The following is a 55,994-nucleotide window of genomic DNA, read 5'->3' as shown; positions in this document are numbered from 1 at the left end:
GATAGCCGGTCGGCCGGTCAGCCTTGTCCAGACCAGCAATTACCCCTGGGATGGCGCGGTCGCGATCGAGATCGAGGCCGAGACGCCGATTGCGCTGACGCTCTACCTGCGCGTTCCCGCATGGTGCCGCAACGCGGCGCTCAAGGTGAACGGCAAGATGGTCGACCTCGATGCTGCGACCATCGACGGTTACGCCGCGATCCGGCGCGAATGGCGCCGGGGCGACCGGGTCGAGCTCGACCTCGAAATGTCGATGGCCCGCCTCTTCGCCAACCCGCAAGTGCGCCAGGACATCGGCCGCGTCGCGCTGGCGCGCGGGCCGCTGATTTATTGCGTCGAGGAAACCGACAATGGCGGTGGGCTGCACTGCATCGCACTACCGCGCGAGGCCAAGTTGGAGGCACATTCCGAGCCGAACCTGCTCGGTGGCATCGTCACGCTCTCGGCCATCGGCAGCCGGGCCGAGACGGAAAACTGGGGCAGCGATCTCTACCGCGCCAAGCCGCCGGCCGCCGAGGAGACGAAGCTCAAGGCCGTTCCCTATTTCGCCTGGGACAATCGCGATCCCGGCGAGATGCTGGTCTGGCTGAGGGAAGGGTGAGGGCCGCCGGCGCCGCGGCCGCATCGGGCGCGGTCCGGTGCGCCCGATAAAGCCGTGGCGGTGCACGCCTATTGATTGCCTGTTGCCGCGATGTGCGTGTCGACGTTCATGCTCACTTCCGTCACCAGCTTGCGGCGAAGGGCCGTGACGTAGTCGTGCGGTCCCTTGGGCGACATCACGAAGGCTTGTGAGCCGCCGATGACGGACTGCGCAAAGTAGGAAGCCAGCGGCTGCTTCGGGTCCTCGTCGTCCGCCGGAATGGCGATCGCGTTGATGGTGTATCCCTTGGCAATGGCGTTCTGCCGGCTCGGCTGAACGGGCAGCCCGTCATTGTTCTCGCCGTTGGAAGAGATGTCGATCACCTTCTTCATCGCATTGCCCGGAAACCGGTCGAGCAGAAGGCTTCCGACGTCGATGGCCGCCGAGACCGATGTTCCGCCGCGGCCTCGACGGAGATAGCCGGTGTCGCCGTTCGTCCTGATCACCGACGCGGCTGTCTTGGCATCTTCCAGCCCGCAGATGCGTGTCCACGGCAGCACGGTGCGCGAGTAGCCGGGGCTCGACCATTCGAAATAGGCCACGCCGATACAGCCCAGGTAGTTCTGGGAGATGGCCCTGATAATCTCGGGTGAGGTGAGCGCCGCTGCATGTCCCTCGCGCTGCAGATCGGCGATCTTGGGGTCGATCGAAGAGGAGAAATCGACCGCGAATGCGATCGCGACGTCGACGTTCAGCGTCGCGACATCGACATTGGCGGCATGCGCGGTCGGCGCCAAAAACGCCGCGACGGCGAGCGCCGCCAGTCTCGGCAAGGCCAGTTTCGGCAAGGAGCCGGCACGCTTCCCCGGCCCGGCGTCAAGCCGGGAGCCTGGTTCACTGTGAAGTCGTTCGAACATTCTACCCTCCATCTCAACGACAGCTCGGTTTCGGCTGGCAGGCGAGTGCGGCGCATCACCGGCAAGGATCATGGAACGCCTCCTCGTGAGCAGGATTGGTGGCGGCGGGCCAGCCGGCCGGTGCGCCTGCAAAGGCGCGGGCTCTCGCGTCGGAGGCGCCGGCGTCGGGTCGCGAGGTGAGGCGCACCGGCGCTCGGGTCGATATCGCGACCGACAGGATCGAAGCGAGGATGATCACCGCACCCAGCGCTCCCACCGCCGAGCACTGTTCGCCGAGGAAGATCGCCGCGCCCATGGCGCCGAAGACGCTTTCGGCGCTGACGATCACGGCGGCGAGGCTGGCTGATGTGAAGCGCAGGGCGGCGATCTGTATGCCGAAAGCGACCGCTGTGGAGAGCACCCCGAGCACCACCAGTTCGGGGCCAGCCTCGGAAGCCGCCGCGAATGACAGGTTGCCTTGCATCGCCCCGAGCGGAAGCGCGAGCGCGGCGACGGCGAGGAACTGCGCGGCCGCTGCCGTGAAGGGACGGGCATGGGTCTGCATGTGCCGCTCGAGCTCGACCGCCCAGAGCGCATAGGAGCCGGCCGACAGGAGGGCGGTGATGTCGCCGCCGCCGAGACCGGCAATCCCACCTGAAAGAAACAGGCAACCGACGACGGTCGATCCGGCGGCAAGTATGAGGCCTGTCGTCGGACGTTCGCCCATGAGCAGCCAGGCGGCCAGCGGCGTTATCACTGTTGCCGTGCTTATCAGGAAACTTGCATTGGTGACGGTGGCGCCGAGGTAGCAGAGCTGCTGCAGCATGATGGAGACGGCAAACAGCACGACCACTCGGATGAGGCTGGAAAAATGGACATCGCCGGCAGGCAGCCGCCTTTCAGTCAAGACGAACGGCAGCACAAGCAGCCCACCGATCAGGCAGCGCAGGCCAACCGCGCTCAATGCATCGAGATGATCGAGCACCGTCTTTTGCGCCACGTTGCCGAAGCCCCACAGCGCGGCGGCAAACAGGAGCAGCAAGTTGGCTGTGAGCTTCGACATCCGCCGCACCCCCGGACCGGAAACCTGTGGCAGGTTTCAGTCATCCCTAATTCAGCGAAGCCTAATTGATGTATCGTCACGGCAGCGCTTGGGGGTGGGGCTGCGGAGTTTCCGTTGCGTTAGTTTTGAGTTAGAATTTCGTCATTCTGAAAAGCTGTTCAAGCAAATGCGAAATGGGGCAGGCGTCGCCGGCAGTAAAGTCTCACTCTTCGGTGGTTTCCAGATTGAAAAGGAAGCCGGGGGTCCCGTCTGGCTGACCGGAAAGCGAGGTTCAGCGATCCTCGCCTATCTCGCCCGCTGTCCGGGCATGGCGGCACCACGGGAGCGGCTGGCTGACCTCTTGTGGAGCGATAGCGACAGCGAGCACTCGCGCAACAGTCTGCGGCAAACGCTCAGCGTCCTGCGCCGGGATCTGTCGCGAGCAGGCATGGATCTCGTCCATTCCCGCAAGGAGCTAATCGGCCTTGCGCCGGGTGCGGTGCGGGTTGACGTGGAGGATTTTGAGACGGGTCTGCTGGCCCGTTCCGCCCAGGAACTCCAAACGGCCCTAGCACTTTACACCGGTCCATTTCTCGACGGTTTTTACCTGGGCAGCAATGCTTTTGATGATTGGGCGGCATCGGAGCGCGAAAGGCTGCTCGGCCGTGCGCTTGAGTCCTTTGAGAAGCTCGCCCGCCTCGTGGACGCCGAAAGTGGACTGGTCGTGGCCGATCGAATTCTGGCCATGGAACCGACGCGAGAGGAATCCTATCGGCTGAAAATGGAACTGCTCATTGCCTGCGGCCGGCGGGACAAGGCCCTGCGAACCTTCGAGGCTTGCAGAAGCGTGCTGAAGAAGGAATTCGGTGTCGACGTCGGCCCGGAGACACGAGCGCTCTGGCAATCCATCTCTGCTGCCGATGCCTCGTCGAGTCAGCAATCGGCAAATAGCGTTGCTGCCGTTCAGCGTCTCGGCCGTCCATCCATCGGGGTCGCCGAGTTCGTGAATCTGACGGGCGAGCGCGGCGACGATTTTTTCGCCAAGGGTCTGGTCCATGACATAACCACGGCGCTTTCCGAGGTGGCCGACTACGTCGTGCTCTCAGGGCTCCCGCCGCTTAAGGAGGACGGCAAGGAATCCAAGGCGTCGGCAGCCCCGCGGGCCCGCTACATGCTAAACGGCAGCATCCAGAGGTCCGGGGACGAACTGAGGGTGAACGTTCAGTTGGTAGACGCTGCCGATGGCCACAATGTCTGGGCGCAGAAATTCGATGGCCACTCGGAGGATGCGCTCGAATTCCAGGACAGGATCGCGCAGGCAGTTGTGCTGGCGGTCAGCCTCGAGCTTCAACTGACCAACTGGAAGGTCCGCGACAAGAGCCCGGCGGGCACCCCCGAAGTGCGCAGGTTGGTGAATGAAGCTCTGATGAAGTACTTCGAGATGACCCGGGACTCGCTCCTGGTGTCGAAGGAACTCGCCGAGAAGGCCCTGTCGATTGCGCCCGAAAATGCTCGGGCAAAGCGGACACTGTCCATCGCGACGACCATGGGCCTTGCATTCGGCGCGCTGCCAGGCAAGCGGGAGCATGTCGACAACGCGATCCGGCTTGCCGAGGACGCGGTAAGGGCCGTGCCGGACGATGAAATCGCCCGCTGCATCCTGTCGTTTGCCTATTTGCGCGATGGCCGGATCGACGAGGCGATCGTCGAATGCCGTCATGCGGTCAGCCTCAACCCGAGCTATCCGAGCGGCCACGGTGATCTCGGCGAGCTCTACGGCCTGCGTGGCCAGGTGAGCGAGGCGCTGCGCGAGGCCAATGAAGCGATACGGCTCGGCGCGCTCGACGTCATCGACTTCTGGCGCCATCATGGTCTGGCCGTGGCGCTCTTCGCCGGCGGCGACGACCGCCGGGCGCTCGAAGTCGCCCGCAGGGTGGTGAGGACAAAGCCGGGTTTCGTCCGCGGCGCCCTTTATTGGGCGGCCGCGGCTTCGGCGACCGGAAACAATGAAGAAGCCTCACGCGCCATCCATCATTGCCTGTCGCAACTGCCCCATCTCAACCTCGAAAATGTCTGCCCAGGGTTCCTGCCGCGCTACGTGCGGGACGATCATCACGCCCGGTTCCTCGAAATGCTGGCGAGAGCCGGCCTTCCCAATTCCTAGGGCGCGCCAGCATCGCGCTCATCCTCGAGCGCGGCCCGCACAAGTGCGTTTGCCGCCCACAACGACAGGGCTTCGCCCTCTGCGGCGCCGAGGCCGCAGACATCACGCTGGACGATCAGTGCCTCCCAGCCGATCACCATGGCAAGCGCGCCGACGAGCCGGTTCCAGCGCTTCGGGTCCAACCGATCCCGCAACGGCGACAAAGCGGACTCGATCCATTCGACCCGGCGATAGCCGCGGCGCGGCATGCCCTCCGCCGGCGGTTCTCCATCGACCGTGAGCTTGATCAGCGAGCGGCCGAGCTTTTCGATCTCGGGACTGACGTGATGCAGCGCGCGGACCAGATGCTCCACGCGGGCCTCGCCATCGTCGCTCGCCTGCTCGATGGCGCGATCGACCGACGCTTGGGCGAGCGCGCCGACGGTCGCGTCGAGCAGCAACTGATCGAAGCTCGGGAAGTAGAGATAGACGGTTCGCCGCGAGACGTCCGCCGCGGTGGCGACGTCGTTTACGGTTGGCGTCTCGCCGCGGGCGAGCAGCGCGATCGCCGCATCGACGATCGCTTTGCGGGTGCGACGCTTCTGTGCGGCGCGGGGGTGCGGATTGACATTCATACGAGCTGAGTATACCGAAGTGCATTAATTGCACAAGAGTGCAATATGATATCAGACTCTTTGAAAGGGGGCTTTCATGACAATCTCCAACCAAACCGCCGCCGAAGCCAGTTTCCTGGGGCCGGGCGAGGGAGAAGCAATCTGGTTTCTGAGGAACCGCATGACGGTAAAGGCCACCGAGGCCAGTACCGGAGGCGGCTTCGGCCTGCTGGAATCGCTCATCGCGCCGGGTTTCTCGCCGCCGCTGCATATCCATCGCTGTGAGGACGAGTCCTTCTACGTGCTAGAGGGGGAATTGACGATGAAATGCGGCGATCGCACCTTCCGGGCGACCGCGGGCTCATTCGTGTTCCTGCCGAGAAACGTTCCCCACACATTCGTGGTCGAAGGCGACAAGCCTGTGCGGATGCTGACGCTGCTGACGCCTGGCGGTGGTGAAGGGGTTTTCATCGACGGCGGACGGCCGGCCGAGGCGGAAGGATTACCGCCGGCGACGCCGCCCGACATCGAGGCCTTGAAGCGTGTGAGCGCCCGCTATGGGGCCGAAATCGTCGGGCCGCCGATGGCACCTACGGCCAGCCATGCAGCGGCCGGCGCTTAGAGCATTTTGCAGCCAAGTCGATCACTTGGCGTCGCAGAAAATGCCGCTAAAGCAAACAGATAGAGCGGGATGCTACCTTCATTACGTATGCATCCCGCTCTAGACGTGAACTCATTGACGGGCAGAAGCGCCAGGACGTGAGATAGCGCGAGCGGGGGGTCGATTTTTCGAATAAAGTTCTCTTTCCGATCATCTGAGGGCGCTAAGATGTTAGCCTCTGACCTTGAGAAATTTATCGAGCAGGATCATCTCGCTTTAGATGCCTTTGTGAAGGGCGATCCTGAACCTCTGAAAGCTCTCTATTCGCGACGGGATGACGTCATTATCGCTAATCCGTTCGGGCCGCCGGCGAAGGGGTGGGAAAAGGCCGCCGCGACCATGGAACGGGCTGCCACCAATTACCGGGACGGCGAGGCCACCGGCTTTGAGCGCATCTCCGAGTACGCGACGGCGGACTTGGGATACACCATCGAGATCGAGCGGTTCCGATCCAAAGTCGGTGGTGGCGACAAACTGGTGCCGATTGCGCTTCGGGTCACCACCATATTCCGGCGGGAAGAAGGCGCGTGGAGGATCGTCCTTCGTCATGCCGATCCGATAACCTCAGCCCGCCCGCCGGCGTCCATAGTCGGAGAGTAGATGGGTTGCCGGACCCGTCTGGGTCTTACTCGATGAGAGCCGCAGTTTGCGCCTCTACCTTGCTACAGATGCACGAACGCGGTCAGCGGCAAATGATCGGAGGCGACCCGCGAGAGGGGCGTGTCATGCGCTTCCACGGCTGAGACCATGCCGTTCCAAAGGATCGCTACTTCGACGCTTGTTGCCCCGCCGACCTCTCAAATCACCTCCACCGCCGCCGCGAACACGTATCCGGCGCCGCGTTCGGTAATGATGAGCTTCGGCTCGCTCGGGTTGGCTTCCAGCTTGCGGCGCAGGCGCAGGATCTGCACGTCGATACTGCGGTCGAACACCTCCTCGTCGTGTATCCTGCTTGCGGCAAGAAGCTGCTCGCGGCTGAGGATCTGCTGCGGCGACTGCAGGAATGCCGCCAACAGGTTGAACTCGCCCGCGGTCAGCGGCGTCGCCTCGCTCGCAGGCGACGTCAGGCGGCGCGTGCGCATGTCGAGTTCCCACCTGGCAAAGCGGTAGCGTTTATGCTTCTTGCCGCGCGCATGCCGTTGCGTCGTCGCGCCCGACCGCCTCAACACGGCGCGAACGCGCGCTAGCAGTTCCCTGAGGCTGAAGGGCTTGGTTATGTAGTCGTCCGCCCCAAGTTCCAGGCCGACGACGCGATCCACCTCGTCACGCCTGTGGCCGGTGATGATGATGATGGGCGCTTCCGGCGGGCTGCCGAGTTTCCGCATGATGTCGAACCCATCCTCGTCGGCAAGCTTCATGTCGAGGATCATCAAGTCGACGGTCCTTTCGTGGAGGACGCGCGACATCGCCCGGCCGTCGGCGACGGCGCTGACCCTGAAGTTCTCGCCCTCGAGGTAGTTGGCGAGCATGGCGCGCATGTCGGGGTCGTCGTCGACGACAAGGATATGCCGTCCCGCCGCTCCCGACTTTATCCTGCCCTCTGCCTGTTCTTCGAGACGCGTGTTCCGTTCGGCTGGCATGTCGCACCGTCCGCAAGCATGGAACCCATGGCCTGGCCGTTGCTTTTATAGAACGTCATTAAACATCGATTTTCGGCGATTTATTGGTAAGCGCCGATGATCTACTTGGCCCGCCCGAAGGCTCATTCGATGGCGCATAAGCAGACTGGTAAGGTTCGGGCGGGGCTTTTGGTTCCGCTCTGCCTGGCAATGGCCGCCCCTTTTGCATGGATCCAGGGCGGTCGGCCCGCTCCCGAGGCAACTGAGCCGATCGCTCCGCTGGCGGACGCTCAAGCTTCCGACCCTGCCAGGGTCGCGCTTGGCGAAAGCCTCTTCAACGATCCCCGGCTCTCGCATGGCGACCGGCTCACCTGCAGTTCCTGTCACCGGCTCGATCTCGGCGGCGACGACGGCCAGGCTCGCTCCGTGGCGCAGGATGGCGGCCGGCTCGATTTCAACGCGCCGACGGTTTTCAACGCCGCACTCGATTTCCGGCTGAACTGGCGCGGCAATTTTCGCTCCTTCGAGGAGCAGAACGAGGCGGCCCTGCTCGACAGGAGGCTGATGAATACGAGCTGGGAGGAAGTATTGGCGAAACTGCGCTCGGACCCCGGCTATTCCGAGCGGTTCGCGAAGCTCTACGGCGCCGCCCCTGCACGGACTGATGTCCTCGACGCCCTGGCCGTCTTTCAGCGCTCGCTAATCACGCCCGATGCCCGTTTCGATCGCTATCTCAAGGGCGAGCGCAATGCCATCACGCGCGACGAGTCGCAGGGCTATCGGCTGTTCAAGGCCTATGGCTGCGTCGCCTGCCACCAGGGCGTCAACATCGGCGGCAACCTGTTTCAGAAGTTCGGCATCTTCCAGGATCCCTTCGCCGTCCAGAAAACCGTCACGACGGCCGATCTCGGCCGCTTCGCCATCACCGGCGTCGAAGCCGACCGCCACGTGTTCCGCGTTCCGAGCCTGCGCAATGTCGTGGTAACGGCTCCGTATTTTCGCGACGGCCGCACTGCATCCCTTGGCGAAGCGGTGAGGATCATGGCGCGCAACCAGCTCGGCCGGGAGCTCGATCCGCATGATGCCGACCTCATCGTCGAATTCCTCGGCACGTTGACCGGTCGTTATCGCGGGCGCCTATTGACCAGCGCAGCCGAGCGCCCGCAACCATGAAATCGCTCCCCATCCTGGCGCCGGTCGTCGCCTGCCTGCTCATCGTGCTCACTTATCTTCTGGTGCAGGGTGCGGCGCCCGATGCCGCGCGCCACGAGCGTACCCTCGACGCTCTCAGGACCGTCATTCTCTATAACGCCGCGCTCCAGCGCGATGTGCTGAGGGCGCGGACGGGCCTGCTGCACGACTACGACCCGCTCGTCCGCTCGATCGACAGGCTGGACGAGGCGACGCTGGCCCTGCCGGCCGCCCGCGACGTCGCAAGCGGCGATGCGCGGGCGGACATCGACCGTCGCGTGGCCGGGGTCATCGCTGCGGTGCGCGACGAGGAGACGCTTGTCGAGACGTTCAAGTCGGTCAACGCGCTACTGCAGAATTCCCTGAACTATTTCAATTACATGAGCGGTCGGCTTGCGTCCGAGGGCAACGGCCTTCGCACGGTTGAGATCGGAGCCCTGACCATCGCCATGTCGCGGTTCATCGGCGATCCCCAGCCGGAAGAGGCAAAGGCCGTGACCGCCGCGCTCGACCGCCTGGAGCGCCCCTCGATCGACACCGCGCGTGCGGGCGATGTCCAGTCGCTCGGCTCCCACGGCCAGCTCATCGTGTCGAGACTCCCCGAGGTCGATGGTCTCGTCTCGCGCCTGCAGGCCGCGCCGACGGGCGAGCGGGCCCGCGCACTCCAGGACGCCTATCTTGCGGCGCATGGGCGCGTGGCGGCGAGGGCGGCGCTGTTCCAGACGTTGCTCTACATCGCCGCGCTGGTCTTGGTGGGCTATGTGGCCTATCTGCTCGCGCGCCTGCGCCGCAACGCGCAAATCCTGCGCGAGCGGCTGGAATTCGAGCGCCTGATCGCATCGATCTCGTCCCAGTTCATCAACCTGCCGCGCGACCGCATCCGCTCCGATATCGGCGAGGGTCTTGCGCGTCTGGTGGCCCAGTCTGGGCTCGACGGAGCGCAGATCGTCGTCAGCCGCGCGGGCGACGTCGGACCGTCCGGCGGCTATTCCTATCGCCGCCGGGGCGTGGATGTGCCGGCGCGTTCGGCGAACGACATGATCGAACTCGCCTCGCGCTGGACACTCACGGACAACGAGCTGCAGGGCTGCATCTCGGTTCCTCGCGTCGGCGATCTTCCGGATGGCCTGGAGAAGGAGCGCCTTCGGGCCTGGCGGCTTCGATCCTGGCTATGCATTCCGCTGTGGCATAGCGGCGAGCGGCTGGGCTTCCTGGCTCTCGACGCCGTCACCCATGAGAAGCATTGGACCGACGACGACATCGCGCTCTTGCGCACCGCCGCGGAGATTTTCGCCAATGCCATCGCGCGCGAGCGGAGCGAACACGAACGCGAGGCGCTGCAGGCCAGGCTCAACCAGTCGCAGCGGCTGGAAGCGATCGGAACGCTGGCCGGCGGCATAGCGCACGAGTTCAACAACATCCTCGGCGCCATCCTCGGCTACGGCGAGATGGCGCTGGCGGTGCTGCTCAAGGATTCGCGCGCGCGGCGCTATGTCCAGCAGATCATGAAAGCAGGCGAGCGGGCGCAGGACGTCACCGAGCAGATTCTTGCTTTCGGTCGCCGCCGGGAACGGCGGCATCGCGCGCTGACCGCGCAGCCCGTGGTCGCGGAGGCTGTCGACCTGCTGCGCGCCTCGTTCCCCGCCACGCTTTCGGTGGAGACGCATCTTGCCGCCGCCGATGCCGTGATGATGGGCGATCCGACCGAGCTTCAGCAGGTGGTCATGAATCTCGGCGCAAACGCGGGGCAGGCGATGAACGATCGCGGCGTGCTGCGGGTCGATCTCGACACGACGGCTCCTGTGGAGGCCAGCATGCTGTCGCACGGCAATCTGCCTCCCGGCCGCTACATCCGCCTTGCCGTCAGGGACAGCGGCAGCGGCATGGATCAGGCGACGCTCGAGCGCATCTTCGAACCGTTCTTCACCACCAAGCCGGCGGGGCAGGGCACGGGGCTCGGCCTGTCGACGGCGCACGGCATCGTCGCGGCTCACGGCGGCGCGCTGGATGTGGAGAGCAAGGTCGGCGAAGGCACGACGTTCGAGATCTATTTTCCGCGGGTCGAGCGCGCCGCCGAGGATGCGCACAAGGATGAGGCCGCCGACGTTCCGATCCAGTACGGCAGCGGCGAGACGATCCTTGTCGTCGACGACGACAGGCCGCTCATGCAGCTTGCCGAGGAGATGCTGGCCGCACTCGGCTACGAGCCGGTCGGATTCGACCGGACCCCGGCTGCCCTCAACGCGTTCCGCACCGATCCGGAGCGCTTCGACCTGGTGCTGACCGACGAAGTGATGCCTGAGATGACGGGCATCGAGCTCTCCGGCCAATTGCATCGGATCCGGCCGGATCTGCCGGTCGTGCTGATGACCGGTTACGGCCGGCCGCTGAGATCGCGCCAACTGACCGCGGCCGGCATCAGCGAAGTCATCAAGAAGCCGCTGCTGTCGGCCGCGGTCGCGCAATGCCTCGCGCGCCATCTGCATTGACGCCGACAGCGGCCGGCCGGCTGCCATCCCCGTTACGATCGTAACCAAACTCCCGCCTCCTGAAATCAGCCCGTAGCGGGCTTCCCCGACAGTTCCGCCGTGACCTGGGCCGCGATCCGAAACCTCTAGATCAGAAAAAATCGTGGCCGATCAATCAGCTGGAGCCTTATCCCGATTCAATGGATCAGGCCCGGATGCAGGAGGACCGTCATGGATACACGCATCACCGGGGCGACGAAAGCGATGGCGGGAGAGAAGGACGCCGCGGAACTTTCGCCTGAAGGCATCATGCAGCTTGGTCTCGGTTTCTGGGCCTCGAAGACGTTGCTGAGCGCTGTCGAGCTCGGCCTTTTCACTGAGCTGGCCGCCGGACCCCTCGACTGCGAGACGTTGCGAAGCCGGCTCGGACTGCATGAGCGCGGCGCGCGCGACTTCTTCGACGCGCTGCTGGCGCTGCGCATGCTGGAGCGCGACGGCGGCGCCTACCGCAACACCGCCGCGACCGACCGCTACCTCGACTGCAACAAATCGACTTATGTCGGCGGCATGCTCGCCGGCGCAGGGCAACGGCTCTACGCCAACTGGGGCTCGCTCACCGAGGCGCTCAGGACCGGCAAGCCGCAAAACGGCACCGAGGACGGCGAAGACCTCTTCGAGATGCTGTTTTCGGACCCTGAGAAGGTGGCGATGTTCGCCAAGGCGATGACCGGCGGCAGCCTGCAGGCGGCGGAAGCGCTCGCCCGTCGCTTTCCCTGGGCGAACTACGACACTTTCATCGACATCGGCACGGCCGAAGGCAGGCTTCCGGTCGAGGTCGGCCGCCTCCATTCGCATCTCACCGGCGGCGGCTTCGACCTGCCGCCGATGCGGCCGGTGTTCGAGGCCTATGTCGAGCGGCACGCGCTTGGCGGCCGGCTCAGCTTCTATTCCGGCGACTTCCTCGCCGGGCCGCTGCCTTCCGCCGAGGTGTTGGTGATGGGGCATATCCTCCATGACTGGAACCTGGAGGTGAAGCGCAAATTGCTGGCAAAGGCTCATTCGGCGCTGCCGAAGGGCGGCGCGCTCATCGTCTACGATCAGATCATCGATGACGAGCGGCGGGAGAATGCGGCAGGGCTGCTGATGAGCCTCAACATGCTGGTCAATACCAATGGTGGCTTCGACTATACCCGCGCCGAGGGCATCGGCTGGGTACGGGAGGCAGGTTTTGCCGAGGTGCGCTGCGAGCATCTCGCCGGTCCCCATTCGATCATCGTGGGGATCAAATGACGGGCGTCCACCGGGCCGGTCGACGAATAGCAAGCAGAACCTCTCAGCCAAGAGGAGGCATTTCATGGAAAAGAGGCTTAACAATCCTGTCGTAAGCGCCGATGCGCGTGCAGCCGATCCGCGCCCCTACGCGCTGGGCTACTCCAGTCGCGAGATGCAGCGGCTGGAATTGCAGGGCGCATTGATCCGCGACTTTACGCAAGACCTGCTGCGCCGGGCCGGAATTCGGCCGGGCATGCGCGTGCTCGACGTCGGCTGCGGCGTGGGCGATGTGTCGCTGCTTGCCGGGAAGCTGGTCGGCCCTCGCGGCATGGTGCTTGGCGTCGACCGTTCGGCGGAGGCCGTGGACATAGCGGAGCGTCGTGCCGTCGAAACCGGGCAATGCTACTGGACCCGGTTCGCCACGGAAGATCTCGATGCTTTCGCACTCGACGAAACCTTCGATGCCGTGATCGGCCGGCTGGTCCTGATGTATCTGCCCGATCCGCCCGCGACGCTCAGGCGGCTTGCCGGCCATGTCAGGCCGGGCGGCGTCGTCGCCTTCCAGGAGCTGGCCATGCCGCTCACGCGCTGCTTTCCCGAGGGACTGTTGTTCAGCCGGTGCGTCGGCTGGATCTCCGACACTATCGAGCGCGCCGGTTTCGAGGTCGACATGGGCAGCAGGCTGCCGATGACCTTTGCTGCCGCGGGGCTCCCGGCGCCGCAGATGATCTCTGCCGGTCTCGCCGGCAGCGGACCGGCCTCGCCGCTCTACAACTATATCTCGGAAACCCTGCGCAGCCTGTTGCCGATGGCCGAGCGCCTGGGCATTGCGACCGCCGACGAGATCGGGATCGACACCCTGGCCGAACGGCTGTGCCGCGAAGCGGTCGAGCAGCGAGCCTGCGTGATGACGCCGCCTTTCGTCGGCGCATGGACGAATATGCCGGCATGGCAGGAGGCGGCGGGCGCCTGAGCGGCCATCTCCTCTCTGCGAGAAATGCCCTGCAGGTCAGAGATGCACGAATGCGGTCAGCGGCAAATGATCGGAGGCGACCCGCGAGAGGGGCGTGTCATGCGCTTCCACGGCTGAGACCATGCCGTGCCGGTTGCCCATGATACGGTCGAGCGCCAGCATCGGCAGGCCCGACGGAAAGGTGGGCACCGCCGGCGGCGAGGGGCCGAAGGTTGTGTGCAGCGTGTTGAGCGCCGAGCGGTTGCCGAGGCGCCATTCATTGAGATCGCCGAGCAGAAGCGTCGGCCTTTCGTCCACGCTGCTCATGATATCGAGCACGACGCGGGCCTGTTCGGAGCGTGAGCGGCGCAACAGGCCGAGATGGGCCGCGATCACGCGCAGCGTCCGGTGCTCGTCGAGATCGATTTCGGCGACCAGCGCCCCGCGCGGCTCCAGGCCCGGCAGCCTGATCTGGTGGACGTCGCGCACGGTGCCGCGCTTGAACAGAAGCACGTTGCCGCGCCAGCCATGTGCCTTCCCGTTTCCGGTGATCGGTACCGGCACCAGCCCGGTTTCGATTTCGAGGCGGTTGAGGTCGAGCAGCCCGGCGCGGTCGCCGAAGCGGTTGTCGGCCTCCTGCAGGGCGATCACGTCGGGGCTGATTTCGCGGATGACGCGCGCGGTCCGTTCGGGGTCGAATTTGCGGTCGACGCCGATGCATTTGTGGACGTTGTAGGAGGCGACCACCATCTCGGCGCCTTCAGTCCGCTTGCGCGGCGTCGACATCGCCTTGCGTGCTTTTCTGCCGCGGATCGACAGGAGCACGGTCTCCGGAAGGCTGCGTCCGTTTCTGCCCATATGCCTGCTGCTCGTCTTCCTCGTCTATAGATAGGGCGATCCCAACCACAGCAATCGGTCGAAGACACGAATGGCAAACGGGCGGGCCTTCAGCGTCTGCAGCGTCACCGGTTGCGCGCAAGCGATCGCTGCGCCGATACGGGCTTCGATCTCGGTGGCGAAGTCGGCATCCAGAATCTCCATGTCGATCTCGAAATTCAGCCTCAGCGAGCGGGCATCGAGGTTTGACGAGCCGACATAGGCCCAGACGCCGTCGATCGCCATCAGCTTGGAATGGTCGAACGGGCCTTCGTGGCGCCAGACGCGGCAATAGTGCTTCAGCACCTGGTCGAACTGCGCCGTCATGGCGTGGTCGACAAGGAAAAGGTTGTTCACCGCCGGCACGACGATGTCGATCTCGACGCCGCGCCGGCCGGCCGTGGTCAGCGCGCTGATCAGCTCGCGGTCCGGCAGGAAATAGGGCGACATGATGCGGATCGTTTTGCGGGCGACCGAAAACGCCCCCATCATGAGCTTGTGGTTGGTTTCGTTCGAGGCATCCGGCCCCGTCGCCACGGCTCTGACCAGCATCGGCTGGCCGGGCGGCGGCGCGGTTCGTTCGACTTGCCAGACATCGTCCTTCAGCGCTTCGTTGCCGGCGAAGCGCCAGTCCTCGGCGGCGACCGAGAACAGGTCGGCCACCACCGGTCCGGTAACCTCGAAATGCGTATCCCTGGAACTGTCGGAGCCGGCGAATTCGGCCGAGAATCCCTTGCGGATGTTCATGCCTCCCGTGAACGCCACCGTGCCGTCGACGACCAGGATCTTCCTGTGGGTTCTGAGATTGGCATAGGGAAGTCTCAACCCCATGACGATTTTGCCGTTGAAGAGATCGACGGCGACGTTGGCTTCCTTCAGCTGGTGGAGAACGCTGGGCACCGAATAGCGCACGCCGACGGCGTCGATTAGCACGCGCACGGTGACGCCGCGTTTGACCGCTCCGGAGAGCGATTGGACGAACATCTGTCCGACCGCGTCGTTGTCGAAGATATAGGTCTCGAGAAGCACGCTTTTTTGCGCGCCGTCGATCGCCCGGCACATCGCAGCATACGCTTCGTCGCCGGTTTCAAGCGCGGCGATGGTGTTTCCGGAGCTGAGCTGGCGTCGCGCCACCCTGTCGCCCAGCGTCTTCAGCCCGATGAAACGCTGGCCGTATTGGGCGCTGATCAACGCCTCCATGGCCACGTCGCGGTCGTGCCTTGCCTCGGCGGCTTCGCCGGTGACCGGCCGCATGGCGCTGATCGTCGCGCGGCGGATGCGGTTGATGCCGGCGATGGCGTAGATGATCGCGCCGAGGAAGGGCGACAAAAGCATCACGCCGACCCAGCCGGTGGCGGCGCGCACGTCTTCCTTCGTCATGATGGCATGGACGATGCCGACCGCCGCCATCGCCAGGGACAGGGCGAGAATAAGCGTAGACCAGTGACTCGCTATCGTCTGCAACATCGGCCCGACTATTGTGCGGGCGGGCGCGGAAGGCAATGCGGTAGGTCAAGGCGCGCACGATAGGCACGCAGCGGGTTCGGTCCGGAGCGAGAAAGTAGGTGCGGTATGTCCGTTCTGGGCAGTGGAGCTGACATTGTTGAACAGCTTCTGATACTCGCGGATTTCCTGGGCGCGCTGCACGCCCGCTTCGCGCCCATCTCGGTAGTCGAGATAGGCTTTGCCGCCGCCCGAAAAGCGAACATCGTCTGCGACAACACTGTAGGTCATGGTTGCGCCATCACAGGACTTTCGGCGCCGCAATCCTACCTGCCGGCATCGCGAGCAAGTTCAAAAACGGGCGGCGGCGAACGGAACTGGTTGTCGCTGGGTGTTTCATCGCTACATGCATCCGGTCCGCAGAGGGGCGTTCCGCTCCTGGTGAAGCCGCTCTAGGCCACGCCAACGATCGCCCGGCGACGCGCGCCGGCTGGCCAGAATGGATAGCCGCCGGGGTAACGTCCGGCCTGCGGATCAGTGTCTCTGGACGAAAGGAGCACGCGAACTCCCGGAACGGCGTAGAGGCACGGAGTCGACAAACCGGCGCTGGACGTAGCGAATGCCGCGATCCGCGCTATGATCAGGGACCTTGAGGGTCTCGGGCGATCGGAGTTGCAGAACCGAGCCAGAGCCGTTGACGGCGAAAACACATAAGCCGCTACTCCATGTTCGCCCTTTGTGCTTCGAAACTCGCACAAAAGGCAGTGTGGAAATGGCTGAAGGTCGACAGGCCGCGAGACGGTACCAGGGCAAAACTACGCGGTCCTTAGTTCAAACGCCGCAAGACCGAGAAGGCGGCGTCAATCAGCCTTGCCCGCAAAAGCCCAAAACTCGCGGGACCTTCAGCCCGCGCCATCTCGCGAGAGAATATCCAGCGTCGAGCCGCCCCTGCGGAAGCCAGCGCATGTGCAATCTCATGCGCTAGCCGTATATCCACACACCGCGGCCCGGCCGAGATCTGTCAGCTTGCGACGGCGCTGCGCAGCAGCATGAGCTCGCCGATGTTTTCGATGATGATGTAGCCGACCAAACGGCCCTTGGCATCCACCACGCCGACGGCAGGTGCAGCTCCCTTCTTCAGGGGTTCGAGCGCCTTGATGAGCTTCTCATAGTCGTGCACCACCGGGATATTTGCGGCCATTGCCTCGATCACAGGGGTCTGACCGCCGCGCTGCTGCAGGCCGGCGACGAGCCCGTCACGCGTCAGCACGCCGCGCAGCTTGCCGTCACCGTCGACGATCGGGAACTCGTGTTGCGTCGTGCGCAACAGGGCCTGTGCCGCCTCGTCGAGAGTCGCGGTCGCCGGCAGGCTTTCGAACCGGCTGATCATGACGTCACGGACGTTAACGGCACGCGCCGCTGCCTCGAGCCCCATCGCCTGGGTTTCCGCAGTGGCAGCGAGGTAGACGAAGATCGCAACGAATATGAGCAGCACGTTGCCGGCGACGAGACCGATGAAGCCGAAGGCGAAGGCGGCGAACTGGCCAACAGTCCCTGCAATCTCCGTCGCGCGCACGCGGTTGTAGCGCGTGGCGAGCAAGGCGCGCAGCACGCGCCCGCCATCCATCGGAAAGGCCGGAATGAGGTTGAACAGGACCAGCCAGATGTTGACGGCGGCGAGGCGAGCCACGAACGCGACATGCGGGTTATCCATCGACGTCAGCGCGTCGAGACCGACGGTGGTCCCGAGCGCGACGACGAGGAGAAAGGCAATGACGACATTGACCAGCGGGCCGGCGAGCGCCACGACGATCTCTTCCGACGGCTTCTCGGGTAGGCGTTCCAGCTCCGCGACGCCGCCGATCGGCAAGAGCGTGATCTTGGGAGTTCGGATGCCGTAGCGACTAGCGGCAGCGGCGTGGCCGAGCTCATGCAATACCACGCAGGCGAACACTGCGCCGATGAAGCCGACCCCCTTGATCGCAGCCGAGGTTCCACCCTCCTGGAAATAGGCGATGCCTATCCAGGCGAGCAGTAGCAGGAAAGTCAGGTGGATGCGGATCTCGGTGCCGCCGACACGGAGGATCGGGTAGGACCACTGCATGATGTGACTCCGTCGGGTCGGGAAGCAGGCCACGCCCGCCGAGCATGCCCCCGTTTGCAGTCGCGTCAAGTGGCTGGTCATTCGATCGAGCGCATGGCTCCGGCCGCCTGTCGTGCAGAGGATTTCGTAGGATATTCCTCGTGACCTGCTCAACCGCTTCTGATTCCGGCCCCAAGGCAGTGGGGGCGGCCATGCGCCTTCATGTCGGACGCAGGGTGAAGGTGCGCTTCGCCCGAAAGCGGACATCTGGATTGAACCGCTGCGACGTCAGTTCTTGATCCAAAGCCGAAACAGGCGATGCCGGACCGGCGATGCTCAATACCGCGGCGCTAGCCGCCTTTCGAAGAAACCGAAGCCGGTCGTCACCAATGCGGCTAGCACGAAATATCCCGGCGCGGCGGCGAACGGGGGCTCGTAGACAAATCTCACGCCCGCCTCGCCGCCAGCCGCAACCACGGCGCCAGGTGGAACGCGGCCATCAGCAGATACATCGGCACCATGCCGCTGAGCATGGAGGCTCCGGGCCCGGACATGCACATCATGTCCTGGCCGCCATAGGCAGCGGTGAGCAACGCCATGACCGCGAAGGTCGGCGCCGCCGCGAGGCAGAGCCAGTCGGCGAGGCCGAAGCCGCTCGGGCCGGAGGGGCGAGGGGAGTCCGCCGCTTCGATGGCAAGGTCCGGGTTTTCGGTGCTCATCTCATCCACCATTCCAACTGGGCGGGCTTTCAATGCTCGTGGAAAAATCGGCTCCGGCGGCGCGGTTGGCGCCGCCGGAGTCGCTTCGCGCTCAGGCGTCCTTGTTGCGGAACGCCGCTTCGCCGGCGTCCGAAACCTCGACCCATCTCTGGTCGGGGGCGGCACCCTCTTCGTAATTGTCGTGCCAGTTCCACCACTTGTAGGTCTGGGTCTGCGGATAGCCCTTGGGCGAATCCTCCCATACCTCCTGGCGGCCGAGCGGCGTGACATCGAGATAGCTCCACACGGTGCCAAACGCCTCGTCGCCGCGGTTGTTGACGAAATAGGTGCGGAAGATGCGGTCGCCGTCGTGGATGAAGACGTTGTGGCCGTGCCATTCGTCGACGCCGAAATCCTTGTCCCAGCTGTCGGTGATGGTGTACCAGGGCATCTTCCAGTCCATCCGCTGCTTCAGCCGCTGGATGTCGGCCTGCGGCGCGCGCGAGGCGTAGGCGAGTGTGGTGTCGCGGGCGTTGAGATGGGCGAGGTTGCCGACCTGGTCGGCGCCGAGCGAGCAGCCGCGGCAGGCGTGCTCCGGCCAGCCATAGACGCCGGGCTCGAAGAAGGCGCGGTAGATGATCAGCTGCCGGCGGCCTTCGAACAGGTCGAGCAGGCTCGCCTTGCCGTTCGGGCCTTCGAACACATAGTCCTTCTCGACAAGCATCCACGGCATGCGGCGGCGTTCGGCGGCTAAAGCATCGCGAGCGCGGGTGAGGGCTTTTTCCTTCACGAGCATCTCATCATACGCGCCTTCCCAGGCCTCTGGCGAAACGACCGGTGGTGTGTGCATTTGCTGGGTCATTGCTCTTGTCCCATTCTCTCGGTTGGTTGAGGGTGACGCGGACAGACATAGGGCCGGACGGCGCGATGGTGAGAGTTACAAGTGTGACGCGATTTGATCCGGCGGGCCTAGAAGCGGGCCCAGAAGCGGGCCCAGAAGCGGACATTGAGGCGGGCATTGCATGGACTCGCTGATCAATGCAGCAGGCCGCGCGTTGGCGTCGGGTGACCCGCTCGGCGCCTTGAAGCGCGTCGCGCTGCGTGATGACGCGCCGGCGCTGGCGCTGCGCGGCATCGCGATGGCGCAGCTCGGCGACTTCGCCAAGGCCAAGGCGCTGCTGAAGAGCGCCGCCCGCGCCTTCAGCCCGAAGGAAGCGGTGGCGCGCGCCCGCTGCGTCGTCGCCCAAACCGAGATCGCGCTGGTCTCGCGCGATCTCGGCTGGTCGGAGAAGGCTTTGCGAGCCGCAAGAACGACGCTTCAAGGACATGGCGACCCGGTCAACGCGGCCTATGCCGGAAGCCTCGAAGCGCGACGCCTGATCCTGATCGGCCGCCTCGACGAGGCCGAGCGCCTGCTTGCCGGCTTCGATCCGGCGCCGCTGCCGCCGGTCGCGCGCGTCGCGCATGAGCTCGCCGCCGCGGGCATTGCGGTTCGACGCCTGAGGACGAAGGCCGCGCGGGCCGCGCTCGGCCGGGCGGCGCTCGCGGCCTACGAAGCCAACATCCCGGCGCTGAGGGCGGAAGTCGAAACCGCTTCGCTGGTTTTGAACGTGCCGGTCGCGCGGCTCGTATCGAAGGGTTTGGACACGCCGCTCAAGCTCGACGAGGTCGAGGCGCTGCTCGAATCCGGCACGCTCGTCATCGATGCCTGCCGCAATGTCGTGCGGCAGGCCGATACGATCGTTTCGCTGGCGACCCGGCCGGTGCTGTTCGCGCTGGCGCGCGCGCTCGCCGAGGCCTGGCCGGCCGATGCGTCGCGCAAGGTGCTGCTGAGGCGCGCCTTCAGAGCCAGGCACGCGGATGAATCGCATCGCGCGCGGCTCAGGGTCGAGATGGGGCGGCTGCGCGCCGAATTGAGTGCGCTCGCTGAGATCAACGCGACCGCCCAGGGCTTTGCGCTTTCGCCGCTGAATGCCGCCGAGGTCGTGGCGCTGGCGCCGCCTGTCGAGGAGGAGCATGGGGCGGTGCTCGCCTTCCTGGCCGACGGCGAGTCGTGGTCGAGCTCGGCGCTGGCGATCGCGCTCGGCGCCAGCGCGCGCACCGTGCAGCGGGCGCTCGAAGAGCTTTCGACGGCAAATAAGGTGCAGGCAGTCGGCCGCGGCAGGGCGCGCCGCTGGATGACGCCGCCGGTGACCGGATTCCCGACCGTCTTGTTACTCCCGGGTCCGCTCCCGAGCGACTAGTCTCTCGGCCATTGTTCAGATGGAGATCGAAAATGAAACGAACCGCTGCCGAAATCCTGCGCGAATATGGGCCCTTTCCGGACGCCGAGCGCGTCAATGGCGTCACCTATGACGGCAAGAATGTCTGGTTCGCCACCGGCGACAAGCTGAAGGCGCTTGACCCGGAGAGCGGCGCGATCGTGCGATCGATCGACGTCGCCTCGCATGCCGGAACTGCCTTCGACGGCGAGCACCTCTACCAGATTGCCGAGGACCGCATCCACAAGGTCGACCCGAAGACCGGCAAGGTCGTCGCCACCATTCCCGCCCCGGGCAATGGCGGCGATTCAGGCATGGCCTGGGCCGAAGGTTCGCTCTGGGTCGGCGAATACAGGGCGCACAAGATCCACCAGATCGATCCTGAGACGGGCAAGGTGATCCGCACCATCGAGTCGAAACGCGTCGTCACCGGCGTCACCTGGGTCGATGGCGAGCTCTGGCATGCCACCTGGGAAGGCGAGGAGGGTGATTTGCTGCGCATTGATCCCGAGACGGGCGACGTGCTGCAGGAGGTGGCGATGCCCTCCGGTGTTTCTGGACTGGAATCCGATGGCGGCGGCTGCTTCTTCTGCGGTGGCGGCAGCAGCGGCAAGATCAAGGCCGTGCGCCGGCCGGGGTCCGACGCTGGCAAGTAACGGATAGCCTCAAGCATGCGGCCCGATCAGGCCGCCTCGCGCGCTGGCCGGACCATGGCCTTTTCGGAGGCCTTCGCAGCGCTCGGCCTGTCGATATGCGCCCAGGCCGGCCGCTCGAACAGGAAGTTTCCGAAGCCGGTGCGCTTGACGATGAAATAGAGAATGACCGGGCTGACGACCGAGACGAGCAGCACCGCGAGGCTGAGCCAGCCGGTGTCGGTCAAAAGGCCGCTTGCAAGGGCGAGACCGCGGAAGATCGACATCGGGATGGTGAAGGCGACATAGACGACCAGCGAATGCTCGCCCAGCCAGCGCAGCCATTCCATCGAGGCGAATTTCGACAGGAAGCCGCCGGCGACGCAGAGCGCCACCGCTCCGGCGACGGCAAGCGTAAGATGCAGCGGCGGCCATGCCGCCAGGCCCATTTGCATGCCGACCGGCTGAACGGCATAACCCGGCGAATAGACGAGCAGGTCGTTGACGATCGCCCACGCGGCCAGGCCCGCAACGGCGATCGTCGAACGATTTTGCGTCCATTCGACGAGACGGAACACCAGAGGCGCGAGGACGAAGCCGAGATAGAAGAACACGAAATAGGCGGCGAATTGCGTGAGGGCGTAACTCTGCGAATGCGGCGCCCACATCTGCAGCGCCGCGGCGGCCGCGATCACGATCCAGTGCGGCACGCCAAGCCCACGCAGGACGCGCGCGGCGAGGCCGAACACCGCCAGCATGTAGATGAACCACAGCACGCCATAGGGCTGAACGACGGCCATTGCGAGATCGTGCAGCATACCGGCGGGATCGCGGCTGAAGATGCCGATCTTCAGCCCGATCGAGATGATCGCCCACAGCACGTAGAAATAGAGATAGTGGACGACGCGCCGGTCGATATAGCGCCGCCACGGCCGGTCGATCACCTGCGACAGAAACAGGCCTGAGATGAGAAAGAACTCCGGCATGCGGAACGGCGTCGCGAAGCCGATGACGTAATGCAGGAAGCCGACGCCGCCGGTGTATTCACCGGTGTTGTAGGCCGAATACATCATCACCACCAGGATGATGGAAAGACCTTTCGCCGTGTCCACCCACGGCATGCGCATCGGGCTGCTCATGAACGATCTCGAGGAAATTCACCTGCGCCATAGTACCGGACAGGCCCAACCCTAGCAGCATGAAGCTTCGGATATCGTAAACGCGGCGACGACGCAGGTCCGTGCAGTAGTTGCGGAAGAGATTATCGATTCAAGGTAGCGGGATCGGCTTGTCACTGAGTGTGCGCAAGTAGGCGATCAGGTTGACCCGTTCGGTCTCGTCCGGGACACCCGGAATCTCCATGGAGACGCCCGGCCTGGTGAGCATGGGCCCGAAGAGATATCTGTTCAGGTCCTCGTACGACCATACGCCTTCCCAGCTCAGCAAGGCGTCAGAGTAACGCATATCTGCCATAGATGCCTTGTCGCGGCCGACGACGCCCCACAAGTTCGGTCCCGTTTTGTTCCCTCCCTGTGGCTCGGCATTGTGGCAACCGTGACACACACGGGTGAAGTAGGTTCGGCCTTTCTCGACATCGGCAGAAGCCAACTTCATCGAGATCGGGGCTGGTGTTGGCAAGACGACGCCGTGCGACATCAGATAGTCGGCAACTTCGCGTTGCCCCCGGCGTTTTGCCAGATGGAGCGGTGTCTTGCCGCCATTTGTCTTCGCATTCACGTCCGCGCCGGCCACGACCAGTGCCTTCACGCAGTCGAGACAACCGAGAATGACGGCGACATGAAGGGCGGATTCGCCGTCACGGTCCGAATTTGGATCTGCGCCCCGCTCCAGCAACAGATTTAACAGATCGATCTTGCCTTTCCCCATAGCCGCCATCAGCGGGCGACCCCAAGTCGTCGGGGCGTTGACGTCCGCACCACGTTCTATGAGCAGTTTTGCCGCTTCGATGTGGCCCATCATGACCGCAAAATAGAGGGGCGTTGCGTCTCCATCGCTCTCATCGACGCCGGCACCTGCGTCGAGCGCTGCCGTGATCGCCGCGACATCGCCGTTCTTCGCGGCGTCGTGAATGGCGGCGGCGCGCAATTCAATCGGGAAATATGCAAGCAGTGGCGCAATGAAAAGCAGGAGCCTGCGCATTGGGCACCTCCCCAAGGCAAGCCGGAGGACGCAGCATGCTTTTAAGGGGACAAGGATACCTCAAATGCCCCGCGAGAACGAGAGTCTTCAGGAAGACTGGCCATGGCCTTGCTGCCCTCTGTCAGCGGGTTGTAAGGCCTCATCCGGATCAACTCGTGCCGTGGCGCGAGCAAAGGCGGACTCTTCTGCGCGGATATCAAGCGTCAGGCTTTTCACCGCTAGCCGTCGCTTCGTGCCGGCGTTAACGCTGTTGTCTCCCGCATCGCCACAGCCACGATCGCGCCGGAGAGAAAGGTCAGCGCCGCAATCGCCGCGATCGCCGCGACGAAACCGAAGAAGTCGGCGATGAGACCCGCCGACAGCGCGCCCACCGCATAGCCGAGATCGCGCCAGAAACGGTAGACGCTGAGCGAGCGCGCCCGCCAGGAAGGATGCGAGGCGTCCGATACCGCCGCGATCAGGCTCGGATAGACCATCGCTGTGCCGAGGCCGAGCAGCAGGCTCGCCAGCAGCCACCAGCCGAAATCGCGCGTCATGGCGGTAGTGAGAAGCCCTGCCGCCTGCACCCACATGCCGGCGACGATCAGGCCCTTGCGGCCCCACCGGTCGCTCAATGGCCCGGTCGCAACCTGCAAGATGCCCCAGACCGCGGGGTAGACCGCCTTGAGGATGCCGATCCGCTCGACGCCGAGCCCGTTGGCGACGAAGAAGAGCGGGAAGAGGCCCCAGCTCATGCCGTCGTTCAGATTGTTCACCAGGCCGGCCTGCGAGGCGGCGAACAAATTGCGGTCACTGAGGGAGGTCAGCAAGAAGATCTCGCGGAAACTGAGCGGCGACGCCTGCTTCGCGTGGTTCGCCAGTTCCAGCCGCACATGCTCGCGCGTGTCGCGCACGAGCAGGATCGACAGCGCGGCACCCAGGACCGCATAGCCGACGCCGAGGTAGATCGGCACCGGGCGCAGCCCGTAGCGGCTCGCCAGGTAGCCGGTCAGGAACGCGGTGACGCCTACCGCGAGATAGCCGGCGAATTCGTTGAGGCCGACGGCGAGCCCGCGCGATTTCGGCCCGACCAGATCGACCTTCATGATCACCGTCATCGACCAGGCGAGCCCCTGGTTGATGCCGAGCAGCGCGTTCGCGGCGACGATCCAGCCCCAGCTCGGTGCCCAGATGATGATGAAGGGCACCGGCAGGCCGAACAGCCAGCCCAGGATCAACACGCGCTTGCGGCCCCATTTGTCGGCAAGCTGGCCGGAGACGAGGTTGGCGCAGGCCTTGACCACGCCGAAGCTGACGATGAAGGAGACGACGAGCGTGGTGGAGGCGACGCCGAATTCCTCCGCGCCGATCAGCGGCACGACTGTCCGCTCGATGCCGACCATGCCGCCGACAAAGCCGTTGATCAGCACCAAAAGCGAAAACTGCTTCCAGTTGGCCTTCAGACCGAGCGCAACGGAGGGCGCAGCCGCGCTCAAGACCGAGCCCCGGCATTCGCGGCCCGGGTGCGGGCGGCGTCCGGTGGCGGGGCAGGAATGTCGGCGGTCATGGCTGCGACGAACTGATCCTCGTCCTCGATGCGGAACGCCTTGTTGAAGCGCCGCTCGAAGCCGATCGTCGACGTCGGCTTGCCGCTCAGCGAGCGGCCGCAGACCGAACCCGAATAGGCGCCTGGCAGCACCTCGATGTGGTCGGGCAATTCCTTCAACCGGCGCGCGCTGGCATAGAGCGCGCGCGCGCCGTCCTCGGCGCTCGAGGCGAGCTCGGTGCGGCCGAGATCTCCGACCATCAGCGTATGCCCGGTGAGCACGAACCAGGGTTCGATCGACCGCGTCCGGTCGGTGACCAGAAGGCTCAAATGCTCCGGCGTGTGGCCGGGCGTGTGGATCACGGTCGCCGTGACGTTGCCGAGTTCCAGCACCTCGCCGTCTTTCACGCGGCGGAACGGGAAGCCGGTCTCGGCGCCCTCGAAGAGCACGTATTCGGCGCCCGTCGTCTCCGCGAGCGCGCGCCCGGCCGAGATATGGTCGGCGTGGATATGCGTGTCGACGACGTAGAGGATGCGCATGCCCGTGGCATCTGCAGCTTCGACATAGGGCGCGATGTCGCCAACCGGATCGACGACGGCCGCGGAAGCCTTGCCACCGCAGCCGAACAGATAGGAGGCGGCAACCGGGTCGGTATGCAGGAATTGCCTGAGGATCATCGCCTTTCCTCCGAACGGGCAACTGGGCTTGGCGAACCGCCGGCTTGACGGCAGGCCGAAACTATCATTCAATTATTACATTGAATGACGATGCGTCGCTGAAAGGCCGATGTCAATCCGCAATCCGAAGCAGGCCCTCTACGAACAGTTCGCGATCGTCGCCAAGGCGCTCGGCCATCCGCTGCGCCTGGAAATGATCGAGCATCTGGCGCAGGGCGCGCGCAGCGTCGAAGCGCTGGCGGTCAAGCTCGGCCAGCCTGTCGCCAACATCTCACAGCATCTGCAGGCGCTGCGTCGCGCCGGCATCGTCTCGGCCGAACGCGACGGCAAATTCGTCCATTACGCACTCGCGGACGAGAGCGTGCTCGCCGCCTTCGCTTCGGTGCGCGCCGTTGCCGAGCGGCAGCTCGCCGAAGTCGACCGCATCGTGCGCGGCTATTTCGACGCGCGTGACCAAATGCGGCCCGTCGGACGTGACGAACTCCAGGCACTCATGCGCGACGGGCTGGTGACGCTGATCGACGTCCGCCCGCCGGACGAGTTCGCGCTTGGACATGTGCCCGACGCGATCAATGTTCCGCTTGGCGAAATCAAGGCCTGGTCGGCCAACGCCGCTCCAGACCGGGAAGTCGTCGCTTATTGCCGCGGTCCGTGGTGCGTGATGTCCTTCGAGGCGGTGGCCGCGCTGCGCTCGCTCGGCCATTCCGCGCGCCGCCTCGAGGACGGCATGCCGGAATGGAAGGCCGCCGGCCTGCCGGTGGAAATAGCCGCCTGATGGTGCGGCTAATTAGGCGGGGCGGAATGCTCGCTGGAGCCGAAAGGGCATCGAGCGCCAATTGCCGACGCTTGGCTACAACATGGCGAATGCCTTGAGTGGGGCCGCAAGCGGTCTGTCGGCTTTGCGCTGTGGTATGCCGAAAAGCGACATTTCAGGCTGGCTGGATTGGCGTCGAAAGCGGCGCTACCTCTTGTTCCAGCGCCCACTTGACTTGGTGCAATGGTCGAGAAGTCTGGCGAGTAGCATTTTCCTCACATTTTCTAGAACCTCAGCCCATCGCTAGCGTAAGCTCCGCTTAACAACAACGGCAGTTTTTTCGGCGTTTACAATGTCCGGCCGAAGTCGGACGTTGCCCCCAACAAGACCATGTCCCCAGGGGTCGGCGGTGGTTAGATCGCCGCCGCCGCGCATGCCAACGGAGGGTTTTCTTATGAGCAAGAAGCAGATGAAGCTGGGGCTCTCCATGCGGTACATGGGATACCATGTCGGCTCATGGCGGCATCCGGATGTACCGGCGGATGGCGCCTCTCTCTTCCAGTCGTTTCTGGAAGTGGCGCAGACAGCCGAACGCGCCAAGTTCGACATGCTGTTCCTGGCGGACGGTATAGGGGTCCGGTTAGACGACAAGCCCAAGGGATCGATGTGCAGATCGCGCCACAACGTGGAACTGGAGCCGTTGACGCTCCTTTCAGCCTTGGCCCCTCTTACCCGCAACATCGGCTTGGTAGCCACGGCTTCGACAACCTACAACGAGCCCTATCACATCGCGCGCAAATACGGCTCGCTCGACCAGATCAGCGGCGGCCGCGCGGCCTGGAACGTGGTGACCTCCTGGTCGGATCAGGAGGCCTGGAACTTCTCGATGAGCAAGCAGCTCGATTACGACACCCGCTACGAGCGCGCGCACGAATTCGTTGAGGTAGTTACCGGTCTCTGGGACAGTTGGGACGAGGACGCGTTCCTTCTCGACAAGGAATCCGGGGTCTTCTACGACGAAAAAAAGATGCATGTCCTCGACCATGTGGGCAAGCATTTCTCCGTCCGCGGGCCGTTGAGCGTTCGACGCTCGCCGCAGGGTCGGCCGATCCTGGTCCAGGCTGGCGTATCGGAGCCTGGTCAGCAGATCGCGGCCGAGTACTGTGACATCGTCTTCATGGCCAAGAACGACCTCAAGTCCGCTCAGGACTACTATTCTTCGGTGAAGGACCGGTTGGAACACTTCGGCCGCAAGAAGAGCGATCTCCTGATGATGCTCGGCCTTACGCCCATCGTCGGCCGCACCCGCGAGGAAGCGCAAGAGAAATACGAACAGCTCGAGGCGCTCATCGATCCGATCGTTGGCCTTTCGATGCTCTACCGCTCGTTCGGCGATCTTTCGCATCTGCCGATGGACGGCCCGGTGCCGAAGCCAGACCTTGACAAGGTCGGACTCAAGAGCAGCGCTCAGATGTATTACGACCTCGCCCAGAAGCAGGGCCTGACAATACGCCAGCTCTACAAAAAGATCGGCATGGCCCAGGAGCACAAGACCGTCGTGGGAACCGCGGCCGACGTCGTCGACGAGATGGAGTCCTGGTTCGAGCAAGGCGCCGCCGATGGCTTCAACATAACGCCATCTCTTCTCCCACACGGCATCAACGACTTTGTCGAGCTCGTGCTGCCCAAACTGCGCAGACGCGGCCGATTCCGCGACGAGTATGAAGGGCGAACCCTTCGCGAGAATCTCGGCCTCCCCGTTCCCGCCAGCCGCTACGCGACCACGGCTTCCGCCGACAGGCGTCTCGCCAGTTAAATTTGATCGAACGAGTATCGGATATGCAAACGAACGCCGGTCGAGACACGCTCTCTGCTAGGGACACCGCTCGCCAGCCGATCGAGGCGGGCGATCCAGTGAACGATAGCCGTCTCTTTCGCAGATGCCTTGGCCTTTACGGGACGGGCATTGCGATCATCACCGCGGAGATGGAGGATCAGCGGGCCGCAGTGACCGTCAACTCCTTTGCTTCCGTGTCGCTCGATCCGCCGCTGGTGCTTTGGTCCATAAGCCGCGCTTCACGCAGCCATCCGCTATTCACGAACGGCAAGCGCTTTGCCGTAAACATCCTCGCCTCGACACAGATGAATGTCTCCAGACATTTCTCCAGCAAGGTCGAGGACAAGTTCGCGGATACCTCATGGTCGCCTGGGGAGTTCGGCTCCCCCTTGCTTCACGGTTGTCTGGCGCACTTTGAGTGCGAAACCTACGCGCAGGTCGAAGGCGGCGACCATACGATCCTGATCGGTCTCGTACGCCGCGCCAGTCGTTTCGACGGGGAGCCGCTGCTTTTCGCCCAGGGCCAGTACAGCGTCGCCTATTCCCATCCGGAGGTTTCGCCTGCGCCTGAGGTCGGCCGCTTCACGCCCGAGACAGCTACCGAGGGAACGATCATTCCTCAGATATTCGAAGCGCACCATCTCCTTTCGGCCGTTTTCGACGAGCACCGCCATGCCGAAGGTCTCGATATCTCGGTGGCCCGGGTGATCGCCTGCGTGTACGACATGCCGGGCCTGAAGACGGACCAGGTGGCGCGGGCGACATATCTCGGGCAACGGGACACGGAGGACGCCTTGGCCACGCTTGTCGAGCGCGGGATGCTCGTCAGTTCGGCGGATGGCCAGTTGGTTCTCACCGAAGCCGGGCGGCATCGGCGCGAGGCGATCCGGACGCGTTGGCAGAATTTCCAGAAAGATCAGCTTGAGGGCATACCGGAGGCGGACCTTCGCGCTACGCTGCGAACTCTCTCGAAGCTGATTGCCCAGAACAGACCGGCGAAATGATGAACTGGGACTACATCGTCATAGGCGCCGGATCGGCAGGCTGCGTGCTCGCCAACAGGCTGAGCGCTGACCCAGCCACGAAAGTGCTGTTGCTGGAGGCCGGCGGCAGCGACAAGCGATTGAACATCATCATGCCCGCGTTGGCCTTCAAGGCGATGGCCGACGAACGCACCAACTGGAAATTCATGACCGAGCCGGACCCAACGCGCAACAACCGGCGGGACATGATGCCCCGCGGCAAGGGACTCGGCGGTTCCAGCTCGATCAACGCCATGTTCTATGTCCGTGGAAACCGCGGCGATTACGACCATTGGGCGCAGATGGGGAACCGGGGCTGGTCCTATGACGAAATCCTGCCCTACTTCAGGAAGGTCGAAGGCAACCGGGACGGCGTGACCGGTATCTACGGCAAGGACGGCCCGGTCGTCGTCAGCGCCGTGCGCAAGCCTCCCAAGCTTGCCTACGTCTTCGTCGAAGCAATGAAAGAGCTCGGCTATCCACACAACCCCGCCTACAACGCCGAACCCACGGACGGCGCTGCTATCATTCATGTCACCCAGCACATGGGAACCCGCTTCAGCGCCGCCAGAGGCTACCTGGATCCGATCAAGAAGCGGCCTAACCTGAGGATCGTGACGGGCGCGGTGGTGCGCAGGATCTTATTCGACGGACGTCGCGCCTCAGGCGTCGAGTTCGATGCCGGTGGCAAGACGCAGGTTGAGCGGTGCGTCGGCGAGATCGTCCTGTCCGCGAGCGCGGTCAACTCGCCGAAACTTCTGATGCTGTCGGGCATCGGTCCGCAGGAGCAGTTGCGGGCGCACGGCATCGACGTGCTGCACGACAGCCCCGGCGTGGGCCGAAATCTCCAGGAGCACGCCAGCACGCAGGTGAAGGCCTACGTCAACATCAAGACCGCAAACCAGGAATTCAACCTGTTGGGAAAGCTGAAATACGGCGTACAGTTCCTTTTCGACCGCTCGGGTTACGCCACCTACACCTATACGGGCGTCGGCCTCATCCGGACCAGGCCAGAGCTCGAATATCCCGACATCCAGTATCATTTCGGGGCTTTTTCGGCGAACTACACCCATGATGGCATTGAGATGCAGAAGGAGGCCGCGATCAACCTCCAGCCCAACGTCAACAGTTCACGAAGCCGGGGCTTTCTCGAACTGCGCTCTTCCGATCCATACGAGCAACCCAAGATCCAGCTGAACCTCCTGAGCGATCGCTACGACATCGAGACCTTGATGGCCGGCGGCAGGATCGCCCGCGCCGCGCTGAACTCGAAGGCGTTCGCGCCATACGTCACCGGCGAGTTCAAACCGGGCAAGGACGTCCAGACTGACGACGAATGGATCGCCTATATGCGCGAGAACGCGAGCGGCAGCTACCATCCGTGCGGCACTTGCAAGATGGGCATCGACCCCATGGCCGTCGTGACACCGGATCTGAAGGTCATCGGCGTGGAGGGCCTGCGCGTCGTCGATTCCTCCATCATCCCGCAGATACCGAGCTGCAATCTCAATGCCATCAGCATGGCGATCGGCGAGAAAGGCGCCGATCTGATCCTTCAGAAACAAGCCGCCTACGCGACGGCATGATGGGTGACTGGGCGCGTAAGCATGACCGCCGCTGCAGTTTCGAGTGATCTGACAATGACCAAAGAGCCCGTGTCAAAGACCTTCGTTTTCTACATCGTGCCCGAATTCACCATGCTTGCGTTTACATCCGCCATCGAAGCGTTGCGTTTGGCGAATGCGGTCATGGGGGAAGAAGTCTATCGATGGCGGATCGTCAGCGTGGACGGTGACCCCGTGCGATCCAGTTGCGGACTGTCGGTCTCACCTGATCGCTCTGTTGCTGCGGAGCGCTCGAGCACACGAGCAGAGCGGCCGAATATGATCGTGGTCTGCACGGGATGGCACGTCGAGCGTACGGTGGACAAATCTGTCGCGGGATGGCTGCGCCAAAGCCGTAATTTCGGCATCTCCGTGGCGGGAATCTGTACAGGTGCGCATATTCTCGCGAATGCGGGAATGTTGGCTGGGAGTCGATGCACCATCCACTGGGAGAACCTTCCAATCTTCAGAGAGACGTTTCCGTCCGTCATTGTCAGCGGCGGCCTCATCGAAAGCGACGACGACATCCATACCTGCGTTGGCGGGACGGCGTCCTTCGACATGATGCTCCACTTTATTGAAAAGGACTGCGGCCGACGGGTGGCGTTGGCGATATGCGAACAGGCAATTGTCGACCGCATAAGGGAGCCGTTTGAACGGCAGCCCAGTCCGTTGAGAACATTGGGCAGCGTCAACCCGCTTGTGCTATCGGCCGTTCAGTTCATGGAAGACAGTATCGCGGATCAGACGGATATCGCGGCGGTGGCGAGGCACATCAAGCTTTCCCGTAGGCAGATGGAGCGTCTGTTCGCCAGGGAGCTCGCGACATCTCCCTCACGCTACCTTCTCGAGCTTCGACTGGATCGAGCACGGCTGATGCTCCTGCAATCAAGCATGGCCATCATCGACGTGGCCGTAGCGTGCGGCTTTGTCTCGGGGTCCCATTTCGCCAAGTGCTACAAAGCATCCCATGGGGTCTCCCCGCAGCAGATGCGGACACAGCGTCCACGAAGTGCCTACGTTCCATCTCTCGGACGGGCTGGATCGCGCGCATCCTTGGGACGCATGGTATGACTGAACACGCGTCCGCCGCTTCATTGCGGCGGAGCGCATCGGGTTACCTGGCGGCAATAGATCCGCGATGGTCGTTGTCTGCTCAGCTGACGTCGATCGCGCCGTCAACCGCGACCGATTTGTGACGCACGCGAAACACAGCTGGAAAGGAGGCTGGCTCCGTGGCAACCATAGTCGGCATCAGCGGCAATTTCAGCCGTCCCTCGAAGACCCGCAGCATGGTGGAGACGATTGTCGACACGGCCGCGAGAGAATTGAATTGGGACTCCCGGGTCTTCGATCTGGTGGACGCCGGACCTTCGCTTGGCGCCACCTTCGGAAGGAAACAGGCGCCGCCCCAAATCGACGAAATTTGGACGGCTATCGAAACATGCGATGCGCTCGTGGTCGGCTCACCGGTGTACAAGGCATCCTACACAGGCCTGCTAAAACATCTGTTCGATGTGCTGGACATGAACGCGCTTCGCGGGCGCCCGGTCCTGGTCGCCGCTACCGCCAAGGCGCCGAGCCACGAACTGATGATCGACCACCAGTTTCGACCGCTGTTTGCCTTCTTTCGGGCGAACGTGGTGGCCGGGTCCGTTTATGCCCTCGACCACGATTTCGGGCCGGAAAACGAACCGACGGAGGGACTGCGTCAGCGGATCGCGACGGCCGTGGGAACGCTTGTTGCCGCGGTGCGCTGAGTTCGAATGCGGGCGCGGCCTGGCTCAGCCTTCATGGAGTCCGCCGATCGCCTTGACCTCGAGGAATGCCTCGAAACCGAATTCCCCGCATTCGCGGCCGTTGCCCGACTGCTTGAAGCCTCCGAACGGCGCGGACGCATCCCAAGCAGGGTGATTGATCATCACCTGTCCAGCGCGAAGCTTCGACGCGACGCGTTTGGCCGCGCCCAGATCCTTCGACTGCAGATAAGCGGCTAGCCCGTAAGGAGTGTCGTTGGCGATCTCGATCGCCTCATCGATGCTGTCATACGGGATGAGGCTGACGACCGGCCCGAACATCTCCTCCCGAGCCACGGTCATCCCTTTCGTCACATGGCCGAACACCGTCGGCTTCACGAAAAATCCCCGATTCAGCGACGATGGCCTGCCAGGCCCTCCGGTGACGAGGATAGCGCCTTCTTGGACCGCGGATTCGATCAGAGAATTGACGCGCTCGAACTGCCGCTCGTTCATCACCGGCCCGAGCATTGTAGCTTCGTCGTTCACGTCACCGATAACCACGGATTCGGCCGCCTGTTTCGCGATCCCAATCGCCTCCTCGTGCAGTTGCCGAGGCACAAGCATCCGTGTCGGCGCGGTGCATGACTGGCCCGCGTTGCGGTAGGCACCGAGAACTCCCCTTGTTACGGCCAGTTCCAGGTCGACATCCGGCATCACGATGTTGGCGGAATTTCCGCCGAGTTCCTGATGGACGCGCTTGACGGTATCGGCTGCGTTCTTAGCGACTTGAACGCCTGCACGGGTGGACCCGGTGAATGACACCATGTCGACATCCGGATGGCTCGACAACGCTTCGCCGACCGTTGCCCCGTCTCCGTTGATCAGATTGAAGACGCCGGGCGGCACGCAGGCATCGTGGAGCACTTCGGCGAACAGCATGGGACTGATCGGCGCGTACTCGCTCGGTTTCAACACGATCGTGCACCCGGTCGCCAGCGCAGGCATGACTTTCGTGACGATCTGGAGCACCGGGAAGTTCCACGGCGTGATGAGGGCGCAGACGCCGACCGGTTCAAATGCCAACAGCGTCCGGCCAGCCAGCCGCTCGAATTCATAGTGTTCGAGAATGCGAATGGTGTCGGCGATGTGCGCCCTCGATCCGGCGATCTGGGCCTGCCGCGCAAATGTGATCGGCGCGCCCATCTCGAGTGTCGTCAGTTGCGCAAACTCCTCGGCACGCTCATCGAACAGCGCAAGCACGCGCCGAAGCATCTCCAGGCGCTCCTCGCGCGTCGAACAACCATAAGTGCCGAAGGCCTTCCTGGCAGCCACCACCGCGGTATCCACGTCCTTCGCGGTGCCCATTGCGATACTCCCGGCCGGTTCTTCCGTCGCCGGGTTGATGACGACCCTCTGTGGCCTGTCTCTCGCCGGAACGAAGCGACCGTCGATGTAGAAATGGTCGAGATGTTTCAAGATGTCCGTGCCTCTTTGATTGCCATTGCGGCCGCAGGCGGCACGGCATGCCGGGGGACCAGTGCCGCGAAGACGTCCTGCATTTTTATCAACCCGGCCGGAATGCCGCCCCTGACGACCACGAAGGTGCAGGTGAGATCGCCTTGCGAACGCGCCATGACTGTTTCGAGATTGTCGTCCACATCGACCTGCCCCGACGTGCCGGATTCAACGATGATACCCGGCACCATCACGGACTCGGCGCGGAGCACGCGTGCGCGATTTATGTCGTTCACGAACTTCTCGATGTAGGCGTCGGCCGGATTGAGGATGATGCTCTGCGGCTCACCCTGTTGGACGACCACGCCGTCTTTAAGGATTACCAGGTGATCCGCGATCCTGAGGGCTTCATCCAGGTCGTGGGTGATGAAGACGATCGTCTTGGAAAGCTCCTCCTGAAGTTCGAGCAAAAGGCTCTGCATGTCCGTCCGCATCAGCGGATCAAGCGCCGAAAACGCCTCGTCCATAAGCATGACGTCGGAATTGGAGGCCAGCGCTCTCGCGATGCCCACGCGTTGCTGCATGCCGCCGGAGAGCTGGTGCGGATAGTGGTTCTCAAAGCCCTTGAGACCGAGCCGCTCCAGCCATTTGATCGCGTTATTATGGGCATCCGCTGCGCTGTCGCCTCTGACGCGTTGCGCCATCTCGACGTTCTGCAGAACGCGCATATGCGGCATCAGAGCGAAGCTCTGGAACACCATCGACATCCGAAACCGGCGCAGCTCCCGGAGCGCCGCGCCGGTGAGGCCCGCCACATTGATGCCGTCGAGGAGGATTTCGCCGGCGGTAGGCTTGATGAGGCCGTTCAGATGGCGGATCAACGTCGACTTTCCCGAACCGGAAAGGCCCATGATCACGGTGATGTCGCCGCTGCGTATGTCGACGTTTATGTCCTGAAGCCCGATGACGTGGCCGTGCTTGCCAAGCAGCTCGGTCTTGTCCATCCCGCCGTGCACTTTCGCGATCATAGAACGCGGATCGGGACCGAATATCTTGTACAGGTTCCGGATGGAAATCTTCGGCTGTTCGGTCAACGGCCTTCTCCCCGCAGCTGGAGTGTACTGTTGACGCGCGACATCGAGGCCTTGCTCACCCTGTCGAAATTGATGGCCAAGAGTACGATGCCGAGGCCCGCGACCAGTCCGACGCCGAGTTCGAGGTTGTTAATGCCGCGCAGGACGAGGACGCCAAGTCCCGGAGCCGACACCAGGGATGCGATCACGACCATCGAAAGCGCCATCATGATTGTTTGATTGACGCCCGCCATTATGCTCGGAAGCGCCAGCGGCATCTCCACCTTCGCCAGCTTCTGCCAGCGGTCCATGCCAAAGGCATCCGCGGCTTCGCCGACGTTACCGTCGACCATACGGATGCCGAGGTTCGTGAGCCGGATTACCGGAACGACGGCATAAAGGATGATAGCGATTCCGTAGAGCTTCGACTCGGTGACCGAGAAGAGGAAGATCAGGGGAATGAGGTAAACGAACGAAGGAAGCGTCTGAAGCATATCGAGGATGGGAAGGCTAAAGCTCTCAAGTCGATTGCTCTTAGCCATCATGATGCCGACAGGTATGCCAACAAGGATACAGATGAACGTACACGTAAAGACGATCGCCATCGTTTGGAGCGCATAATGGAGATGGTCGGTTAAACCAAGAATGAACAGCGTTGCGGCCACCAGAGAAAGGATGGACCATGACCTTGACGCGAAATATACAAGTAACAGGAGCGCGATCACCAGCACCCACCAAGGAACGACTTCGACGACCTTGAGCGAGAAATCCAGGAGCCATGATAGCGGTTGCGTCAGAGGATCGAGCACCGTCTTCAACGCGACCCGCACGTGGAGGAAGCTGTTCTCGATGCCGGTAGTGAGTTCCCTGGTGCGCGGCACGGCGCGACAGGCGTCATGCAGCGCGTCGAGCGAAGGGAACGGGACGTTCGCCGCAGAGTGCCCGCCCGCATTGGCTTCCTTGCTCTTCTTGAGCAGTTCGGCAATGCTCATCGGCCCTGCGGAATCCGAGGCGTCGCACCACCCACGAAGTCCGAGCTGATTGAATAGTCCGTCGTAAAAAGCCATGAGTGCCTTCCATCTGGCGTCGATTGACGCGCGAAGTCATCTCGAAAACCAAAGAAGAACGACATGGGTCGCGGACATATATGCCCGCGACCCAGAACGTTACTGCACGACAGCGGTGACCTTCGCTTTGGCGTCTTCCGACAGCCAATTCGGCCAAACGTCTTTGTATTTTGTCAGGAAGTGCACGGCGGTTTCGTCGGCGGTGGCCTTATTCTCTTCCTGCCAGGCGAGAAGCTCGTTCATGGTGTCGTTGTTGAAGCTTACCTTGCTCATGAGAGCAACCAGTTCGGGGTTCTTGTCGTGGAAATCCTTCGACATCGTGGTCATGACCGTGGCCTTGGGCCACCCGGTCTTGCCCGGAGTCGCGCAATCGGCGGTAGCGTTGCATTTGGCTTTGTCCTTATCGACAGGTCCCATGTCGACTTGGACCATCTTGTACTTGCCGAGAACACTGGTCGGAGCCCAGTAATAGCCGAACCAGGGCTCCTTCGCCGCATAGGCCGATGCGATGGATGTCGCGAGCGTCTCAAGAGACCCGTGATTGAAAATCTCGATTCCGTGCTTTTCGAGTTCGAAAGCTTTGACCAGGTTGTCGTTCGAATGGCGGCAGCCCGTGCCGACAGGGCAGTTGTTGAACCGGCCGCCCACAAGCTTCGGGTTTGCCAGGATCCCGTCAAGCGTCTTCAATTCGGGATGGGCCGCCGCGAGATAGTCGGGAATCCACCATGCATCGATGCCGCCGTCGGTGAGGACATCGCCGACCTTGACGATCTTGCCCTCCTTCTCAAGCTTGTAATAGATGTCCGCGACACCGGGCCAGACTTCTGTCAGAATGTCGGGCTGCCCCGTTTCGGCAAGCGAAGTAAGCGCCGGGACCGTCGAGGTCGGCACCTTCTTCACCGTGCAGCCGTAACCCTGCTCCATCAGGAAGCTCGAAACGGCGGTCACCACGGCGGCCGAGGCCCAGTTCATTTCGGTGATCGTCACAGTGCCACAGGCGGCGCTGGCGGGCGATGCGCCTGCCAAAAAGCTCGCGCCGATCATGCCGATTGCTGCAAGAAGAGATTTCATGTCATTCCCCTTTGGCGAAGTTGTGCCTGACCATTCGCGGCGAGCGGCATTGCTGCCTCCCCGCGGCGCGCGATCAGGTGTTTTTTCGGCTTATTAAGCAGAAGCCAGATTACGTCCCGGCGGACAGTTGGCAAGTTGCTTAATTCCTACGCAATGGGTAAGCTGGGCTTTATGCAAAAACTTCGCCACCAGCTGCCGCCGCCCAATTTTCTTATAACTTTCGAAGCCGCGGGACGTCAGCTCAGCTTTACCAAAGCGGCGTCGGAACTGAATGTTTCACGCGTCGCCGTCAGCCAGCAGATTCATGCCCTGGAGAGATTTCTCGGTGTGCCGCTGTTCGAACGGCTGCAACGCTCGGTTCGGTTGACAAGGACAGGAGAGAGGTATCACCGCGCCATCTCCGAGGTCCTTGAACGAGCGCTGCGCGCGACGCTTGAAATCAGCCGGCGCTCCGACACCAACGTCGTCAATGTTGGCGCCACGCCGGGTTTCATGACCTATTGGCTATCACCGAGACTCGGTGAGTTCAGGGCGATCCACCCCGACATCGAACTGAGGTTTATCGTCTCCGACAGCAACTTGCAGTTCGAGGACAACATGGACCTCGCGATCCGATACGGCTCCCCACCGTTTGATGACGCCGAGACGACATTCCTTGTTCGGCAAGAGATAAGTCCTACCTGCGCGAACACATTTCTGCCCGCGGGCACGATGCTCGAGCCGTCCGAACTCCTGACCTATCCGCTCATTCACCTGGAGGGTCCATATGACGAACATACCAGGTGGTCGACATGGCTACGCGTTCACGGCCTCGATCTGGCACGAGCGAAGGCCGGAATAACCGTGAATTCCTATACGAACCTGGTTCAGGCCGCGCTCGAAGGTCAGGGATTTGCCTTGATCGGTCCGCCGCTGGTTCAGAGATTCCTCGCGAACGGGACGCTCATTCAACCCGTCAACGCCAGGCCAGTCGTCCGTCATGCTTTCCACCTTCTACTTCCTCGGCTTTCAATCCCATCCGCTGCCGCCCAGGCCTTCGCGGATTGGATCAAAGGTTCCTTCCCTGCGAAGAAGATCGGCATTGAGGGGACAATTGAATTGGAGTGAGGTAACGGCGGTCGAACCCGCCTTTGCGACCGGTGTCACGCAACCACACTTGAGGAACTGGAGCTCATTGTGCCCGCTTTGAGGAAGCCGCAAAGCAAATCCGGACGGCTGACGTGGGGCGCAAATCTGCCGTTAACGTCGCGGCAAAGGTAGATCCGCTTTAGGTCAAATCCACACTCAGACGGCGGACAAACCGTGCTGATGCCCACCTGGCAGGCGGGCCATGCTAATCAGGCCGGAACCCTCAGTCCTTGGCGCGCTCGACGTAGGAGCCGTCGGCGGTCATCACCACCACGCGCGTGCCGGCGCTGATATGCGGCGGCACGGCCGTGCGCACGCCGTTGGAGAGAACGGCCGGCTTGTAGGACGAGGACGCGGTCTGGCCCTTCGTGACCGGCTCTGTCTCCACCACCTCGAAAGTGGCGCGTTGTGGCAGCACCAGCGAGATGGGTACGTCGTTGAACTGCGCCAGTTGCACCGCCATGCCTTCCTGCAGGTAGGGAGCCATGTCGCCGACCACGCTTTCCGTAGCCACGACCTGGTCGTAGCTTTCCGGGTTCATGAAATGGAAGCCTTCGCCGTCGGAATAGAGGAAGGTGTGCTCGCGCTCCTCGACATAGGCGCGCTCGACCATTTCGGTGGTGCGGTAGCGCTCCGAAACCTTCACGCCGTCGCCGATGCGGCGCATGTCGAGCTGCGTTACCGGCGTGCCCTTGCCAGGGTGGATGTTTTCGGCAAAGAGGATGACATAGAGCTTGCCGTCCTTATCGACGACGTTGCCTTTGCGTAAGGAGCTGGCGATGACCTTGACCTCGATATTCAATCCCAATCGAGTTTTTCGGCCTGCAAGCGTCTATGCCCATGAAGCGGCGACGGCGGCCTTCGCGTGCGCCCTAGCGCATCTTGCGTCGAACCGCCAGTCTTCTCGGCGATTTTCCCGCTCATGACCGGCGCTTCGCCCTGGTGGACGCCGCATATTCATGCCGATCGCCGGCCAAGGCTGATGGCGCGCAACGCCATTGCGAATGCCCTGCGTAGCTGGTTCGCGACGCGCGATTTCGTCGAGGTGACGACGTCGGCGCTGCAGGTCTCGCCCGGCAATGAGGCGCATCTGGCCGCCTTCGCCACCGAGGCGATCGGGCCGGACGCATCGCGCCAGCCGCTCTATCTCCACACATCGCCGGAATTCGCCTGCAAGAAGCTGCTTGCCGCCGGCGAGAAGCGCATCTTCAGCCTGGGCGCGGTCTACCGCAACCGCGAGCGTGGGCCGCTGCACCATCCCGAATTCACCATGCTCGAATGGTACCGCGTCGGCGAGACCTACCGGAGTCTGATGGCCGACTGCGCCGAATTCCTGGCGCTCGCCGCTGAAAAGGCCGGCACAAAGCGCTTCCGCTTCCGTGGCCGCGAGGCCGACCCGCTCGCCGAGCCGGAGCGGTTGAGCGTCGCCGAAGCTTTTTTAGCGTATGCCGGCATCGACCTGCTGGCGACCGTCGCCGCCGACGGCAGCACCGATCGCGACGCGCTTCATGAGGCGTTGGTCCGCGCCGGCCTGCGCACAGCGCCCGATGACAATTGGGCCGACCTGTTCAGCCGGGCGATGGTGGAAAAGGTCGAGCCGGCGCTGGGGCAAGGCCGCGCCACCATCCTCTACGGCTACCCGGTCTCGGAGGCGGCCCTTGCCCGTCCGAGTGCTGCGGACCCACGCGTTGCCGAGCGCTTCGAGCTCTATTGCTGCGGCGTCGAGCTCGCCAACGCCTTTGGCGAGCTCACCGATCCGGCCGAGCAGCGCCGCCGCTTCGTCGCCGAGATGGACGAAAAGGAGCGCATCTATGGCGAGCGCTATCCGCTGGACGAGGATTTTCTAGCAGCCCTTGCAATCATGCCGCAGGCCAGCGGCTCGGCCCTCGGCTTCGACCGGCTGGTGATGCTGGCGACGGGAGCACAGAAGATCAAGGATGTGATCTGGGCGCCGGTGGCCGAGTGATGCGGCGGATGTCGGCGCTGCCCCTCATCCGCCTGCCGGCACCTTCTCCCCGTGAAGAACGGGGAGAAGGGACGCGCTCCAGCGCTGGTGCCCCCCTCTCCCCGTCCTTCACGGGGAGAGGGTAAGGGTGAGGGGCGGCGCCGACCTTCGTGATCATCCGTCGCTCAGTACGCGAACACCTGCTCCAGCGAGCGGAAACCCTTGAATTCCAAGGCATTGCCTGATGGGTCGCGGATGAACAGCGTCGCCTGTTCGCCGGGCTCGCCCTTGAAGCGCACCATCGGCCGTTCCAGCCAATCTATGTCGGAGCGGGCTTCGAGCCGCGCGGCGAGCCGTTCCCATTCGTCCATCAAAAGCACAGCGCCGAAATGCGGGATCGGCACCGCGACGCCGTCGACCTTGCCGTCACGGGCGGCCTCGGCCGGCTGCGGCCGCAAATGCGCCGACATCTGGTGGCCAAAGAGGTCGAAATCGACCCAACTTGCCGATGAGCGGCCGATCGCGCAGCCAAGCACCTCGCCATAGAAAACGCGGGTTTCGTCGAGATCACGGACCGGGAAGGCGAGGTGGAAGGGCGTCATGCGGGAGCTCCGGACAGGTAATAATGCAGCGGCTGGCCATTCCAGGCGCTTTGGGCGATTCGGTCGCGGCAACCTGATTGGCCTTCGCCCATTGCACAAGCGGCGGCCGAACAATAGATGGTGCGGTAGCATCCATAGATGGTGTGCAGCATCTGCCTCCCGGACAGCTTCGAACAAACAGGACTAACCGCATGACCGATACGCTCGACGCAGCGAAACTGACTGACCGCGTCGCAGCGCTTGTCGACGCGGCGAAGCGCGCCGGAGCGGACGCCGCCGACGCGGTCGCGGTGCGTGGCCGTTCGGCCGGCGTGTCGGTGCGGCTGGGCAAGGTCGAAGGCACCGAATCGTCGGAGAGCGAGGATGTCTCGCTGCGCGTCTTCGTCGGTCAGCGCGTGGCGAGCGTTTCGGCAACCGCCGCTTCCGATCCGAAGGCGCTCGCCGAGCGCGCCGTCGCCATGGCGAAAGTCTCACCCGAGGACCCGTTCCAGGGTCTCGCCGATCCGGCGTTGCTCGCCGGCAATCTGCGCGATCTCGACCTCTTCGACCCGACCGAGGTTTCGGCCGATCAGTTGAAGGAAGCGGCGCTTGCCGCGGAAGCGGCGGCACTTGCCGTGAAAGGCGTGACCAATTCGGCCGGCAGCGGCGCCAGCGCCGGGCTGGGCGGGCTGGTGCTCGCCACCTCGCATGGCTTCCTTGGCCAGTATGTCGCCTCATGCTTCTCACGCTCGACCAGCGTCATCGCCGGCGAGGGTACGGCGATGGAGCGCGACTATGAATTTTCCTCACGCCAGCATTTCGCCGACCTCGACGCGCCCGAGGAGATTGGCCGCAAGGCCGGCGAGCGCGCGGTGCGCAGGCTCGGCGCCCGCAAGGCGGCGACCGGCCCGGTCGACGTCGTGTTCGACCCGCGCGTGGCGCGCGGCATTGCCGGTCATCTCGCCGGCGCCATCAACGGCGCTGCTGTGGCGCGCAAGACGAGCTTCCTGCGCGACATGATGGGCAAGCAGGTGGCTTCCACTGCGATCACCGTCACCGACGAGCCGCTCCGCCGCCGCGGCCAGGCCTCGCGGCCTTTCGACGGCGAAGGCGTCGAGGGTGGGAAGCTTTTGATGGTCGACAAGGGCGTGCTCAACCACTGGTTTCTGTCGACGTCGGCCGCGCGCGAGCTCGGCCTTACCACCAACGGCCGCGGCTCGCGCAGCGGCTCTTCGGTTTCGCCGTCCTCGACCAATCTCGCCATCGAACCCGGCGAGCGCGCTCCGGAGGAACTGATCGCCTCGCTGCAGCGCGGCTTCTACGTCACCGAGGTGTTCGGCCAGGGCGTCGACATGGTGACCGGCGAGTACAGCCGCGGCGCCTCCGGCTTCTGGATCGAGAACGGCGCGCTCGCCTATCCGGTGGCCGAGGTGACGATCGCCTCGAACCTGAAGACCATGTTCCTCAACATGGTGCCGGCAAGCGACCTCGACCGCAATTTCGGCACCGCCGCGCCCACGCTGCTGATCGAGGGGATGACCCTTGCCGGTGCCTGACGCGGTCATCTCAGCTGGGGCGCGCGAGGACCTCGCTTTGCTGCGCGATGCGGCCCGCGAGGCCGGGGCGATCGCCATGCGCTATTTCGGCAACAATCCGCAAGTGTGGATGAAGGGCGGCACCTCGCCGGTCAGCGAGGCCGATCATGCCGCCGACGCCTATCTGCGAGAGACCTTGCTCAAGGCGCGGCCGGATTACGGCTGGCTGTCGGAGGAGACCGCCGACGATCATGCCAGGCTTTCGGCCCGCCGCACCTTCGTCGTCGATCCGATCGACGGCACTCGAGGCTTTCTCGACGGCCTGCATTCCTGGTGCGTCAGCGTCGCCGTGGTTGAGGACGGCCGCTCGCTGGCCGGCGTGCTCGAATGCCCGGCAAAGCATGAGACCTACTGGGCGCTGCCGGGCGAGGGCGCTTTTCTCAACGGCAAGCGCATCCATGTGCGGCCGCTCGGCGACACTGTCGAGATCGGCGGACCAAAACCGCTGGTCGACCTCATGCCGGAAGCCTGGCAGGGCCGGCTGCGCCGCATCGCTTATATTCCCTCGCTCGCCTACCGGCTGGCGATGATCGCCAACGGCAAGATCGACGCGACCTTCGTCAAGCCCAATGCGCATGATTGGGATATCGCCGCTGCCGACCTCATCTTGAAAGAAGCGGGCGGCGCCTTGTTCGACCGCGGCGGGCTGCCTCCGTGTTATGCCGGCGAGGTGATCAACCACGGCGCGCTCGCCGCCGGCAGCGGCGAGCTGCTCGACGTCCTGGCCGGTGTCATCGCCGGAGCTGACGAAGGGTGAGCGGGCCCACAGTTCCAAAACCGGCTGCTTTGGTCTAAACGTTTCACAAAATTCATGAATCTGCGAAGGATCGGCATGGCCGTGGAAGACGGAAAGAAACAGCTTTTGCACCTGGTGTTCGGCGGTGAGCTGAAAAAGCTGGGTGGAACCGAGTTCCGCGACCTGGACGCGCTCGACATCGTCGGTATCTACCCCGACTATCAATCAGCGCACGCCGCCTGGAAGGCAAAGGCGCAGGCCAGCGTCGATAATGCCCATATGCGTTATTTCGTCGTTCACCTGCACCGGTTGCTCGACCCGGAAACAAAGGCAGCCGGTTGACATCGATGGAGCATGAAGCGGTGAAAGGGGCAACGGGGCGCGCCGCCAGGCGGGGCGGGACGCGCACGCTGTGGCGCCGCATCCGCGAGCCGCTCGCCCAGTCGCGATTCGTCAAGAATTTCATCGCCAGCCTGTTCGCCTGGTTCGTGCGCCTGATTCGCATCACCAGCCCGCTGATCAAGGGATCGACGCAGGTTGCCGGCGGCGCCTATGCGCATCTCGAGCCCGGCATCATCGCGCTCTGGCACGGCCAGCATCTTCTCACTCCAGCCTATTACCCGAAAGGCCGGCCGCTGGTCGCCATGGTCTCGCGCAGCGCCGATGCCGAGCTCAACGCGCTGATGATCGAGAAATTCGGCATCGAGGCGGTACGCGGCTCGGGCGGCCGCGACAGTTCGAGGCATCTCGACAAAGGCGGCGCCAAAGCCTTGATCGCGCTCAAGAAAGCGCTGGTCGCCGGTAAGAATGTCGCTATGATCGCCGACATCCCGCATGGCACGCCGCGCGACGCGGGGCTGGGCATCGTGCTTTTGGCCAGGCTGTCCGGCCGGCCGATCCTCCCCTCCGCGATCGCCACCAGCCGCCGCAAGGTGTTGGAAAAGAGCTGGGACAAGACGACCATCAACCTGCCGTTCGGCCGTTCCGCGGTCATCGTCGGAACGCCCGTCTTCGTGTCGGCCGATGCCGACGACGCCGAGATGGAGCGCAAGCGTCAGGAAGTTACCGCTTCCCTCAACGCCGCGACGGCCGAGGCCTATCGCCTCGTGGACGGCGACAAATGAGCGAGCGCTGGGCGCGCGCGGCCCTGGGGGCCTACCGCTATGCGGGGGCCGCCGCCTATCCGCTGATCGGACCCTATGTCGCCTGGCGCGCCTCGCGCGGCAAGGAAGACCGCGTTCGCCGCCGCGAGCGCTACGGCGTCGCCGGCCGGCCGCGCCCGGAGGGCCCGGTGATCTGGATCCACGCCGCGAGCGTCGGCGAGACGATCGCCGTCGTGCCGCTGGTCGAATGCATCCTCGACTACGGCGTCAACGTCGTGCTGACGACCGGCACGGTGACCTCGGCCAAGGTTGCCGACGAGCGGCTGGGGAGCCGCATCATCCACCAATATGTGCCGCTCGACCTCAAGCCGGCGGTCAGCCGCTTCCTCGATCACTGGCGGCCGGAATTGGCCATCATTGCCGAATCGGAGATCTGGCCGATGACCATCCTGGAGCTTGGCGCGCGCAACGTGCCGCAGGTCCTGGTCAACGGGCGGCTGTCGGACCGCTCCTTCCGGTCGTGGAAGAAGCGCGCCAGCGTCGCCGAGGCGCTGTTCGAGAACCTGGCCCATGTCGTTGCCCAGTCGGATGTCGACGGCGAGCGCTTCCGCGCCCTCGGCGCCCGGCCGGTCACCGTCTCCGGCAATCTCAAGGTGGACACCAATCCACCGCCGGTCGATGAGCGCGCGCTGGCGACGCTGCAGCGCCAGATCGGCAACCGCCCGACCTGGGCGGCGACCTCGACCCATGATGGCGAGGAGGTGGTCGCCGCGGAAGTCCATGCCACCTTGCACAGGCGCCACCCCGGCCTGTTGACCATCGTCGTGCCGCGCCATCCCGATCGTGCCGACGCGCTAGCCGCGCAGATTACCGGTATGGGGTTGACCGTCGCGCGGCGCAGCAAGGGCGATCGCATTACGCCCGACACCGATATCCTGCTCGGCGACACGATCGGCGAGATGGGTCTCTATCTCAGGCTGACCGAGATCGCCTTCGTCGGCCGCTCGCTGACCTCGCAAGGCGGCCAGAACCCGCTGGAGCCGGCGATGCTCGACACGGCCGTGCTTGCCGGCCGCAACGTGCAGAATTTCCGCGAGGCCTATCAGCGCCTGCTCGACCGCGGCGGCGCCAAGCTGGTGCGCGACCGCGACATGCTTGCCGGCGCCGTCAATTTCCTTTTGACCAACGAGGCGGCGCGCCACGAGATGATGGCGGCGGGTGCCGCGACCGTCGACGAGATGCGCGGCGCGCTTCAGCGCACGCTGAAATCGCTCGAGCCTTACATCCAGCCGCTGGTCGTCAAGGCGCGCCTGAAAGGCGCCAACGGGCGTTAGCGCATGGCCCCAAAAATCGCACCCGATTTTTGGAAGGGACCATGCGCCATGGATGTGGCGTCATGACCAGCGAAGCGCCCCCTTTCTGGTGGGAAAAGCCGGACTGGCGGGTGCTGGCGTTGTCGCCGGTGTCGGCGGTCTACGGGATGGTTGCGGGCCGCCGCATGCGCCACGCGCCACGCGAGAAGGTCGCAGCACCTGTGCTCTGCGTCGGCAATTTCACCGTCGGCGGCAGCGGCAAGACGCCGGTCGCCATCGCGCTGGCGAAACAGGCAAAGCGCATGCAGCTTTCGCCCGGCTTCCTGTCGCGCGGCCATGGCGGCTCCTTCGCCAAGCCGCATGTCGTCGACGCCCATCACGACGCCGCCAAGCATGTCGGCGATGAGCCGCTGCTGCTTGCCGAGCACGCGCCGGTGGCCGTAACGGCCGACCGCGCCGCCGGCGCCAGGCTGCTGATGGAAGAGCATGGCTGCGATTTCCTGATCATGGATGACGGCTTCCAGTCGGCGCGCATCCATATCGACTACGCGCTGGTCGTGGTCGATGCGCGCTTCGGCGTCGGCAACGGCCGCGTCATTCCGGGCGGACCGCTCAGGGCCAAGGTCGTCGACCAGCTGGTCTTCACCAGCGCATTGCTGAAGATGGGCGAGGGGAGCGCTGCCGATACGGTGGTGCGCCAGGCGGCGCGCGCCGGCCGGCCGATCTTCCTGGCGCATGTCGAGCCGGCGAACCCGGCGCGCTTCGCCGGCGGCCGATTCCTCGCCTTCGCCGGCATCGGCCATCCGGAAAAATTCTTCGACACGGTGCGCGGCGCCGGCGGCGAGGTCGCGCTGTCGCGCGCCTTTCCTGACCATCATTTCTACGCCGCGGACGAGCTCGCCGATCTTGCGGCGCTTGCTCGGCGCGAGGGGCTGCGCCTTGTAACCACCGCCAAGGACACCGCGCGGCTCCGCCACGGCACGGCACCAGCCGGCTTCCTCGATCAGCTCGACGTGCTGGACATCGAGGCCGTGTTCGAGCTCGACCATGTGCCGGAGCGCATCATCGACGAGACGCTGGATGCGTGGCGGCTGCGGAAGATGCGGGGGTAATGTTCGGGGCGTGACCGGTCGACGCCGGCGGGACAGCACCCCCCTCTGGCCTGCCGGCCATCTCCCCCACAAGGGGGACATTGGACGTCACCGCGGCTTTCGCCAAGCGCCAAAGGCGCAGTATTGAGGGGGGCGCCGAAGCTGCCAATCTTCCCTTGAGGGGGAGATGTCCGGCAGGACAGAGAAGGGCGCGAAGGAACGCGACGCTGCGATCTTCAGCGCAATAAATTACCCCCGCTTGCGCATCTCCGGATGCACCTCGATCTCGCGGCGCAGAGACGCGGTAGCGTTCACATAAGGCTCCTGCCTAGCGACGCTCCAATATTTGAGCTCGTCCAGCGGAATGCTTTCGCCGGTCACCGCGCAGCGCACGAACGCGCCGGGGCTCGTCACCTGGAAGTCGCCGTCGAGATAGCGGATGCGTGCTTCCTTGCCGCCGGGGCCTTCAAAACGGTTCATCATGGAATGACGCTTGGGTTCATGTGGGTTCAATCGCCACAAATCGCGGGCAAGGTCAAGCTTGGCGCAATGCTCATGTAATATTGCTGTGCCGGCACAATGGTTGTCAGGAAGCGCCATGGACATCGCCAATGCCAGCATGACGTCCCTGCTGAAGGAGGCGCTCACCCCGCAGGCCGTGCCGTCGGCCAGGCCCGACCCGGCGACCGCCGCGCTGGTCAAGGCGCTCGTCCAGCCGCCGGCGCCCGAAACGGTGCAATCGGCGCAGTTCGCCGCGCAGGCGCTGAACGGCTCCCTGGCCAGGCCGCCTGCTCAATCGTCCCAGCGCCTGTCCTCCGCCGAGATCGAGAATGCCTACAGGGCCGTCATGGAACCGGATGCCGGCAAGGAGTCTGCTGCGCCGAGGACCCTGGCACGTAGGCCGGCGGCTGATACCGATCAGCCTTCGCGAATGGTGGCTGAGGCGCAACCGGCGGTCGCGGCCGACACTGCCAGGGCCGCGGCGGCCCCGCCGCCGTCTTCGTTCTCCCCGTCCAATGCTGCCGGGGTGCTGGTTGCGGCCAACGCCAACGCGGCGCAACGGCGGGGTGCGTCGGCCCGGCCGACAGGCCATGCTCCGCGATCTCAATCCGGCCAGCCGTCGCTATGGATGATATCGATCGTGACGGCCATCGTCTCTGCTGCGACCACCACGATCGTGCTGCTGCTGCTTCGCTGAGTCCGACCGACCCTACTCGTCGTCCTGCAGGAAGGCCTCGAGCTTTTCCGGCGCCAGCCCGGCTTGTTCGGCAATGCGCCTGGCAAGATCGGCCGCGGCGGCGCGGGGCCGCCCGACCGGTCGGTCGAGCCAGTAAGACACCGGGTTGAGCGCGACGCGCTCGTCGACGGCGACGATTCGTCCGGATTTGAGCTGGTCCTGCGTCAGCGGCGGTCGCGCCAGCGCGACGCCCAAGCCGTGCGCCGCGGCGTCAAGCACGAGATTATAGTCCTCGAAGCGCCGGTCCTGCGGGCGCGGGCGGTAGTCGACGTCCTGCGCCGCGAGCCAGGCGCGCCAGCCGGATGCGTCGGAATCGTTAATCAGCGGGAATTTGAGCAGCCGCGCCGGGTCGCCTTGGCCAATCTCCTTCGCCAGTTCCGGCGACGCGATCGGAAAAATGTGCTCCTCGAAAAGCTGCACCGAGACGCGGCCCGGAATGCGGCCGCGTCCGCAACGCACCGAGAGGTCGATGCCTTCGTCGGCAAGGTCTGCCTGGCGGTTGTCGACATCGAGCACGATGCGCAGCCGGGTCGGGCTGTTTTCCAGCGCCGCCATGCGCGGCATCAGCCACAGCCCGCTGACCGAGGGAATCGAGGCCAGCCGCACCACGGCGGTGCCGCGCGGCTCGACCCACCGGTCGGAATTGACCGAGATCAGCGCGAAGGCCTCGGTGGTCCTCAGATGCAGCCGGTTGCCCTCATTGGTCAGTGTCACGCCGCGCGCGTTGCGCTCGAACACCTTGAGCCCCAGCCAGTCCTCCAGCTTGGCGATCTGGCGGCTCACCGCGCCATGGGTGAGGTTGAGCTTTTCGGCCGCGGCGGAAAAGCTCCCGGTGCGCGCCGCCGCATCGAAGGCGCGCAAGGTCTCCAACGGCAACATCTGGTTTGAGCTGTGATCCATGCTCACAGCTGACCCTCGAATTGCTCGTTTGTCAATCGGCCGGCAATGGCGTTTTCTGTCTTCATGGCACTGGAAGACGAGGATTCGACAATGAGCGCTTATACCGGCACGTTGAATGAGACACAGCGCATGGATACCGCCGCTGCAGTCGCGGTGGCGCTGACGGTCGTTGGCTGGGCCTCTGCCTTCCCGGCGATCCGCGCCGGCCTTGCCGCCTTCCAGCCGCTGGAGTTGGGCGCGCTTCGCTTCGCCATCGCGGCCGTGCCGGCAGCGATCTTCCTCGCGGTCAAGCGCCCGGCGCTGCCGAGGATCGACGAGCTCTGGCGCTTCGGCTTCGGCGGCGCCATCTTCGTCGCGCTCTACACCGCCATGCTCAATTTCGGCGAGCTGACCGTCTCGGCCGGCGCCGCCGGCTTCATCATCAATGTCAGCCCGATCTTCACGGCAATCATGGCCATGGCGCTGCTCGGCGAGCGCTTCTCGCGTCTGGCTTGGCTAGGCACGGTGATCTCGTTTACCGGCATCGGCATCATCGCGGTCGCCGACGGACACGGCCTGCATTTCAACGCCGGCGCGCTGCTGGTGCTGGGTTCGGCGCTTTGCTCGGCCGTCAACACCATCGTCCAGAAGCCGCTCTTTGCCCGCCATCATCCGCTGACGATCGCCGCTTCGAACATGGTGCTCGGCGCGCTCTGCCTGTCGCCTTTCCTGCCCGAGGCCTTCCGTCAGGCTGCTATCGCCGACAACGCCGGTCTTGGCGCCGTCATCTATCTCGGCGTCGTGCCGAGCCTGATCGCCTACGCCGCCTGGGCGACGGCGCTGTCCCGCCTGCCGGCCGCGCGCGCCTCGAACTTCCTCTACCTGGTCTCGCCGACCTCCGCCCTGATCGGCTTCTTCTGGCTCGGCGAAGTGCCGTCACTGCTCGGCATCCTCGGCGGCGCGCTGGCGCTGGGCGGCGTGATCGTGGTGAATTTGAAGCGGTAAATCAGAGGTTTGCGACTGTTTTCCGACTCAAATTGGTAAGTTGCACCTCGTCAGTCGTCAGCTCTTGATGCTCGCATGAGGCAAGCTATCTTGATCCGGCTTGACGGAGGGGTTCGGGATGCGAAGAGGGTTGATCGCCGCGGTTGGCTGTTTGCTGCTGCTAAGCCAAAAGGCATTCGCGGGCTGGTACCAGGTGGAAAACTACGAAGGATCGATCGGACCAAACCCGGTCCATCTCTCCCTGCAGAGATATGCCAGCTTCGGCAGCGGCATCACTGTCGAAGGAAGCTATTTCTACGACGCGAAGCAGAGCCCCATCGCGATCTACGGCAAGGCTGATGGCCCAAAGCTCACCTTGTGCGAGATCGCAGACGACAAGGAATTTCAACGCGTGTTGGTGATGGGATCGAAGATTCCCGTCGACACCACCGGATGTCCATTGTCTCTCGATCTCGGCGAGAGCGGCGCGACAGGGACCTGGAGCAAGGGCACGGACAAATTTCCGGTCACGCTGAAAAAGGTGGCGACCCTGGACAACACCGGCGAGGGAAAAATCGTCGGAAACTTCGAGATTCCCTTTTGGGCCGAGACCGCTATCGACCGTTTTGCCGGCGTCTACACGAAAACCAACGCCGGTATCTGCATGACGAAAATGCAGGTGATCAACAAGAAGAAACAGAAAGTCGTTCAGGAGATCGGCTTCGACGATCCGGACTGCAACGCCGGTATGTCGACGACGCCCATTTATATGAACGTGCAAAAATGGGTGGAGGGAGGCAAGGGCATCATTTCAGTAGATTTTGGCGGTGGCAAATTCGCAGACGCGGACGAGTATGTCCTCAACCCGAAGTCAAAAAAATACCATCTGAAGAAATGATATTCAGCCGCCAGCCCCGCTGTTGCGCAACGAGATGCTCACCGCCGCCCGAACAGCCGTTCGATATCGGCGAGCTTGAGCTCGATATAGGTCGGGCGGCCGTGGTTGCAGGTGCCGGATCCGGGCGTCGCCTCCATCTGGCGCAGCAGCGCGTTCATCTCCTCGGCCTTGAGCAAGCGGCCTGAGCGCACCGAGCCGTGGCAGGCCATGGTGGCAGCGATCTTGTCCAGCCTTTCCTTCAGCGTCTCGACCGTGTCGTTGTCGGCGATCTCGTCGGCGAGGTCGCGCACCAGTTGCTGCACATTGGTCTCGCCGAGCATCGAGGGCGTCTCGCGCACCGCGACCGCCCCAGGGCCGAAGCGTTCCAGGCCAAGTCCGAATTTGGCGAGCGTCTGCGAATGCATTGCCAGCCGCTCCGCGTCTTCTTCCGGCAGGTCGACGATCTCAGGCAAAAGCAGCATCTGCGAAGGCACGGCGCGCGAATGCAGCGCGTTCTTCAGCGCCTCGTAGACCAGCCGCTCATGCGCGGCATGCTGGTCGACGATGACAAGCGAATCCCTGGTCTGGGCGACGATGTAGTTCTCGTGTACCTGCGCGCGCGCCGCGCCCAGCACCATGCCGAGCAGCGCTTCGGCCGGCTCGGCTGTGCCGGCACGCGTGTCGGCGCTGGCAAGCGGTCCGGTGTCGAAGGCGGCTTGCTCGCTCTCGGCGAAGCCGTTTCGCTGCGGCCACATCTCGCTGTAGCCCATATCGAGCGGTCGGTGCGGCGAGCGCGAGGGGTCGAAACCGCTGGAGCCTGAGGCGTGGTAGGCCGCCTCGTAGCTGCGGTGTCCGGCGGCCGGTCCAGGATGCGCGTAGGGCGCCGCGCCCGGCCGGAACGCCGCCATCATGCCGGTCGCTCCGGTTGTCGCGGCGCGGATGCCGGCGCCGGCCAGTGCCTCGCGGATGGCGCCGACGATCAGCCCGCGCACCAGGCCCGGATCGCGGAAGCGCACATCCGCCTTGGCCGGGTGCACGTTGACGTCGACCGTCGCCGGATCGAGCGACAGGAAAAGCACCGTCACCGCGTGCCGGTCGCGCGGCAAAACGTCGGCGAAAGCGCCGCGGATCGCGCCGGCAATCAGCTTGTCGCGCACCGGCCGGCCGTTGACATAGGCATATTGCTGCAGCGCATTGGCGCGCGTGTAGGACGGGATCGAGACGTGGCCGGCAAGATGCACGCCGTCGCGCATGGCATCGATGGCAATGGCATTGTCGGGAAAGTCCTTGCCCATCACTTGCGCGACGCGGGCGAGCCGGCCTTCCGGCGTGTCGCCGGTCGCCAGAAGTTCCAGCGTCGAACGGTCGGAGCCGGCGAGCGTGAAACGCACCGAAGGGAAGGCGATGGCGATGCGCTTCACCACGTCGCTGGTGGCCGAGCTTTCGGCGCGCTCGCCCTTCATGAATTTGAGCCGTGCGGGCGTGGCGAAGAACAGGTCGCGCACTTCCACAGTTGTGCCCCGATTGGCCGCCGCCGGCTTCACCGCCGAGACGCGGCCGCCGTCGATGCCGATCTCGGCCGCGCTGTCGCCTCTTGCCGTGCGCGAGCGGATCGACAGCCGCGCCACCGAGCCGATCGAGGGCAGCGCCTCGCCGCGGAACCCCAGCGAACGGATGTCGTGGATATCGTCGGAAAGCTTCGAGGTGCAGTGGCGGGCGACCGCTAGCGCCAGCTCGCGCTCGGGAATGCCTGAGCCGTCGTCGGTGACGCGGATAAGCGAGAGCCCGCCACCGGCGGTGACGATCTCGACACGGGATGCGCCTGCGTCGAGCGCGTTCTCGACCAGTTCCTTCACCACGCTCGCCGGACGCTCGATGACCTCGCCGGCGGCGATCTGGTTGATCATCGTTTCGGAAAGCTGGCGGATGGGCATGCGGCGATTATAGGCGGATTCGAACGGCGTGGGGGAGGGGGAGAATGGCGTTGGCAACAGCTAGCGTCGCGTTCCTTCGCGCGCCCTCTGTCCCGCTAAGATGCGTAGGGTGAGGGTGTTATTGAAGCGGATAAGCTTGCGCCCTACGTGTGATGGGAGGATTTGTGTGGAATCTGGAGGGAGTATTTTGGATATCATACTAGATTTCATAATGATAAAGTTCGGTCGATGGATACAGAAACGAAAAAGCCAAACAGCTAGAATACTTTGGTTTTCTGTGTGGACGGCTATCTCTATATCTCTAACAGTTTTTCTATTTTACCTGCTATATATTCGTGGTTTGACCATATAAATCGATATTTTCGCTGCCTCGTGGTGCCAAACGCGGTCGAACACTCACGCCTGCGCGACCAGCCAGTCCCTTACTTTGCGCGCGTTGTCGCTGAGCTCGCGGTTCTTCGGCCAGATGACGTAAAACCCGATGCCGGTCCTCATCACATGGTCGGTCACCGGCACAAGCAGGCCCGATGCCACCAGCCGCTCGACCAGATGCCGCCAGCCGAGCGAGATGCCTTGCCCCTCCATGACCGCCTGGATCACCAAGGCATAGTCGTTGATGCGCAGGCCGCGCTCGGCATTGTGCAGACTGGTTCCGGCCGAAGCGAACCATTCGTCCCAATTCGGGGCCTCGCGGTAGGGCTCCTCGAGATGGATGAGCCGGTGCGTGGCGAGTTCCGAGACGGTCTCCGGCCGGCCAAACTTGGCTAGATAGCTGGGGCCCGCGACCGGAAAGATCTCCTCGTCGGAGAGCGGCAGCGAATGATAATCCGGCCAGTGTCCCGGCACGCCGCCGCGCACGCCGAGCGGGATGCCTTCGGCGATGATGTCGAGGTCGCGGTCGGCCGTCTGGATGCGCAGATCAATGCCGGGCAGCGCGTCGCGGAACTGCTGCAGGCGCGGCATCATCCAGAAGGAACCGAATGCGGTCGAGGCGGCAAGCGTCACATGACCGCCGCTCACCTGCAGGCGAAGGTCCTCGGCCGACTTGCGGATATGCGACAAGCCCAGCGAAACGTCGGCATGGAAGCGCTCACCCGCTTCCGTCAGGAGCACCTGCCGGTGGCGGCGCTGGAACAGCTTGGCGCCGAGCTGTTCCTCCAGCCCGCGCACCGCATAGGAAACGGCCGCCTGCGTCATGCCGAGCTCGCGCCCGGCTGCGGTGAAGCTGGACAGCCGGCCCGCCGCTTCGAAGACGATAAGGCTGCCTGCCGAGGGCAGGAGGTGTCGTAGGCTTCGCATAAGTGCAGCTTATACAAGAGATCAGGATTTTCCAGCGTCACAGCCATATTTCGTCTCGCTAACTTGGCGGGGCGGGAAGAAGGAGACCCCATGAACGCACCGGCCGCTGAAACGATCGAACCGACCCACCGCCGCGGCGGCGGCCGTCTTGGGCGCAAGGCGCTGAGAAGCGCACCGGTTGCGTCGTTTCCGACGCTTGTCCGGCAGATTCCGGTTTACGAGCTCGTTCCCGACGAGGCGGTGGAGCTGATCCACGAGGAGTCGCTCAAAATCCTCGAGGAGGTGGGCTGCGAATTCCGCGACGACGGGGCAATCGCGCTCTGGAAGGCGGCCGGCGCCGATGTCAGGGAGACGCGTGTTCGCATCGACCGCGCGCTGCTGATGGAACTGGTCTCGAAAGTCCCGCCGGAGTTCACGCTCAATGCCCGCAACCCCGAGCGCACGGTGCGCGTCGGCGGCAAGAACTCGATCTTCGTGCCGATGTATGGCGCGCCCTATATCCGCGACCTCGACAACAAGCGGCGCTACGGCACGCTTACCGACCTCAACAATTTCCACAAGCTCGCCTATATGGCGCCGGCGCTGCATTCATCGAGCTCGGTCATCTGCGAACCGATGGAAATCGCGGTGCCGAAGCGGCACCTCCACATCATACACTCGGCGCTGAAGCATTCCGACAAGCCGTTCATGGGCATCGTGACATCGAAGGAGCGCGCCGAGGACACGATGGCGATGGCTGGCATCGTCTTCGGCGAGGAGTTCGTGCGCGACAACCCTGTGCTGGTGGCGATCACCAACTGTAATTCGCCACTGGTGTGGGACGCCACCATGATCGACGCCATGCGGGTCTATGCGAGCCACAATCAGCCGCTGATCCTGGCGCCTTTCGCGCTGTGCGGCGCCTCGACCTCGGCTTCCGCCGTCGGCGCGGTGGCGCAGGTCAACGCCGAGGCACTTGCCGGCGTAGCCCTGACCCAGCTCATCCGCCCGGGCTCGCCGCAGATCTACGGTCAGTTCATGGTGACGGTCGACATGAAGACCGGCGCGCCGATGGGCGGCACGCCGGAGGCTGCCCAGATGATGTATCTGATGGGCGCGCTGGCGCGGAAATACAAATTGCCGTGGCGTACGTCCGGCTTCCATGTCGGCTCCAAGCTCAACGACGCCCAGGCGGGCTACGAGGCGAACATGCTGATGCATGCCGCGATCCTCGCCGGCGCCAACTACATCTGGCATTCGGCCGGCTGGCTCGAGGCCGGTCTCACCTGCGGCTACTCGAAATTCGCCACCGACTGCGAGCAGCTCGTCGGCTGGTACAAATATGCCGGCGGCGTCCCCTTCGACGATTTCAAGGAAGCGATGGCGGCGATCCGCGAGGTCGGCCCGCAGGGGCATTTCCTCGGCACGCAGCACACGCTCGAGCATTTCGAGCGCGCCTTCTTCATGCCGAGCATCATGGACTTCAACTCCTTCGAGCAATGGAGCGCCGAAGGCGCCAAGGATCACGACACGCGCGGCCTCGAAAAGGCGCGCAACATGCTCGCCGACTACCAGGAGCCGAAGCTGGACGAGGGCGTCGCCGAGGCTCTCGCAGATTTTATCGCGCGGCGTGAGGAAAAACTGCCGGACAGCGTTAGTTGAGAGAAAACGGGCAAAGACCCGACGGAACCAATGGGAGAATGAAAATGACAATCTTCAAAAGCAACGGTGATCGAGTCCCCGCCGCCATCGAGGCGATGGCGGAAGAGGCACGTGCAGGCCGCGTCGACCGGCGCGAATTCCTGGCTCTGGCCAGCGCCTTCGGCGCATCGACGGCTTTCGCCTACGGCATGATCGGCCTTGCCGCGCCGACCAAGGCGCTAGCCGACGAGCCGAAGAAAGGCGGAACGCTGCATGTCTCGATGTCGGTCAAGGCGCAGAAGGATCCGCGCACCTA

53 protein-coding genes and 1 pseudogene (2 of these 54 running past the window's edge) are annotated in these 55,994 nt (G+C 63.9%); 30 read left to right on the top strand and 24 right to left on the bottom strand.

Translation table 11 applies throughout. The features are described 5' to 3' along the window. On the top strand, positions 1-601 hold the end of the coding sequence (locus tag ABID26_RS12470) for a glycoside hydrolase family 127 protein (protein ID WP_292343755.1). It extends 1,391 nt beyond the left edge of the window; 601 of the gene's 1,992 nt are visible here — the last part of the coding sequence; its start codon lies beyond the left edge, outside the window; the stop codon is at positions 599-601. 68 nt (positions 602-669) lie between these two features. Here ABID26_RS12470 and ABID26_RS12465 read toward each other — a convergent pair whose 3' ends face one another. Together ABID26_RS12465 and ABID26_RS12460 are read right to left on the bottom strand one after the other, a co-directional pair. After that, positions 670-1,497 carry a DUF1194 domain-containing protein gene (locus ABID26_RS12465; RefSeq protein ID WP_292343753.1) on the bottom strand — a complete coding sequence of 276 codons (828 nt, stop codon included), beginning with the start codon at positions 1,495-1,497 and terminating at the stop codon, positions 670-672. A 55-nt stretch (positions 1,498-1,552) separates the two neighbouring features. Further along, positions 1,553-2,539 (bottom strand): DMT family transporter, encoded by a 987-nt coding sequence (locus ABID26_RS12460; protein ID WP_292343751.1) that lies wholly within the window; start codon positions 2,537-2,539, stop codon positions 1,553-1,555. A 166-nt stretch (positions 2,540-2,705) separates the two neighbouring features. On the opposite strand from ABID26_RS12460, the gene ABID26_RS12455 reads away from it, so the two are divergent. Continuing rightward, on the top strand, positions 2,706-4,682 hold the full coding sequence (locus ABID26_RS12455) for a BTAD domain-containing putative transcriptional regulator (protein WP_126102730.1): 1,977 nt from the start codon (positions 2,706-2,708) through the stop codon (positions 4,680-4,682). Here the strand turns inward: ABID26_RS12455 and ABID26_RS12450 are convergent. Continuing rightward, on the bottom strand, positions 4,679-5,296 hold the full coding sequence (locus ABID26_RS12450; protein ID WP_292304642.1) for a TetR/AcrR family transcriptional regulator: 618 nt from the start codon (positions 5,294-5,296) through the stop codon (positions 4,679-4,681). The genes ABID26_RS12455 and ABID26_RS12450 overlap by 4 nt on opposite strands. A 76-nt stretch (positions 5,297-5,372) precedes the next feature. Between ABID26_RS12450 and ABID26_RS12445 the strand changes: the two genes are divergently transcribed. After that, positions 5,373-5,897, top strand: coding sequence for a quercetin 2,3-dioxygenase (locus ABID26_RS12445; protein WP_126100591.1), 525 nt, complete (start codon positions 5,373-5,375; stop codon positions 5,895-5,897). Between the two features lie 207 nt (positions 5,898-6,104). Beyond that, entirely contained in the window at positions 6,105-6,536 is a 432-nt protein-coding gene (locus tag ABID26_RS12440; RefSeq protein WP_126100590.1) for a YybH family protein, read from the top strand. Between the two features lie 62 nt (positions 6,537-6,598). Here the strand turns inward: ABID26_RS12440 and ABID26_RS12435 are convergent. Both ABID26_RS12435 and ABID26_RS12430 read right to left on the bottom strand, forming a co-directional pair. Next, positions 6,599-6,691, bottom strand: a pseudogene (locus tag ABID26_RS12435) (endonuclease/exonuclease/phosphatase family protein); the annotation flags it as partial. A gap of 42 nt (positions 6,692-6,733) precedes the next feature. Further along, on the bottom strand, positions 6,734-7,516 hold the full coding sequence (locus ABID26_RS12430) for a response regulator (protein ID WP_292304935.1): 783 nt from the start codon (positions 7,514-7,516) through the stop codon (positions 6,734-6,736). Between the two features lie 96 nt (positions 7,517-7,612). Between ABID26_RS12430 and ABID26_RS12425 the strand changes: the two genes are divergently transcribed. From ABID26_RS12425 to ABID26_RS12410, 4 genes are all read left to right on the top strand, one after another. Further along, on the top strand, positions 7,613-8,668 hold the full coding sequence (locus tag ABID26_RS12425; RefSeq protein ID WP_354415564.1) for a cytochrome-c peroxidase: 1,056 nt from the start codon (positions 7,613-7,615) through the stop codon (positions 8,666-8,668). Beyond that, positions 8,665-11,175, top strand: coding sequence for a two-component system VirA-like sensor kinase (locus tag ABID26_RS12420; RefSeq protein WP_292343748.1), 2,511 nt, complete (start codon positions 8,665-8,667; stop codon positions 11,173-11,175). The genes ABID26_RS12425 and ABID26_RS12420 overlap by 4 nt, the downstream gene beginning before the upstream one ends. 210 nt (positions 11,176-11,385) lie before the next feature. Then, the gene (locus ABID26_RS12415) at positions 11,386-12,444 is read left to right on the top strand and encodes a methyltransferase (RefSeq protein ID WP_292303150.1); all 1,059 of its coding nucleotides are present in this window, start codon (positions 11,386-11,388) and stop codon (positions 12,442-12,444) included. A 64-nt stretch (positions 12,445-12,508) separates the two neighbouring features. Next, entirely contained in the window at positions 12,509-13,399 is an 891-nt protein-coding gene (locus ABID26_RS12410) for a class I SAM-dependent methyltransferase (protein WP_292303151.1), read from the top strand. 36 nt (positions 13,400-13,435) lie between these two features. Here ABID26_RS12410 and ABID26_RS12405 read toward each other — a convergent pair whose 3' ends face one another. Continuing rightward, positions 13,436-14,236: an endonuclease/exonuclease/phosphatase family protein gene (locus ABID26_RS12405; RefSeq protein WP_126100589.1), complete on the bottom strand. Its 801-nt coding sequence runs from the start codon at positions 14,234-14,236 to the stop codon at positions 13,436-13,438. 24 nt (positions 14,237-14,260) lie between these two features. Then, the gene (locus tag ABID26_RS12400; RefSeq protein WP_292303152.1) at positions 14,261-15,721 is read right to left on the bottom strand and encodes a phospholipase D-like domain-containing protein; all 1,461 of its coding nucleotides are present in this window, start codon (positions 15,719-15,721) and stop codon (positions 14,261-14,263) included. Between the two features lie 105 nt (positions 15,722-15,826). On the opposite strand from ABID26_RS12400, the gene ABID26_RS12395 reads away from it, so the two are divergent. Beyond that, positions 15,827-16,153, top strand: coding sequence for a hypothetical protein (locus ABID26_RS12395; protein WP_292303153.1), 327 nt, complete (start codon positions 15,827-15,829; stop codon positions 16,151-16,153). A 565-nt stretch (positions 16,154-16,718) separates the two neighbouring features. Here ABID26_RS12395 and ABID26_RS12390 read toward each other — a convergent pair. The 3 genes from ABID26_RS12390 to ABID26_RS12380 all read right to left on the bottom strand — a co-directional run bounded on the left by ABID26_RS12390 (position 16,719) and on the right by ABID26_RS12380 (position 19,340). Continuing rightward, positions 16,719-17,801: a site-2 protease family protein gene (locus ABID26_RS12390; protein WP_292303154.1), complete on the bottom strand. Its 1,083-nt coding sequence runs from the start codon at positions 17,799-17,801 to the stop codon at positions 16,719-16,721. 425 nt (positions 17,802-18,226) lie between these two features. Next, positions 18,227-18,499 (bottom strand): hypothetical protein, encoded by a 273-nt coding sequence (locus tag ABID26_RS12385; protein WP_435528566.1) that lies wholly within the window; start codon positions 18,497-18,499, stop codon positions 18,227-18,229. A 91-nt stretch (positions 18,500-18,590) separates the two neighbouring features. Next, complete coding sequence (locus tag ABID26_RS12380) at positions 18,591-19,340, bottom strand: DUF899 domain-containing protein (RefSeq protein ID WP_126100585.1); 750 nt, start codon at positions 19,338-19,340, stop codon at positions 18,591-18,593. A gap of 160 nt (positions 19,341-19,500) precedes the next feature. On the opposite strand from ABID26_RS12380, the gene ABID26_RS12375 reads away from it, so the two are divergent. Beyond that, positions 19,501-20,721: a helix-turn-helix domain-containing protein gene (locus ABID26_RS12375; RefSeq protein WP_292303155.1), complete on the top strand. Its 1,221-nt coding sequence runs from the start codon at positions 19,501-19,503 to the stop codon at positions 20,719-20,721. Positions 20,722-20,753: 32 nt separating this feature from the next. Then, positions 20,754-21,395 carry a Vgb family protein gene (locus ABID26_RS12370; protein ID WP_292303156.1) on the top strand — a complete coding sequence of 214 codons (642 nt, stop codon included), beginning with the start codon at positions 20,754-20,756 and terminating at the stop codon, positions 21,393-21,395. Between the two features lie 26 nt (positions 21,396-21,421). On the opposite strand, the gene ABID26_RS12365 is transcribed toward ABID26_RS12370, so the two are convergent. The 4 genes from ABID26_RS12365 to ABID26_RS12350 form a co-directional block, all read right to left on the bottom strand. Further along, positions 21,422-22,510, bottom strand: a complete 1,089-nt coding sequence (locus ABID26_RS12365) for an acyltransferase family protein (RefSeq protein ID WP_292303157.1) — start codon at positions 22,508-22,510, stop codon at positions 21,422-21,424. Positions 22,511-22,640: 130 nt separating this feature from the next. After that, positions 22,641-23,531 carry an ankyrin repeat domain-containing protein gene (locus ABID26_RS12360; RefSeq protein WP_292340147.1) on the bottom strand — a complete coding sequence of 297 codons (891 nt, stop codon included), beginning with the start codon at positions 23,529-23,531 and terminating at the stop codon, positions 22,641-22,643. Positions 23,532-23,749: 218 nt separating this feature from the next. Then, a complete protein-coding gene (locus ABID26_RS12355; protein ID WP_292303159.1) occupies positions 23,750-25,006 on the bottom strand; it encodes an MFS transporter in 1,257 nt (418 codons plus the stop codon). Further along, complete coding sequence (locus tag ABID26_RS12350; RefSeq protein ID WP_292303160.1) at positions 25,003-25,734, bottom strand: MBL fold metallo-hydrolase; 732 nt, start codon at positions 25,732-25,734, stop codon at positions 25,003-25,005. The genes ABID26_RS12355 and ABID26_RS12350 overlap by 4 nt, the downstream gene beginning before the upstream one ends. Before the next feature lie 109 nt (positions 25,735-25,843). On the opposite strand from ABID26_RS12350, the gene ABID26_RS12345 reads away from it, so the two are divergent. The 6 genes from ABID26_RS12345 (at position 25,844) to ABID26_RS12320 (ending at position 32,711) form a co-directional block, all read left to right on the top strand. Next, a complete protein-coding gene (locus ABID26_RS12345) occupies positions 25,844-26,509 on the top strand; it encodes an ArsR/SmtB family transcription factor (RefSeq protein ID WP_292303161.1) in 666 nt (221 codons plus the stop codon). A 433-nt stretch (positions 26,510-26,942) separates the two neighbouring features. Further along, on the top strand, positions 26,943-28,304 hold the full coding sequence (locus ABID26_RS12340; protein WP_126100577.1) for an LLM class flavin-dependent oxidoreductase: 1,362 nt from the start codon (positions 26,943-26,945) through the stop codon (positions 28,302-28,304). Between the two features lie 23 nt (positions 28,305-28,327). Further along, a complete protein-coding gene (locus ABID26_RS12335; protein WP_126102729.1) occupies positions 28,328-29,329 on the top strand; it encodes a flavin reductase in 1,002 nt (333 codons plus the stop codon). Beyond that, the gene (locus ABID26_RS12330) at positions 29,329-30,933 is read left to right on the top strand and encodes a GMC family oxidoreductase (RefSeq protein WP_126102728.1); all 1,605 of its coding nucleotides are present in this window, start codon (positions 29,329-29,331) and stop codon (positions 30,931-30,933) included. The genes ABID26_RS12335 and ABID26_RS12330 overlap by 1 nt, the downstream gene beginning before the upstream one ends. A gap of 21 nt (positions 30,934-30,954) precedes the next feature. After that, a complete protein-coding gene (locus tag ABID26_RS12325) occupies positions 30,955-32,025 on the top strand; it encodes a GlxA family transcriptional regulator (protein ID WP_292303162.1) in 1,071 nt (356 codons plus the stop codon). Positions 32,026-32,186: 161 nt separating this feature from the next. Continuing rightward, positions 32,187-32,711, top strand: coding sequence for an NAD(P)H-dependent oxidoreductase (locus tag ABID26_RS12320; protein WP_292303163.1), 525 nt, complete (start codon positions 32,187-32,189; stop codon positions 32,709-32,711). A gap of 24 nt (positions 32,712-32,735) precedes the next feature. Here ABID26_RS12320 and ABID26_RS12315 read toward each other — a convergent pair whose 3' ends face one another. The 4 genes from ABID26_RS12315 to ABID26_RS12300 form a co-directional block, all read right to left on the bottom strand. After that, complete coding sequence (locus tag ABID26_RS12315) at positions 32,736-34,166, bottom strand: aldehyde dehydrogenase family protein (RefSeq protein ID WP_126100575.1); 1,431 nt, start codon at positions 34,164-34,166, stop codon at positions 32,736-32,738. Then, positions 34,163-35,239, bottom strand: a complete 1,077-nt coding sequence (locus ABID26_RS12310) for an ATP-binding cassette domain-containing protein (RefSeq protein WP_126100574.1) — start codon at positions 35,237-35,239, stop codon at positions 34,163-34,165. The genes ABID26_RS12315 and ABID26_RS12310 overlap by 4 nt, the downstream gene beginning before the upstream one ends. After that, on the bottom strand, positions 35,236-36,285 hold the full coding sequence (locus tag ABID26_RS12305; RefSeq protein ID WP_126100573.1) for an ABC transporter permease: 1,050 nt from the start codon (positions 36,283-36,285) through the stop codon (positions 35,236-35,238). Before ABID26_RS12305 ends, ABID26_RS12310 begins: the two co-directional genes overlap by 4 nt. A 99-nt stretch (positions 36,286-36,384) precedes the next feature. After that, a complete protein-coding gene (locus ABID26_RS12300) occupies positions 36,385-37,356 on the bottom strand; it encodes an ABC transporter substrate-binding protein (RefSeq protein WP_126099999.1) in 972 nt (323 codons plus the stop codon). A gap of 135 nt (positions 37,357-37,491) precedes the next feature. On the opposite strand from ABID26_RS12300, the gene ABID26_RS12295 reads away from it, so the two are divergent. Beyond that, a complete protein-coding gene (locus tag ABID26_RS12295; protein ID WP_126100000.1) occupies positions 37,492-38,463 on the top strand; it encodes a LysR substrate-binding domain-containing protein in 972 nt (323 codons plus the stop codon). 244 nt (positions 38,464-38,707) lie between these two features. Here the strand turns inward: ABID26_RS12295 and efp are convergent, their stop codons facing one another. Beyond that, positions 38,708-39,286 (bottom strand): elongation factor P, encoded by a 579-nt coding sequence (gene efp, locus ABID26_RS12290; protein ID WP_354415591.1) that lies wholly within the window; start codon positions 39,284-39,286, stop codon positions 38,708-38,710. A gap of 120 nt (positions 39,287-39,406) precedes the next feature. Here efp and epmA point away from each other — a divergent pair, with 120 nt between their 5' ends. Beyond that, entirely contained in the window at positions 39,407-40,450 is a 1,044-nt protein-coding gene (gene epmA / locus ABID26_RS12285; RefSeq protein WP_292343727.1) for an EF-P lysine aminoacylase EpmA, read from the top strand. A 164-nt stretch (positions 40,451-40,614) separates the two neighbouring features. Here epmA and ABID26_RS12280 read toward each other — a convergent pair whose 3' ends face one another. Then, complete coding sequence (locus tag ABID26_RS12280) at positions 40,615-41,031, bottom strand: VOC family protein (protein ID WP_292343725.1); 417 nt, start codon at positions 41,029-41,031, stop codon at positions 40,615-40,617. 191 nt (positions 41,032-41,222) lie between these two features. Between ABID26_RS12280 and ABID26_RS12275 the strand changes: the two genes are divergently transcribed. The 6 genes from ABID26_RS12275 to lpxK all read left to right on the top strand — a co-directional run bounded on the left by ABID26_RS12275 (position 41,223) and on the right by lpxK (position 46,869). Beyond that, complete coding sequence (locus ABID26_RS12275; protein ID WP_292343723.1) at positions 41,223-42,566, top strand: TldD/PmbA family protein; 1,344 nt, start codon at positions 41,223-41,225, stop codon at positions 42,564-42,566. Further along, entirely contained in the window at positions 42,553-43,362 is an 810-nt protein-coding gene (locus ABID26_RS12270; protein ID WP_292340140.1) for a 3'(2'),5'-bisphosphate nucleotidase CysQ, read from the top strand. Before ABID26_RS12275 ends, ABID26_RS12270 begins: the two co-directional genes overlap by 14 nt. A gap of 75 nt (positions 43,363-43,437) precedes the next feature. Then, the gene (locus tag ABID26_RS12265; RefSeq protein WP_040973997.1) at positions 43,438-43,683 is read left to right on the top strand and encodes a DUF4170 domain-containing protein; all 246 of its coding nucleotides are present in this window, start codon (positions 43,438-43,440) and stop codon (positions 43,681-43,683) included. 5 nt (positions 43,684-43,688) lie between these two features. Next, complete coding sequence (locus ABID26_RS12260; protein ID WP_292343721.1) at positions 43,689-44,465, top strand: lysophospholipid acyltransferase family protein; 777 nt, start codon at positions 43,689-43,691, stop codon at positions 44,463-44,465. Next, a complete protein-coding gene (gene waaA / locus ABID26_RS12255; protein WP_126100007.1) occupies positions 44,462-45,778 on the top strand; it encodes a lipid IV(A) 3-deoxy-D-manno-octulosonic acid transferase in 1,317 nt (438 codons plus the stop codon). The genes ABID26_RS12260 and waaA overlap by 4 nt, the downstream gene beginning before the upstream one ends. 62 nt (positions 45,779-45,840) lie before the next feature. Next, positions 45,841-46,869 carry a tetraacyldisaccharide 4'-kinase gene (gene lpxK, locus ABID26_RS12250; RefSeq protein WP_292343719.1) on the top strand — a complete coding sequence of 343 codons (1,029 nt, stop codon included), beginning with the start codon at positions 45,841-45,843 and terminating at the stop codon, positions 46,867-46,869. 228 nt (positions 46,870-47,097) lie between these two features. Here lpxK and ABID26_RS12245 read toward each other — a convergent pair whose 3' ends face one another. Next, a complete protein-coding gene (locus ABID26_RS12245) occupies positions 47,098-47,331 on the bottom strand; it encodes a DUF2093 domain-containing protein (RefSeq protein WP_126102695.1) in 234 nt (77 codons plus the stop codon). 115 nt (positions 47,332-47,446) lie between these two features. Between ABID26_RS12245 and ABID26_RS12240 the strand changes: the two genes are divergently transcribed. After that, complete coding sequence (locus ABID26_RS12240; RefSeq protein ID WP_126100008.1) at positions 47,447-48,046, top strand: hypothetical protein; 600 nt, start codon at positions 47,447-47,449, stop codon at positions 48,044-48,046. Positions 48,047-48,058: 12 nt separating this feature from the next. Here ABID26_RS12240 and ABID26_RS12235 read toward each other — a convergent pair whose 3' ends face one another. Further along, complete coding sequence (locus ABID26_RS12235) at positions 48,059-48,985, bottom strand: LysR substrate-binding domain-containing protein (RefSeq protein WP_126100009.1); 927 nt, start codon at positions 48,983-48,985, stop codon at positions 48,059-48,061. A 90-nt stretch (positions 48,986-49,075) separates the two neighbouring features. On the opposite strand from ABID26_RS12235, the gene ABID26_RS12230 reads away from it, so the two are divergent. After that, on the top strand, positions 49,076-49,969 hold the full coding sequence (locus ABID26_RS12230; RefSeq protein WP_126100010.1) for a DMT family transporter: 894 nt from the start codon (positions 49,076-49,078) through the stop codon (positions 49,967-49,969). A 130-nt stretch (positions 49,970-50,099) separates the two neighbouring features. Beyond that, on the top strand, positions 50,100-50,846 hold the full coding sequence (locus tag ABID26_RS12225; RefSeq protein ID WP_189521190.1) for a hypothetical protein: 747 nt from the start codon (positions 50,100-50,102) through the stop codon (positions 50,844-50,846). 38 nt (positions 50,847-50,884) lie between these two features. Here the strand turns inward: ABID26_RS12225 and mutL are convergent, their stop codons facing one another. Together mutL and ABID26_RS12215 are read right to left on the bottom strand one after the other, a co-directional pair. Then, the gene (gene mutL / locus ABID26_RS12220; protein ID WP_354415539.1) at positions 50,885-52,759 is read right to left on the bottom strand and encodes a DNA mismatch repair endonuclease MutL; all 1,875 of its coding nucleotides are present in this window, start codon (positions 52,757-52,759) and stop codon (positions 50,885-50,887) included. Between the two features lie 396 nt (positions 52,760-53,155). Beyond that, positions 53,156-54,058 carry a LysR substrate-binding domain-containing protein gene (locus tag ABID26_RS12215; RefSeq protein ID WP_292303198.1) on the bottom strand — a complete coding sequence of 301 codons (903 nt, stop codon included), beginning with the start codon at positions 54,056-54,058 and terminating at the stop codon, positions 53,156-53,158. 90 nt (positions 54,059-54,148) lie between these two features. Between ABID26_RS12215 and ABID26_RS12210 the strand changes: the two genes are divergently transcribed. Continuing rightward, on the top strand, positions 54,149-55,699 hold the full coding sequence (locus tag ABID26_RS12210; RefSeq protein WP_292303197.1) for a trimethylamine methyltransferase family protein: 1,551 nt from the start codon (positions 54,149-54,151) through the stop codon (positions 55,697-55,699). A 44-nt stretch (positions 55,700-55,743) separates the two neighbouring features. Then, positions 55,744-55,994, top strand: the beginning of a protein-coding gene (locus ABID26_RS12205; protein ID WP_292303196.1) for an ABC transporter substrate-binding protein. It continues 1,399 nt past the right edge of the window; only the first 251 of its 1,650 coding nucleotides appear in the window; its start codon is at positions 55,744-55,746; its stop codon lies off the right edge, out of view.

The organism is Mesorhizobium shonense (assembly GCF_040545255.1).
Taxonomy (GTDB): domain Bacteria; phylum Pseudomonadota; class Alphaproteobacteria; order Rhizobiales; family Rhizobiaceae; genus Mesorhizobium; species Mesorhizobium shonense.
Note: the sequence above shows the minus strand (reverse complement) of the source record. Positions and strands in the feature narration are given on the sequence as shown.

What these genes read in the sequence shown, in the direction of transcription:
- ABID26_RS12460 (WP_292343751.1), bottom strand. Translation starts at nt 2,539, where the DNA reads ATGTCGAAGCTCACAGCCAACTTGCTGCTCCTGTTTGCCGCCGCGCTG.
- ABID26_RS12375 (WP_292303155.1), top strand. Translation starts at nt 19,501, where the DNA reads ATGGACTCGCTGATCAATGCAGCAGGCCGCGCGTTGGCGTCGGGTGAC.
- ABID26_RS12365 (WP_292303157.1), bottom strand. Translation starts at nt 22,510, where the DNA reads ATGAGCAGCCCGATGCGCATGCCGTGGGTGGACACGGCGAAAGGTCTT.
- ABID26_RS12385 (WP_435528566.1), bottom strand. Translation starts at nt 18,499, where the DNA reads ATGAGCACCGAAAACCCGGACCTTGCCATCGAAGCGGCGGACTCCCCT.
- ABID26_RS12440 (WP_126100590.1), top strand. Translation starts at nt 6,105, where the DNA reads ATGTTAGCCTCTGACCTTGAGAAATTTATCGAGCAGGATCATCTCGCT.
- ABID26_RS12425 (WP_354415564.1), top strand. Translation starts at nt 7,613, where the DNA reads ATGATCTACTTGGCCCGCCCGAAGGCTCATTCGATGGCGCATAAGCAG.
- ABID26_RS12455 (WP_126102730.1), top strand. Translation starts at nt 2,706, where the DNA reads ATGCGAAATGGGGCAGGCGTCGCCGGCAGTAAAGTCTCACTCTTCGGT.
- ABID26_RS12275 (WP_292343723.1), top strand. Translation starts at nt 41,223, where the DNA reads ATGACCGATACGCTCGACGCAGCGAAACTGACTGACCGCGTCGCAGCG.
- ABID26_RS12215 (WP_292303198.1), bottom strand. Translation starts at nt 54,058, where the DNA reads ATGCGAAGCCTACGACACCTCCTGCCCTCGGCAGGCAGCCTTATCGTC.
- mutL (WP_354415539.1), bottom strand. Translation starts at nt 52,759, where the DNA reads ATGCCCATCCGCCAGCTTTCCGAAACGATGATCAACCAGATCGCCGCC.
- ABID26_RS12340 (WP_126100577.1), top strand. Translation starts at nt 26,943, where the DNA reads ATGAGCAAGAAGCAGATGAAGCTGGGGCTCTCCATGCGGTACATGGGA.
- ABID26_RS12245 (WP_126102695.1), bottom strand. Translation starts at nt 47,331, where the DNA reads ATGATGAACCGTTTTGAAGGCCCCGGCGGCAAGGAAGCACGCATCCGC.
- ABID26_RS12210 (WP_292303197.1), top strand. Translation starts at nt 54,149, where the DNA reads ATGAACGCACCGGCCGCTGAAACGATCGAACCGACCCACCGCCGCGGC.
- ABID26_RS12305 (WP_126100573.1), bottom strand. Translation starts at nt 36,285, where the DNA reads ATGGCTTTTTACGACGGACTATTCAATCAGCTCGGACTTCGTGGGTGG.
- lpxK (WP_292343719.1), top strand. Translation starts at nt 45,841, where the DNA reads ATGACCAGCGAAGCGCCCCCTTTCTGGTGGGAAAAGCCGGACTGGCGG.
- ABID26_RS12300 (WP_126099999.1), bottom strand. Translation starts at nt 37,356, where the DNA reads ATGAAATCTCTTCTTGCAGCAATCGGCATGATCGGCGCGAGCTTTTTG.
- ABID26_RS12450 (WP_292304642.1), bottom strand. Translation starts at nt 5,296, where the DNA reads ATGAATGTCAATCCGCACCCCCGCGCCGCACAGAAGCGTCGCACCCGC.
- ABID26_RS12260 (WP_292343721.1), top strand. Translation starts at nt 43,689, where the DNA reads ATGGAGCATGAAGCGGTGAAAGGGGCAACGGGGCGCGCCGCCAGGCGG.
- ABID26_RS12235 (WP_126100009.1), bottom strand. Translation starts at nt 48,985, where the DNA reads ATGGATCACAGCTCAAACCAGATGTTGCCGTTGGAGACCTTGCGCGCC.
- ABID26_RS12465 (WP_292343753.1), bottom strand. Translation starts at nt 1,497, where the DNA reads ATGTTCGAACGACTTCACAGTGAACCAGGCTCCCGGCTTGACGCCGGG.
- ABID26_RS12265 (WP_040973997.1), top strand. Translation starts at nt 43,438, where the DNA reads ATGGCCGTGGAAGACGGAAAGAAACAGCTTTTGCACCTGGTGTTCGGC.
- ABID26_RS12350 (WP_292303160.1), bottom strand. Translation starts at nt 25,734, where the DNA reads ATGATCCTCAGGCAATTCCTGCATACCGACCCGGTTGCCGCCTCCTAT.
- ABID26_RS12230 (WP_126100010.1), top strand. Translation starts at nt 49,076, where the DNA reads ATGAGCGCTTATACCGGCACGTTGAATGAGACACAGCGCATGGATACC.
- ABID26_RS12420 (WP_292343748.1), top strand. Translation starts at nt 8,665, where the DNA reads ATGAAATCGCTCCCCATCCTGGCGCCGGTCGTCGCCTGCCTGCTCATC.
- ABID26_RS12395 (WP_292303153.1), top strand. Translation starts at nt 15,827, where the DNA reads ATGTCCGTTCTGGGCAGTGGAGCTGACATTGTTGAACAGCTTCTGATA.
- ABID26_RS12345 (WP_292303161.1), top strand. Translation starts at nt 25,844, where the DNA reads ATGTCAATCCGCAATCCGAAGCAGGCCCTCTACGAACAGTTCGCGATC.
- ABID26_RS12325 (WP_292303162.1), top strand. Translation starts at nt 30,955, where the DNA reads ATGACCGCCGCTGCAGTTTCGAGTGATCTGACAATGACCAAAGAGCCC.
- ABID26_RS12410 (WP_292303151.1), top strand. Translation starts at nt 12,509, where the DNA reads ATGGAAAAGAGGCTTAACAATCCTGTCGTAAGCGCCGATGCGCGTGCA.
- ABID26_RS12280 (WP_292343725.1), bottom strand. Translation starts at nt 41,031, where the DNA reads ATGACGCCCTTCCACCTCGCCTTCCCGGTCCGTGATCTCGACGAAACC.
- ABID26_RS12330 (WP_126102728.1), top strand. Translation starts at nt 29,329, where the DNA reads ATGAACTGGGACTACATCGTCATAGGCGCCGGATCGGCAGGCTGCGTG.
- ABID26_RS12360 (WP_292340147.1), bottom strand. Translation starts at nt 23,531, where the DNA reads ATGCGCAGGCTCCTGCTTTTCATTGCGCCACTGCTTGCATATTTCCCG.
- ABID26_RS12405 (WP_126100589.1), bottom strand. Translation starts at nt 14,236, where the DNA reads ATGGGCAGAAACGGACGCAGCCTTCCGGAGACCGTGCTCCTGTCGATC.
- waaA (WP_126100007.1), top strand. Translation starts at nt 44,462, where the DNA reads ATGAGCGAGCGCTGGGCGCGCGCGGCCCTGGGGGCCTACCGCTATGCG.
- ABID26_RS12390 (WP_292303154.1), bottom strand. Translation starts at nt 17,801, where the DNA reads ATGCAGTGGTCCTACCCGATCCTCCGTGTCGGCGGCACCGAGATCCGC.
- ABID26_RS12415 (WP_292303150.1), top strand. Translation starts at nt 11,386, where the DNA reads ATGGATACACGCATCACCGGGGCGACGAAAGCGATGGCGGGAGAGAAG.
- ABID26_RS12335 (WP_126102729.1), top strand. Translation starts at nt 28,328, where the DNA reads ATGCAAACGAACGCCGGTCGAGACACGCTCTCTGCTAGGGACACCGCT.
- ABID26_RS12430 (WP_292304935.1), bottom strand. Translation starts at nt 7,516, where the DNA reads ATGCCAGCCGAACGGAACACGCGTCTCGAAGAACAGGCAGAGGGCAGG.
- ABID26_RS12370 (WP_292303156.1), top strand. Translation starts at nt 20,754, where the DNA reads ATGAAACGAACCGCTGCCGAAATCCTGCGCGAATATGGGCCCTTTCCG.
- ABID26_RS12380 (WP_126100585.1), bottom strand. Translation starts at nt 19,340, where the DNA reads ATGACCCAGCAAATGCACACACCACCGGTCGTTTCGCCAGAGGCCTGG.
- epmA (WP_292343727.1), top strand. Translation starts at nt 39,407, where the DNA reads ATGACCGGCGCTTCGCCCTGGTGGACGCCGCATATTCATGCCGATCGC.
- ABID26_RS12240 (WP_126100008.1), top strand. Translation starts at nt 47,447, where the DNA reads ATGGACATCGCCAATGCCAGCATGACGTCCCTGCTGAAGGAGGCGCTC.
- ABID26_RS12400 (WP_292303152.1), bottom strand. Translation starts at nt 15,721, where the DNA reads ATGTTGCAGACGATAGCGAGTCACTGGTCTACGCTTATTCTCGCCCTG.
- ABID26_RS12445 (WP_126100591.1), top strand. Translation starts at nt 5,373, where the DNA reads ATGACAATCTCCAACCAAACCGCCGCCGAAGCCAGTTTCCTGGGGCCG.